This is a genomic window from Pseudomonas sp. R19M (genome assembly GCF_050312585.1).
Taxonomy (GTDB): domain Bacteria; phylum Pseudomonadota; class Gammaproteobacteria; order Pseudomonadales; family Pseudomonadaceae; genus Aquipseudomonas; species Aquipseudomonas palleroniana.
Map to the genome: position 1 here is coordinate 1 of NZ_JBNPJV010000067.1, position 53,989 is coordinate 53,989.

The following is a 53,989-nucleotide window of genomic DNA, read 5'->3' on the forward strand; positions in this document are numbered from 1 at the left end:
GGGTCAGTCAATGATTTGCTGACTGCACCACCGCTATCGGGAGCAAGCCCCCTCCCACATTTTTTGCCCTGTGTTGTGTCAGAACAGTTGGGTGAACAGCCAGTAGAGGCTGCCCGACAGCAGGATTGCCGCCGGCAACGTCAGCACCCACGCCATCACCAGATTACGGATAGTGCGCATCTGCAACCCACCGCCATTGGCCACCATGGTCCCGGCCACACCGGAGGACAGCACATGGGTGGTCGACACCGGCAAACCGTACATATCCGCCGCGCCGATGGTCAGCATCGCGACCATTTCGGCCGAGGCGCCTTGGGCGTACGTCAGGTGGGTCTTGCCGATCTTCTCGCCCACCGTCACCACAATGCGCTTCCAACCGACCATGGTGCCCAGCCCCAGGGCGATGGCCACGGCGATCTTCACCCACAGTGGAATAAAGCGCGTGGAGTTGTCGATCTGCTCTTTGAACAACTTCAGTTTGTTCTGGGTATCGGCGTCGAAATTGCCGACCTTGCCTTTGTCCATCAAGCGAATGGTTTCGCTGGTCAGGTACATGTCGTTACGTACGTTGCCGACGGCTTCGGCAGGCACTTTGGCCAGGGAGCCGTAGCCTTTGACTTCGTCGCCGATCTGGCCGGCGAGGGCGGCGAGCGCGGGTACCAGCTCCGGCGTGGCTTCCTTGGTGCGTACGTAGGTCGAAAGGATCGGGCGTGGATCACCCGGCAAGATCTGCGGCGCACTTTTCACCAGTGCCGCCTGGGTCACCTCGGCCACCGCCGCGAATTGCAGCGATTGTTCGGCGGGCATGGTGCGGTTCAGCGCGTAGGCCATCGGCAGCGTGCCCACCAGGATCAGCATGATCAAGCCCATACCCTTCTGGCCGTCGTTGGAACCGTGGGCGAAGGACACCCCGGTGCAGGTGGCGATCAGCATGCCGCGAATCCACCAAGGCGGTGGGGTGTCGCCCTTCGGTGCCTTGTACAGCGAGCGGTTTTTCACAAAGGCGCGCAGGGCCAGGAGCAGCATCGCGGCAAAAGCGAAGCCGATCAGCGGCGACAACAATAATGCGTAACCTATCTTGATCGCCTGGCTCCAATCCACGCCGCTGGTGCCGTCACGCCCGTGCATCAGGGCATTGGCCACGCCGACGCCGATGATCGAACCGATCAAGGTATGGGAGGACGACGCCGGCAACCCCAGCCACCAGGTGCCGAGGTTCCACAGGATCGCCGCGATCAGCAGGGCGAAGATCATCGCGAAGCCGGCCGACGAACCGACCTGCAAAATCAACTCGACCGGCAATAACGCAATGATGCCGAACGCCACCGCACCGCTGGAGAGCAGCACGCCGAGGAAGTTGAAGAAGCCCGACCAGACCACCGCAAAATGCGGCGGCAGTGAATTGGTGTAGATCACCGTGGCGACGGCGTTGGCGGTGTCGTGAAAGCCGTTGACGAACTCGAAGCCCAGGGCGATCAACAACGCCACACCCAGCAGCAGGAAGGGCGTCCAGGTGGTGACCACCGTGCCCAGTTCATGCATGTCGTGCATCAGGCTGTAGGCGGTGAACAACAGGCCCATGGCCAGTACCGCGAAGAAAATGATCACCGTGACCAGGCCAGGTTTCTTGTCCAGCCTGGGTTTGGGGTCTGTGCGTGACGCGGTGGTGGAGGCAGTCAGGGAAGGGGTGGCCATGCCGGAGCATCCAGTGTGAGGAGGATGCCGTTCATGATCATTGCTGAATGTTACAGAGATGCTGCCGCAAATCAGTGTTTCGGCCATTGAGCGTACCGCTGATCCCAAAACACCGCCTGATCCTGTGGGAGGGAGCAAGCCCTAATGCCAGTCAGTTAAGGCTTGACGCGGTCATTGTGGGAGGGGGCTTGCTCCCGATGGGCCGCGAAGCGGCCCCAAAAATGGGCCTGCTACGCAGTCCAGCGGGAGCAAGCTCCCTCGCCACATGTTATCCGTCTTCCGCTCTATCGCTTAACTGACTGGTATTAGGGCTTGCTTCCTCCCACACTCAATAGTCTTTGCGTTTTCTGAACGCCCAGCGCCCGGCAATCAGGGTAAACGTCGCCACCAGTGCCACCAGGATCCAGAACCCCTCCGGGTCGGTGGAGAGCGGCACGCCGCCCACGTTCATGCCAAAAAAGCCGGCAATGATGTTGATCGGCAGCGCCAGTACCGTCACCACAGTGAGGGTAAACAGCGTGCGGTTGCTTTGTTCGTTGAGGTTGGCCGCGATCTCTTCCTGCAACAGCTTGATGCGTTCACCCAGGGCCGTGAGGTCGTTGATGATCAGCGCGAACTCCTCGGTGGATTTACGCAACTCCTTCACGTCTTCCTTTTGCAGCCATTGCGGCGGGCGATTGAGCAGGCGCAGCAGCGAGCCCGGCTCCAAGGCCAGCAGGCGTTGCAGGCGCACCAGCACGCGGCGCGCGGCCCCCAGTTCGGCGCGGTTGGTGGACAAGCGCGAGGACAGCAACTGGTCTTCGATCTGGTCGACGCTGAGGCTGGTCTTGCGCACGATCTGTGTCAGCACTTCGCCTTGATCGCGCAATAAATGCACGAGCAACTCCAGAGGGGAGCGGAAGTGTTCACCGGCCTTGACCGACGAGCGCAGTTTGTCCACCGAGTGCAAAGGTTGCAGGCGTGCGCTCACCAGCAAACGGCTACGGGCGCAGACCCACAGCGTGGAAATATCCGATGAAACCATGCTGCTGAAGTTGAACACCACGTCGTTGACCACCGCCAGCAACGCCGAGTCGACGTGCTCGATACGCGTGGAGCGCGAGCCTTCGTGCAGCGCCTCGAAAAACTCCTCGGGCAATGCCAGATGCGCCTGCATCCAACGCTGGCAGGCCGCGTGGGCAAGGTTCAAGTGCAACCACAGGAACTCGTCTGGATCGGACGGTTCCTGCAAGGCCTTGAGCGCGGTGGCCGAATCGATCTGCTCGCCTTTTTCGCCGGGTCGAAAACGAAAACCGTAAAGCAGGCCAAACAGATCGGAATCCTGATGGCCGTGGTCGATGCTGTGGTTCATGGAGGCTCGCAGAGAAAGCGCCTGTAGGACGTTTCACAGGTTCGCGTGGGCGAATCATTGCAAGGATATTTGACAATTTTGTGACCGTTTCAAGGTTCGGGCTGTACGTGAAGACAATTTTTTGACCACTGCTCCGCTAGGCTCAATATGCGTCTGGAACAGCCGATCCAGCGTATGAGTACCCTGTGCAGCAGCGGTGCCTTTGATGACAGGGACGTTGCGGCGTGCATGCGCCATTTCCCTTGTATCGAGGCGTTACCCCGATGAATGTTTTGCGAACCTCCTTGAGAGCACAAATCCTGTCGCTGCTCGGTGGCAGCTTGTTGGCGATGTTGTTGATCGCCCTGGCCTGTTTCAATTTCCTCTCCAATGGGGTGCAGAGTTATCGCAGTTTGATCGAGGGGCCCTTGCTCACCTCACAGCTGATCGATGAAGCCAACCTGCAATTCAAGGTGCAGGTGCAAGAATGGAAAAACGTGTTGTTGCGCGGCAAGCAGCCTCAGGACATGAACAAATATTGGGGCCAGTTCCAGGACCGCCAACGTGATGTGCAAGGCATCCTCACGCGGCTGGTGGCTCAGACCCGGGACGACCCGGCCTTGAGCAAACGGATCGAGACCCTGCGTCAGGAACATCAGCAATTGGGTCTGGCTTACGAAAAAGGGCGTGACGCCTATGTGGCCGCGGGCGCCGACCCGACCGCCGGCGACAACGCTGTCAAAGGTGTGGATCGCGCCGCCAGTGAGCAAATGAGCGCGCTGGTCAGCGACCTGCGTGAGCAAGGCCAGAAACAATCCTTGAGCATCAGCGCCCATGCCGAGCGCACGGTGATGCTGGGCCTGGCGATCATGCTGCTGTCGGGCGTGCTCATCGGTGTGTTCAGCCTGTTCTTGATCAACCGCAATTTGATTCTGCCGATTCGTGGCTTGATCGACTACGTCACCCAACTCAGCCATGGGCGCTTTGCCGAACGCGTCGCCAGTCGCCGTCAGGATGAATTGGGCCATTTGGCTGCGGCGGCCAACACCCTGCGCGACTTTCTGGCCGAAACTTTCAGCCGCCTGCAGCGCAGCGCCACCGATCTGGTCAGTGCCAGCGGTGAGTTGAATTCGATTGCCGGGCAAATGGCAACCGGCACTCATGAACAATTCAACCGCACCGACCAGGTGGCCACGGCCATGACTGAGATGTCCGCCACCGCCCAGGAAGTTGCACGCCACGCCGCCAGCGCTTCGCGTGCGGCGGATGAGGCTGACCAGTCGGCCCGTGAAGGCGGTGAAGTGATGCAAGTGACCATTGCCACCATCGGCCAGATGCGCACTGAAATCCTCAATACCGGCACCATCATCCGCCGCCTGGAAACCGACAGTGTGCGTATCGGCAAGGTCCTGGAAGTGATCCGCGGCATTGCCGAACAAACCAACCTGCTGGCGCTCAACGCAGCCATTGAAGCGGCGCGGGCGGGTGAAGCCGGGCGTGGCTTTGCGGTGGTGGCCGATGAAGTCCGCAGCCTGGCACAACGCACGGCGGCGTCGATCATCGAGATCAACCAGATCATCGAGGCGGTGCAAACCGGTGCGGTGGATGCGGCCGAGGCGATTGTCAGCGGCCAGTCCTGCAGTGACGACAGCGTGTTGAAAGTCACCCAGGCCGGGGAGATGCTCACTCATATCACCCAGGCTGTGGAAGCGATCCGTGACATGAATCGTCAGATCGCCACGGCGGCGGAAGAACAGACGTCGGTGGCCGAAGATATCTCATGCAACATCACCCAGATCACCACGGTTGCCACGGCAAACATGGACAACGTGCAGCGCACTGAAGCGGCCAGCCAAAACCTGCGCAGCTTGTCTGCGCAATTGAATGAAGTGACGGCGCGCCTGGGCGCGTGATCAGGGCAGGGGCAAGTGGAAGCTGAATTGGGTGCCGTGCTGTGCATGGGTGGTCACGTTCAGCTCACCGCCATGGGCGTCGGCAATCTGCTGGACGATATACAACCCCAGGCCCAGGCCGGTCTGGGACGTACCGGGAAGCGGGCGTGAGAAAGGCTGGAACAGGCGCGGCAATGCTTGCTCACTGATCTGACCGGCGTTTTTCACCGCCACTATCAAATGATCGTGCTCGATCTTCGCTGTGACGTACACCGGGCTGGTCCGGTTGCCGTGATGGAGGGCGTTGACGAGCAGGTTGCAGAGCAGTTGCGCCAGGCGCTCGCGGTCGCCATACACGCCGCGCAGTTCGCCGATGTCGGCGTGAATCAGCCGCTGCGGGTGCGCGCTTTGCATCTCGGCCACCACCTGGCCTAGAGCCTCCTGCAAGTCCACGCAGTCGGTGAGGCGCAGGGCAATGCCACTGCCCATTCGGCTACGGGTGAAGTCCAATACATCTTCGACCCGCTGTGACGCACGTTGCGCGTTGGCGAGGATATGGCGCACCAGTGAGTCGGTCGTCGGGTTGGGGTGTTTGTCCAGCAGCCGCTCGGCACCGAAGTTGACGGCAAACAGCGGATTGCGCAGGTCGTGCCCCAGTGCGCCGATGAGTTGCTCGCGCAGCTCGGCGGTGCCGCGTTCTTCCTGCGAGTCGGTTTCAGTTCGTGGCCGGTTTTCTTCGGCTTCGATTTGCAACGAGAGCACCCGGGCAAAGCCCTCCATGATCGATTGGAGGGGGCTGTCACGCAGGGACGCGGGCTTGGGGTCGAGTGCGCAGATCGTGCCGAAGAAACTGCCGTCGGTACGGAATACCGGCACGGCAATATAGCTTTCAAACACGTAGATACGTGGGGTGTGGTGGTTGCGGTAGATCGGATCTTCGCTGGCCTTGTCGATCACGACGCAATCATGTGAACGGTGAATGTCGTAGCAGATCGTGGTGGTCAGGTCCAACTCGCCGCCCACGCCGATGCCGTAGTTCAGTTGATCGAGCACGGCGCATGCGGTCCAGTTATCGTCGGTCACCCGGGATACGGCGGCAAAGCGCAGGCCGGCCATATCGCAGATGACCTTGAGCATCGCGGGCACGGCCCTGATTCGGCCAATCATGGCGACGTCGGCGATCCTTTGCTCCATGCGGCAGCCTCGACCTTGTGGGCGTCAGGCGTTATGCCCTGGCCAGACAGTGAGATTCTACGACCTTGCGCGCCGTAGGTGTCATTTCATCCGAGGGTAGCAAACAGGCTGTGCTTCAGGTGTTCAAACGCCCATAAAAAAACCGCGTCACCCGTAGGTGACGCGGTTTTTATTAGCTCGACTCAAGTGTCTTGCTTGTCTTCCAGCACGGTGCCGGTCTTGGCATCGAGCCTGACTTCAAACTTCTTGCCGGTGGTATCGGTGATGTCCACCTCATACACCAGCACACCGTTTTTGTGGTCCAGCTCGGTATCGGTGATGGTCGCGCCAGGGTGTTTGGCCAGGGCAGCGGCGTTGAGCTTCTGGAAGTCCATTACCTGGCCGGATTTGAGCAAACTGGGAATCTGGTCCGGGCGCACATCAGCTTGGGCCAGGCCGGCAGTCAGGGTCAGGGCGGCGGCGGCGAACAGGGCGGTCAGACTTTTCATCGTGTGTTTCCTTTTTCGGGTGAGCTGTTTAAGTGGGCTCAGGTTATCCAGTGCAACTTAATTCACCCTTAATTAGTTCAAGCCGTTACGCCGTTCGTTCAATCCGCCATGCCCCTGATTTTTTAATAACCGTGATCGGCCAGCAACTGCTTCACGTTCGACGACGGGAAGCGATTGTAGAACTTCAACAGTTCAGCGGCGCGGTTGGTGAAAATGCCATCAACCCCGGCGTCCATGACTTTCTTGAAGTCCACCGGTTCGTCCACGGTGTAGACATGCACCAGCAGGCCCTTGTCGTGGGTCAGCTTGTTCATTTCAGGCTTGACCAGGTCGGTGTAGCTCTGGTCGCCATGGTGGGTCAGCTCGGCCGAAGGGCCGGTGCCGATGGCGCCGAGGCTCTTGGCGTCGTCGACCCATTTTTCGAACTCGGCGGCGTCCTTCGGCTCTTGCTTGGCGTAGTAGGCGGCCTTGGTCGGCTCGCCGGACTCGGCGAATGTCTGCGTGGATTTTGGCTCGATGCTGCCGGCACCGACCCACAGCAGCAAGATTTTCGGAGTGTTGGGCATTTCTTTTTGCAGCTCTTTCAAGCTGTCTTTTTCAAACGTCTGCAACACCACGCGGCCTTTACCCTGGCCGACGCCAGTGTTGCTCTTGCCCAGCTTGGAGCCGGCGGAGCTCAACCAGCCTTTATCCAGCAGCTTGTTTTTCAGGTCGGCTTCGATGCCCGGGAACTGCTTGGGCTCCTTGGTCTCGATGTACAGGCCGGGTTTGTGCTGCGGGTTGCCTTCGGCGATCTTGATGATGTCATCCAGGCTCTGGATTTTCAGGCCCACGAACCCTGGACGGGCGCGGTCCGGGTAGGCGGCGTTGAACCAGCTGCCGGCATCCAGGGTGCGCAGTTCGGCCCAGGTGAATTCGTTGGCCGGGGCATCTTTGCGTTCCGGGAATTTGCTGGCTACGTCGGTGGTGCGTTGCAGGTTGTTGTCGTGCAAGGCGAACAGGACACCGTCCTTGCTGCGCTGCAGGTCCATTTCCAGGTAGTCGGCGCCCAAATCGCGTGCCACCTTGTAGGCGGCGGCGGTGGACTCAGGAGCGTCGTAGGAAGCGCCACGGTGGGCGATGACCGCCGGGTACGGAATGCCTTCGCTTGTCGCCAATTCAGCCGGGCTGATCGGTTCGGCTGCCTGTGCGGGGCCAAGGCCGAGCATCAGTGCGAGCATCAAGGCACTGCCGATAGTGGTGGGCACCGGGCCGTTGGAAAACGTGACAGGCATATGCGAAGTCCTTTCGTGGAGGTAACTTTGAGAAGGCGTCCTTTTTAACAATTGATTGCGAATGGCGCTATCACCAAACCGACATTAACGTGCGCACGGGCCGATTTTTGGGTTTTTTTGTGCAGTCTTGCAGTACTCTTGCCCCAAGCTGCCCCGTCAGAGGGCCGAATTTTTGTGCCACGCGTGTAAACCATCTTTCCAGTCCCAGTGGGACTTTTCAGTGAGGTTTACCATGCGCATCACCTCCGAGCTTATCTGCCAGGCCGCCGACCAACTCCACGGTTTTGTCGGCCTTAACCGTAAAAGCGGCCAGTACATCGTGCGTTTCAGCGAAGATGCCTTTGGCATGGACGTGGCCGATGACGGCATCATCCCGACGGCCGAATTTGTCTGGTTGCCCGCGGTCGACCACACCATGACCTTGTCCCGCGAGCGCATTCAGTTGCTGTTGGATCAAAATATCGATGACCGCCTCAACATCACCGAGCCGTTGCGTGTGTATATGCGCCGGGTGGAAATCCCGCCGATCAGTGCCTTGCGCAGTCTGGTCAGTTAATTGCGCGCAAAACCGTAGGCCCGCTCCACCTTGCACACCCGCGTTTGAAACGCCGAGTACCAGGTGGCGCGGCCTTGTTCGCGCACCGCACAATGTTCTGCCTGCTGCTTCCAGGCCAGGATGGCCGCCTCGCTGCTCCAGTAGGACACGGTGATGCCCAGGCCGTCTTCGCGTGCCGATTCCACGCCGAGGAACCCAGGTTGTTCACGTGCCAGTTCCAGCATGCGTGCAGCGGCCTCGCCGTAGCCCTGATCACCCTCGGTGCGCAGGGAGCTGAAAATAACCGCGTAGTAGGGCGGGGACGGGGTAGTGGCGATCATCGCGACGCTCCTTGGCAAGCTTGCAGCAACGCTGTCGCCAGTGGCGGTGGGGTGCCTTTGAGGGCTGCCCGCTCCGGCTGGAACAGGGTGGCGACGAAAAACGGATGGTCCAGCAGCTCCACGGCGCGCAGATCGCCTGCCGAGTCATGGCCGCTGGCAATCAGGTCGCCTTCAAGCAGCGCGTTGGCGAACTCGGGGTTGATGCCATAGCGGCAGCGATAGCCTTCATCGATATCCAGGGCGCCGTAGGCCTCGGCAATGCGGGTGTAAGGCGTCAGGCGCACGCTGTCGGTCGCCTCTACCAGGGCGCAGCTCAGGGGGGCGATCACGGCGCGCTTGGCATCGGGCGCCAGTTCGCCATGTTCGGCATCCGCCCAGCCCAGCACATGGCGCGCATATTCCAGCACGGCGTGTTGAAAACCGCCGCAAGTGCCGAGGAAAGGGCGCTTTTGCTCGCGGGCAAATCGAATCGCCCGCAGTGCGCCGTCGGCGTCGCGATAGGGGCTGGCGGGCACGCACCAGAAGCCATCGAAGCGGTGCAGGGCTGTGTGTGGTGTGAGGGTGTCGGTATCCAGCCACTGCACGTCAATCTTGAGTTTCAAGGCGTCGGCCGCTTGTTGCAAGGCGATCGGAATGGCCTGGTGGGCAGTCACGTCGGGGTTGTAGTCGCCGATCAGGGCGAGGTGCAAAGCGCTGGGTTTCATCGGGTACGGCCTATGGCTTGTGGTGTTCTGGGGCGCACTATAGATTGGCGTTCACGCAATCAATATTGGCGTTTGCCCACATGCTCAATGCAGCGACGCACTATTCAATCGACTATCCCGACCTGTCACTGATTCTCGCGCTGGTACGCGGTGGCACTCTGGCGCGGGCGGCGACATTGCTGCGGGTGGATGTGTCCACGGTGTTCCGCGCCGTGCGCCGGTTGGAAGCCGCCTTGGGCCAGACGTTGTTTGAAAAAAGCCGCAGCGGTTATTTGCCTACCAGCCTGGCAAGCCATCTTGCGCAACAGGCCGAACGTGCCGAGCAGGCCCTGGAGGCGGCGCGTATCGGTGTGGAGCAGGGCGGTGAAGTGATCAGCGGCACGGTGCGCCTGACCTGTACCGATTCGGTGTTGCAAGGCTTGCTGTTGCCGGCCCTGGCGCAGTTCATGCCCGAGTACCCGGCGCTGACCCTGGAGTTGAGCACCTCCAATGATTTCGCCAACCTCAGTCGGCGTGATGCGGATATCGCCCTACGCCTGACCAGGACGCCGCCGGAGCATCTGGTGGGGCGCTGCCTGGGCACCGTCCGCTATCAAGTGTGTGCCAGCGCCGAGTATGCGCGCCGGCACGCGGGGCGTGAGTTGGCCGACCTGGCCTGGATCGCACCGGATGATTTTCTGCCGGATCACCCCACGGTGACCTGGCGCCGCGAGCACTTGCCGGGTGTACGCCCCAGCTACCGCTGCAACAGTATGTTGTCGGTGACCGAACTGGTGCGCACGGGATTGGGCGTTGCAGCGCTGCCGGACTTTCTATTGGGCGATGGCCTGCAACCCCTGAGCCCTGCATTGGAGGGGCGTGACACCGCGCTATGGCTGCTGACGCGCCCGGATTGTCGGGCGCTGCGCTCGGTGGTGGCGTTGTTCGATGAGCTGGGACGGCATGTACGCTGGCCGCGGCGTTAGGTTTTTCGCACAAACTGCTCATGCATTTCGCACGTCAGGGTTTCGATACGCTCGGTCAGTTGCTTGGTCATTTCCGTCAGCCGGGTGTTTTGCTCCAGTAGTTCCAGCAGCTGCCTGGTGGTCTGCGCGGCCTGGGCCTGGCGCTCGGTATTGGCGATGGCCAGGGCTTCGCGGTGTTGCGCATCGGCGTCGGACTGGGCTTTGTCTCGCGCCGCCTGGCGTGTCTGGGCCAGCAGGATCAGCGGTGCGGCGTAGGCTGACTGCAGGCTGAAGGCCAGGTTGAGCAGGATAAACGGGTACACGTCGAAGTGCGTGACGCCGCTCATGTTCAGCGCGACCCACAACACCACGATTGCGGTTTGCGCGCCGAGGAAGGTCGGCGTGCCAAAGAAGCGTGCAAAGGCTTCCGCCTTGAGGGCAAAGGTATCGTTGCCGAAGGTCGGCGCGAGGTGAGCGTGGCCTCGGTGAAAGCGCAGGTGGTCGACCGGCGCGGCTTCTGGTTTGTCTGGGGTCATGGCGGGGGCGAATCCTTGGCGTGAACACAGTCAGCACTATAAACCGAGCCCCCGGCCAGGCACATGAAGAACGAGTCAGCTGTGGCCCCGCTCATTGGCAAACGCACTGACCGCCTGCACCGCCTCGCCGGTGCCTTCGCGAATCTGCAGGATTACCGTGCCGGCCTGGTTGGCTAGCTCCACGCCCTGAGCGGCGCGGTCACGGGTCGTGCCCATGCTGTCGATGGCTTGGCGGGTTTCTTCCTGGATCATCGCAATCATGTTGGAGATCTCCGTCGTCGAGCCGCTGGTGCGTGCTGCCAATTGCCGCACTTCATCGGCCACCACGGCAAAACCACGGCCTTGCTCGCCTGCACGTGCGGCCTCAATGGCGGCGTTGAGGGCCAGCAGGTTGGTCTGGTCGGCAATGCCACGAATAGTATTGACGATAGCGGTGATCTGCTGCGAACGCTCGCCGAGCTTGGCGATCAGTTGCGAAGAGGCATCAATGTCCACGGCAATTTCACGCATGCCCGTGGCGGTTTTCTGAATCACTTCAGCGCCTTTTTCCGCCATGTCCTGTGTGTTCAGGGACAGGTGGTAAGCCTGTGCAGCGCTTTGCGCATCGGCGGCATGTTGCAGTACCCGGGCGGTCACGTCCGAGGCGAACTTGACCACTTTGCACAGGCGTCCGCTGGCGTCGTACACCGGGTTGTAGTTGGCCTCCAGCCACAGGGTCTGGCCGTGTTTATCGATGCGCTCGAACTGGCCGTTGAACAGTTCGCCCTGGTTCAGACGGTTCCAGAACGCACTGTATTCCGGGCTGTTGGCCAACTCCGGTTTACAGAACAGGCGGTGATGCTTGCCCTGGATCTGCGCCAGGGTGTAGCCCATGCGCTGCAGGAAGTTCGCATTGGCGGTAATGATGGTGCCGTCGAGGTTGAACTCGATCATCGCCATGGCACGGTCGATGGCTTGCAGCTTGGCATTGGCTTCGCTTTCGGCCTGCAGGCGCGGGGTGACGTCCATGGCGTACTTCACCACTTTGATCACGCTGCCGGACTCATCGCGTACCGGGTTATAGCTGGCCTCCAGCCACACCGACTGCCCATCGCCGGCGACTCGCTCAAAGGTGCCGGACTGGAATTGGCCATTACGCAGGTGCGTCCACAACTGGTTGTACTCGGCGCTGCGGGCGAACGCCGGGGTGCAAAACATCCGATGGGGCTGGCCCAGGATCTGCTCGGCGCGGTAGTTCATGGTCTTGAGGAAGTTGTCGTTGGCCCGCAGCACGCGACCTTGCAGGTCGAATTCGATCACCGCCATGGACCGCTCGATGGCGTCCAGCAGGCTGGCTTGCTGGGCGTTGGTGTGCTGCAGGGTACTGATGGTTTTTTTATGGGCGTTGAATAGCATGTCGGGGGGCTCGGGCAAGCATGCGTAGGAGAAGGCATCCATGTATATGCGCCTGACCCCGTAGGGCGCGGGGCCTCACGGTTGACGTGCTCATTGTCAGCTTCCTTGTGCTGACAGCGGGAGTGGAACAGCGGATTCAGAGTGTTCAGCTTGCCAAGAAGTTCGCCCCTGGAGCAGGACCATTATCGGGCAGCCGACCAATGGCGGCATTATGCTATTGCTTTGGCGCTGCGACAGAGGATTCAGACGGGAAGTTGTAGGACAACTCAGGCGGAACAGGCGACCGCGTATTCACTGACCTTGACCCGGTTGCGCCCGGTTTTCTTGGCCACATAGAGGGCACGGTCGGCGGCGTTGAGCCACATGACGGCATCGCTGAAAACCGGTTGGAAGTCCGCCAGGCCGATGCTCAGGCTGATGCGCAACTCGGGGATCTGCGGGTTGCGATAGTTACTGAAGGTTTCACGCATGCGCTCCATGACGAGCACCGCTTCCTGCAGGGGCATCTTCGGAAGAATCACACAGAATTCATCGCCGCCGTAACGCCCTGCGAAGTCGTTTTCCCGCAGGTGCTGGCGCAATAGTTGGCTCAGTTGGCGCAGCACGGTATCGCCGACGATATGGCCGTGAGTGTCATTGATCTGCTTGAAGTGGTCGATATCGATCAATGCGATGGTGGCCTGGCCTTGTTGCTGCTGGCACTTATGGAACTTGAGGTTCAGCAGGTCTTTCCACGAGCCGTGGTTGAGCAGGCCGGTCAGGCTGTCGATACGGCTAAGGGCGCTGAGGGTGCGTTTGTGCTCCGACAGTTTGATCGCCAGTTGATAGCAGACCATGCCGATGGCCATCGGGTAGAGCGTCAGCATCGGCAGGCAGGTGTAGACCTGGACGGGGCTGACATTGGGATTGAACGTGATCCCAAAGCACCACCACGCGATGCCGATTCCGCCCGCTTGTGCCACCAGCCCGCGCAGGAACAAACGCTTGCCGCCCGCCGCGACGTTGTTCATGGTCATCATCGACAGAATGGTCACGGTTGCCAGTGGTGTGAATTGGATGGCCGCGGCCCAGAAGCCTCCAAACAGTGAGTCATAGAGCATGTTGCGTTGCTCGGCCTGATAGGGGAAAGGCGAGCGGGTAGAAAGCAGGTAGGCCACATGTGCCCAGGCATACCCGTTGAACAACAGCAAGGCCCACACCCAGCCGGGCATCGACAAGGGGGACAACGCTCCGATCACGCTGATGCTGCCGATACCCAGGCCGATAATCCTTGGCTTGTAGATACGCCTGGCAAATGAAAGCCCTTTGCCTCGTTTGTTTTCCATAGGTCTTGGGTCAGCTCTGTTTTTGCAGATACGGCAGCAAGTGTCAGTGGTTTAAACCGCTGATCGGATTAGGGATGTGAATATTGTCAGTGATTCGTGTGGGAATAATTAGTGTCCTTCCAGGCCATTTGTGCCGAGAAGCGTACGAATACATTAAAAGCGACCTTAAGTGTCGTTCCAGGGCAAGTATCAGCGCAGGTGGGCCGAAGGTATTTCGTAGCCCGCCAGGAACAAGTCGATTGCCGACTCGATAACATGGGCCTGGGCGGCGGTGTCGAGGGTGGGTTGGCCCAGGGTGATCTGCGGCCAGAAGGCAAAGGCCTTGAGCAGGCTCTGGATCTGGTGGGCGGCAAAGGCCGGGTCGGTGCAAGACAGGCGGCCATCGTCCCGCGCTGCTCGCACCCACTGGGTAAAGCCTTCTTCACGCTGGCTCAGACGGTTGACCATGTCTTGGGCACGTTCCGGTGAATGGATGGTGGCGGCGATGGCAACGCGGGCCAGATCTAGAAAATTGGTGTCCGACATCATCTTCATCTTCGCTTCCAGCAGCCCGCGCAATTGCTCGCGCAGCGGGCGGTCGCTGGTGTAGATCACATCCAGTTGCGCGACGGTGCTGGCCCAGAGCTGGTGGAGGATCTCTGCGAACAACTCTTCCTTGCTGGGGAAATGGTTGTACACCGTGCGCTTGGAAACACCGGCGGTGGCGGCGATCTTGTCCATACTGGTGACCTCGAACCCATTTGCCCGGAACTCGGCGATGGCCGCCGCTACGATAGCTTCGCGTTTGCGGTCAGTGAGGCGTTGAGGTGCAGTCGCAGTCATGGATGGCATTCGGCTCTGAAAGGAAAATTACACTGAGTAGTTTACTTGCTCCGAGATTTGTTGCAATGTAGAAACTACACTGTGCAGTGTAAGTTTGCCGCGCAGTGTAATTTATGCGCGGACCCCCAGGAGTCACTCTGCAATGGCCACCCTCTCAACCCGACTCGACCCGGCGCCGGCAGCGCTCAAACCTGCCGAGCAGGACCAGGGACACTTCAGCAACGACGCCCCGGTACAGCACGGTGGTTTTGGCAAGACGTTGCGTATTTTCTGGAACATGCTGTTCAACAAACCGCGCAGCACGCGTCCGGTAGGCGCGATCCCGGTGCAACCGCTGACCCGCGAGCAATTGTTGGCCGCCCCGGACCACAGCGTGTTCCGCCTGGGGCATTCCACCGTGCTGCTGAAAATGCGCGGTAAGTTCTGGCTAACCGACCCAGTGTTTGCCGAGCGCGCCTCACCGTTCAGTTGGGCCGGCCCCAAGCGGTTCCACCAGCCACCTATCAGTCTCGAAGAGCTGCCGCCATTGGAGGCGGTGATTCTTTCCCACAATCACTACGACCACCTTGACCGCAAGGCGGTCGTGCAACTGGCCGACAAGACGCGATACTTTCTCGCGCCATTGGGCGTGGGGGACATCCTGATCAAATGGGGCGTCGACACCAGCAAAGTGCGTCAGTTGGATTGGTGGCAGGGCACCGAGGTGGAGGGCATACGTTTTGTCGCCACCCCTGCGCAACATTTTTCCGGGCGCGGCCTGTTCGATGCCAACCAGACGCTGTGGTGTTCCTGGGTGATGATCGATGGCCCGCGGCGGATCTTTTTCAGCGGCGATACCGGCTATTTCGACGGTTTCAAACGTATCGGCGAGCAGTACGGTCCGTTCGACCTGACGCTGATGGAAACCGGCGCCTACAACGTCGACTGGCCCCACGTGCACATGCAGCCGGAGCAAACCCTGCAAGCGCATATCGACCTCAAGGGCCGTTGGCTGCTGCCCATCCACAATGGCACCTTTGACCTGGCATTCCATGCGTGGCACGAGCCCTTCGATCGCATCATGGCCCTGGCGTGGGAGCGCAGTGTGTCGATCACCACGCCGGCGATGGGACAGATGTTCAATCTGAACCAGCCGGAGCGTGGGCATGCATGGTGGCTGGACGTGGAAACCCAAGGCACGCAAGAGCCGCTCGTGAGCTGAACACCGAGGTAACCGAAAAAGGATTTTTCAGCGTGTTTCAGCGCTGCGACAGCGGCAGGAAGAGGGTGCGATGATCCCCGAAACATCATGCTTCGGGGGTAATTCTGATGGAAGACAAGTGTAGGAAAATCTGGCCGCAGGCTTCGCCTTGCCGGCCTGGGCAATTGTTGCCAGCGTTCGCAGAACCCTGTGCACCGCCCGCTACAGCGTCCAACGCTCCTGCCGACAGTGCGAGCCCCCGCGGTATTGCTTTCGATACCGACTCCCACCCCCATGCGCCAATCGGTGTGCTCATCCCCGGATACAGCGTGCCGGGGTCTTCCATCAAACCCGTGCGTGACCCTTCGTTATCACTGATCGCCTTGAGTGGCGTCGAGCCCGAGACGCCGGTGATGGTGGCGGTGCCGCTGGTGCGGAACAACAGCTCGTTCGCCACCGCGCAATCACTGGCGGGGTGGCGTTTAGGCTTTGCCGACCGCTATGTCCGTAGTAGTGATCACGAACCGATTGAGCACAGTGTCGCCTTCCTGTGTGCACTGGACACCCTGCGTCAGACCGCTGTGCAGTTGGTGCCGGTGGCCGCACAACGCATGGATGACACGGCCAGGTTTTGCGCGCATACCCGTAATGAAATCGACGACCTCACGTTGGCATATCGTCTTGATGCCCTGGTGTCTGATGGCAGCAGCGCGGCCTTTCATGGTGCTTGCGGGAGCGGCTATCCACGCCTGGAGGCACCGCTCGAAGGTGGGGGCACGCTGTACTTCTACGGCTCGCGCCGGGCACGGGATTCGCTGATGGCATTGGTGCAGGGCTACAAAAATAAGGTCGCTTGCCTCGCGGCGGGCAGGGCGCAAACTACCGCTGGTGTTGAGTAATCCCACGCTGTGAACGGGCTGGGTCTCGCTGCTGGGAAGGAGGGATGTTTTTAGACTGACGTACGGATCAACGTTGATTCGTTGTTATTTCTTACCCTTCCCTGGAGGTGATTCATGTTTGGAATTGGCCATGGTCTGAATGTGTTTGTCAGTCACGCTGCGCCGTTTGTAGCCGCGCAAAAGTCCAAGACGGCGTCGAACCCTGTTCCGCCCGGAACGGAGTACGCCACGGTTCAGCAACTGGGCGAGCAAATGGGCAGGCCCGGAGCGTTCACCTCGGCAGATTTGGTCGGTTACCTGCAAGCGCGTATCCGCACGCTGGACCCTGCGTTGAACTCGGTGATTGAGCTAAACCCCAAGGCCCTGGAAGCGGCCCGCGAGCTGGACCGCGAACGCGCCAGCGGCAAGGTGCGGGGGCCGTTGCATGGCATTCCCATCCTGGTCAAGGACACCGTGGAAGTCGAAGGCATGCAAGCCAGTGCAGGGGCATGGGGGCTTGTCGGGGCACCCGTCAGCAAGAATGCCACCATCGTTCAGCGCCTGATCGATCAGGGCGCGGTGATTCTGGGCGCCACCAACCTGACTGAAATGGCGGGGTTTCGTGGCGGCCCCGATGGCTACAGCAGCCGCGGCGGCCAAACTCGCAACCCGCATGGTGCGGATGCGGACGTGGGCGGCTCCAGCTCCGGCTCGGCTGCGGCGGTCGCGGCTGGGCTGGCACCCCTGGCAGTGGGGACCGAGACCAACGGTTCGATCATCGTGCCGGCGGCGCTCAATGGTGTGGTTGGCCTCAAGCCCAGCGTCGGTTTGTTGAATCGCGAGGGGATCATGCCTGCCAGCCGGCGGCAGGACACGCCGGGGCCGATGACCCGTTCGGTTTTGGATGCCGCGCTGATGCTCAACGCCATGACCAACGACCCCCAAGCTCCTGCCGGAGCGCAGGCTGTCGATTACACCCGACAACTGGTGCCAGGCGCCTTGCTCGGCAAGCGTATCGGTTACCCCACGACGTTTTCCGACGGCGCTACAACCCTGCCGGTGGTTAACAGCGAACAGTTCAACCAGACACTGGAAGTACTGCGCAAACAAGGTGCGATTCTGGTTCCGATCAACATGCGCCTGGCCGATGCTTCACGCTACGACGAACTGCTGCTCGGCGATGTGAAGGAAGAATTGAACGGCTATCTGGCCAAGCGAGAGGGGCTGCCGGTCAAGTCGCTCAAAGAGCTGATCAGATTCAACGATGCGCGTGAGGGGACACAGGCCGATCACCAGCCTGTTCTCAAAGAGATCGACGCATCCACCCTCACACCGGAACAACGCCAGGCAGCTTGGGATGAACTTCTCCGGGATTTTCGCGGTACGGTGGATGAGCCCATCAAAGAGCATAATCTGGATGCCATCGTGTCGGATTTCGACAGCAACAGCTACTTTGGCGTTGCAGCTGCTGGCTACCCGGGAATCACGGTCCCCTCGGGCGCGACCGAGGACGGCCTGCCTGGCAGCGCCTACTTTTTCGGCACCGCCGGTTCTGAAGCTCAACTGCTGGCCGTGGCGTATGGCTATGAGCAGGGTTCCGAGGCCGCCATCAAGCCGAAGCTTTCGACCCCGCATGCACTTGCCAACTCGTAGCGTGCTGCCGGGCTGTGGTGTGACAGCCTAGGGCCCAGGGCCAGGCGCGCACGTTCGCAGGCGTGCTGGTTTTTGCCTCAATGATGCGCCGGGCAGTTGCAACTTAAGGTTTGGCGTATCGACGGTCAGACTCAGTGCCGAGGAAAGAACACCATGGCCTACAGAATTCACATCCTCGGCGCTGCGGGTGCCGGCACCACGACCCTGGGCAAGGCCATGGCCGAACGCCTGGGGGTTGCCTACTTCGATTCGGATTTCTTCTACTGGCAGCAAACCCCCGACCCTTTTACCGTTGCCCGGCCCCGGGATGAACGCATCCGCCTGCTACAAGAGCAGACGGCGGGCCTGCAAAGCTGGGTGCTGTCAGGTTCGCTGTGCGGTTGGGGCGATCCGATGCTCCCGCAGTTCACCCACGTGGTGTTTCTGCGTCTGGACACCGAAACCCGCCTGCATCGATTGCGCCTGCGAGAAATGCAACGCTACGGCGATGAAGTGCTGGAGAGCGGCAACCGCCACGCCAACAGCCTCGCCTTCCTCGTCCTGGCCGCCCGTTACGACGACGGCAACCACAGCCTACGCAGCCTGCGTCGGCATGAGACCTGGTTGAAGGCCCTGAGCTGCCCGGTGATCCGGCTGGATGTCAGGCACCATTCGGTTGAGGCGTTGGTGGGGCAATTGCTTGAAAGGTTGCGTGAAATCAGTGTTCAAGCAAATAACACTTCAATTCGACCCTGAACACGCGACGCGGGAGCGGTGCTGATGACAATTTGCACATCACGCCCTAGCAGCGACAAGCATTCCAACATCTTGGCCTCACTGATGCCTCGGAATTTTCCACGAAGCATTTCCGACACTTTGGGTTGTGACAACCCGAGAATCACTGAAGCCTGGGATTGAGTGAGATTACGTGCCTTGAGGATCTCGCCGATTTTGGCTGCGAGCTGCGCCTTGACCTGCATTTCGGCAGCGTTGGGCTGACCAATATCCTCATAGACATTGCCGCTGCTTTCTTCGATCTCAATGGTTTCGTGATGCTTGTGCATGATCCTGCGCCGCCTTGAGTCGCTGTTTGATCAGTTGTATGTCGTGCTGCGGGGTTGCAATGCCTTTTGTGGATTTTTTCTGAAAACAATGGAGGACATAAACAGCGGAGCCAAACCGAACGGTGTACACCCCTCGATAAGTGTTGCCGTCGAAATCCTCGACGATCTCCAGTAATGCGTTACCTCCAAATCCTTTCAATGCTTTTGTTTGTGAATGTCTTCCACCTTCTTGAGCAAGATGCAGTGCAAAACCGAAAATGTCTTGAACTGGACCTGGCATCAACTGAAGGTCTTTTTTGCTGGCGCCCACCCACAGCAGTGGCTTCCATGAGCTCATGAGAGATTATACCTAAATAGGGATAAGTGGCAGTGCAGGTAAAAAATTTACTCTGCTGTCTCATGAACGACCTGGAGCGTTGGCTGAGGCGTACCGCCCCGCACACTCATCCCCCAACCCGGCGCAAACCCCGGGAAGAACACCAACCCTTCGGCCTCCAGGCGAAACGCCAATGCCAGGCGGGTGTCATCACCCACGTCGCCCTGGCTTTCAAACTGTTGAAGCGCCTGCACCGTCACACCTGCCAGGCGGGCCAGTTGTTCCTGGCTCCAGCCCAGCATGGCGCGGGCCTGCACGCTGTGTTTGGCGGTGAATTGGTGCAGGACGATCTGCTGTTCTACGAAAGAGCTCATTGCCAGAGAGGACATGGGGTTTCTCCAGGTTCGACGGGGGAAGGCAAACTATACTGTGTTTTTGTACAGTTGTTTTGACCGCTCATCAACTGGATTCTGGACAACCCACTATTCCACCCCCGGCGCCTCCCGAATGATCAGGTGATCCAGGTTTTCAATATTCGCGCTGAACACCCCGAACGTCTGTTCGGGGTTCTTCTTGCTGGGCACCTGTTTGAGCGTCGGCGTCACCCCGTAGAAGAAGCAATACAACGCCTGCTCACTGTCCACTGCTGCCTTGATCTGCTCCAGGAACGCTTTGCGCTTGCGATAGTTCTCGATGAGTTTTTTGCTCAGGTAGACGTTGACCGAGTAGGGCTTCTTGTCGAGCCACACTTTCTTTTCGAAGTCGATGCGAAAGCTGCTGGTGTAGTCCTTGATCGCCTTGATCCTGCCCCAGTAGATCAGGCCCTTGTTGTCTTGCAGGTATTCGATTTTCTTGAAAAACGTCCAGTAGGTTGCCGTGTGATCGCCGATCTTCAACGGCATGCGCTTGAGCTTGTCCTTGTCGTCGATATTCGACACATAACATTCCACCGGGTGGGCGAAGACGCTGGTTTTTTCCGGTGCGGCATCGGTGGTGCCGACGAGCGCACCGGGCCGGGTTGGCGATGGCTGTGTTGAGTCTTGCGCAAGGTTTCCCTCAGTACCCGCCAGCGGTTTCTTGCGTTCGTACTGACGCCGCGTCAGTACAAACTCCGATGGGAAGTTGTCCTCTCGCTCGTCGTCGTGTTCACCCGTCGCCGGCTTGTGGGTGCTGGCATAGCGGCAGCCGTCGATATGCCGGGTGCTGGTCTTGTTCTTGAAGTGCGGTGTGCGCTGATAATTGACGTTTTTGGCGTTGAAGGTACTCAGCGCATTCCCCGTGTCGAATGCCCCACGGCATTCATCGTTGGGGCACAGGAAGCGGTCCTTGTCGGAGTCGAAGTCAGCGGTTTCGTCGAAATTCAGGTCTCGTACATCGTAGATCGACAGCTTGTCATCGAGACTCAGGCTGTAGGCCGTGTCGAATTTCATGGGGCTCGGGTCCGTGAGATGTTTCGCTATTAATAGCGGGATCCAGCGCAAATATCAGCAAGAACCTGCTACCCGTCGCCCACTCAAGAAGCACAAGGTGCCCCCGACCGCAGTCAGTACGCCGAGGGCATAGAACATGCTGGTAGGGGCGGCGTTGATCAATAAATATCCACATATGACCGGGCTCATTGCCCCGCCGAACGCTGCCAGGTTTTGCGCGCCGTAGTAACTGCCGCGCAGCGCATCCGGGGCGATGGTATCGATAAACAGAAATTCCGACGGGTAGATGATCATCTCGCCCAAGGTGAACACAAACATCGCCAGGCACCAGGTGAGCAGGCTGTCTGCCAGGCTGAAACCGACCAGCCCGAGGATGAACAGCAAGGTGCCCAGCACGATCCAGTAGCGCAGTTGTTCGCGTTTGAGAAAGCGGCCGATCTGGTACTGCATCAGAATCACGGTGATAGCGTTGCAGGCCAGCACCGCAGACAGAATCTTCAACGCGTCGGCAGGCTTGTAGGCCACCAGCAGAAATTGCGACAGATACAATGTATAGCGCCCGTGGACAATGGTGCTCAACAAGCTACCGCCGGTGAACAGGATCAGCGTGCGGTCGCTGCGCAACGTGCGCAGGGTCGTGAGAAAACTCAAGGGCTTGTTGCTGTCATCCTGTTGCGTCGGCGGGATGCCGATCATCAGGAACAGGCTGCCAAACGCAATGGCACTGGCGATCAAAAAGGGCGCCAGTTGCATGTGACCGGCAATCACCACACCAAGCATCGGGCCCGTGGCGTAGCCAACGTTGGTCAAGGTGTAGCGCAGCGAAAATACCTTGGCGCGCTCCGCCACCGGCAGGTTCTCGCTGATGATGGCTTTGGAGCCGATCAGGAACAGCGCCGACGCCGCCTCGGTGATTACAAGGGTCAAGGTGGTGAGGTAGAGATTGCTGGCAAAGGTCAGCAACAGAAAACCGATGGAGCTGGACAGCATGGCCAGGATCAACAGCTTGCGCTTTTCCAGGCGGTCGATGATGTAGCCGCCGTACAGGCCGAGCAACGTGGCGGTAAACACGGCAATGCCCATCAGCAGGCCGATGTCTTGCTGGTTGAGGCCCAGCCGGGTGCTCAACAGCAGCGCCAGCAACGGGCTGGTCATGGCACGGCTGACCACGATGGTCACCGAGCAAATCATCAGGCGACGGATTACCAAAGAGTAGGTGGGCACGGTGGGGCGAGCGTCCTTGTTATTGCTTTGAGACAACACCGGTCGAATGGGAAAACAGACCGCCTGTGGGAGCGAGCAAGCCGCTCCCACAGTCAGGCCGAGTTACTGCCCGGCGTTGATGCTGATTTTTTCTACCGCACCTTGCTCCAGGTCCCACTTCTTCAGGATCTTGCCGTAGGTCCCGTCATCGATCATGCCCTGCAGCGCTGCACTGATCGCGCTGATCAGCTCGGTATTGCTCTTCTCGATGCCCAGCCCGGTGAACTGCTTGGAAATCGCCAGCCCCACCGGCTTGTATTTACCTTTATCCAACGACATCAGATAAGGAATCGTCTCGCTGCCCTGCATGGCCGCATCCAGGCGGTTCTGCTGCAATTGCGCCCGTGCATCCGCCGAGCCTTCGGTGCCGATCACCACGATTGCCGGCTTACCCGCCGCTTCGCAGTTTTGCTTGCTCCACGCGGCAATTTCCGACGGCCAGGTGGTACGGCGGCTGGTGCCGACTTTTTTACCGCACAGGTCAGTCAATTCCTTGAGGTCTTCACGCTTTGCCAGGGTGTACAGCTGCGGGCCGCTGGTGAAGTAGTCGATAAAGGTCACTGACTTCTGGCGTTCGGCGGTATCGCTCATGCCCGACAGCACGATGTCCACGCGTTTGGTGGTCAGGCCGCTGAGCATTTGCTCGAAGGCGGTTTCCTGCCATTTGATCTTCACGCCCAGGCGTTCGCCCAGGGCGTTGCCCAGGTCAAAGTCCAGGCCGGTGATCTTGTTGGTGGCCGGGTCCTTGAAATCCATTGGCGGGTAGTTCGGCACGATGGCCGCGCTGATCTCGCCTTTCTCCTTGATTGCCGCCGGCAATGCCGCGAAAACTGCAGTGGAGGCCATCAGGCCCGCGAGCAAGGTGGGGATAAACAATTTTTTCATGGAGGCGTTCTCGTTAGTTTTCTAGTTAAGTGCGAACGGCAGAAATAAAGCTTTGGGTACGCGGGTTTTGTGGGCTTATTAGAATGTCTTCGGGGCTGCCGGCTTCCACAATCTGGCCGGCGTCCATAAACACCATGCGGTTGGAGACTTCGCGGGCAAAGCCCAACTCATGGGTGACCACGATCATGGTCATGCCGGTGGTCGCCAGGTCGCGCATCACCGACAGCACTTCACCGACCAACTCCGGGTCGAGGGCTGATGTGGGTTCATCAAACAACATCAGCTTGGGGCGCATCGCCAGCGCACGAGCAATCGCCACACGCTGTTGTTGGCCGCCGGATAACTCCACCGGGTAGGCATTGCGTTTGTCCGCCAGGCCCACGCGCGCGAGTAACTCCAGCGCATCTTCGGTGGCTTCCTTGGGCGAACGCTTGAGGACCTGGCACGGGCCTTCGATGATGTTCTGTAACACGGTCATATGCGGGAACAAATTGAAGCGCTGGAACACCATGCCCGTCGCCAGGCGTTGGCGGGCGATCTGCGCTTCATTCATCTCATGCAGCTTGTTGCCGACCACGCGGTAACCGACTAGCTCGCCGTCGACCCACAGGCCGCCCTTGTCGATTTTTTCCAGCTGGTTGACGCAGCGCAGCAGGGTACTTTTACCCGAGCCCGATGGGCCGATGATGCACATGACCTCGCCTTGCTCGACCTCGATGTTGATGTCACGCAGCGCGTGATACTGGTCGTAATACTTGTTCAGGTTGACGGCCTTGACGATGCTTCTCATGGGGCAAATCTCCTCAACCAGGCTTACGAACGCTTGCCGGCGCCGCGGGCAAAACGACGCTCGAGGCGGCTTTGACCAAATGAAAGGACAGTCACCACCGCCAGGTACCAGATGCCGGCCACCATCAGCAGCTCCATGACCCGCGCGTTGGCGTAGTAGATGTTTTGCGCGTTGTGCAGCAGCTCCGAGTATTGGATGACGCTGGCCAGGCTGGTCATTTTCACCATGCTGATGAACTCGTTGCCTACAGGCGGAATGATCACGCGCATGGCCTGCGGCAGAATCACCCTGCGCAGGGCCTGCAAGCTCGGCATGCCGATGGACTTGGCCGCTTCGTACTGGCCCGTGTCGACCGACAGCAAACCGGCACGCACCACCTCGGCGGTATAGGCCCCCTGGTTGATGCTGAGGCCGAGCAGGGCGGCCACAAAGGGCGTCATCAGGTCGACGGTGTCGATGCTGAACAGGCCGGGTATCGCGATCACCGGGAAAATCAACGCCAGGTTGAACCACAGCAGCAGTTGCAGAATCAGCGGCGTACCCCGGAACAGCCAGGTGTAAGTGATGGCCACGTAGCGCAGGATCGGGTTGGCCGACATGCGCATGATCGCCGTGATGACCCCGATCACTACGCCCAGCGCCATCGCCAGGATCGACATGACGATGGTATTCACCAGGCCCCACAGAATCGCCTCGGACGTGAGGAACTGGCCGATGTAGGACCATTCGATCTGGCCATTGGCGAAGGCGCGCAACAACGCGACCAACACGATCACGATCAAGGTGGCAAAAAACATCCGCCCGTAATAGCGACGCGGCACGTGCTCGTACTGCGTGATATCAAACTGGTTTTCGGACAACTTGCGCTCGGCTTCCAAGCGCTCTGCCGGGGTTTGGTTCATGGTGCTACTCCAAAACTAACAACGCACTAACGGCTGTACTCGGTCCAAATGTGGGAGCTGGCTTGCCTGCGAAGGCGCTAGCCCACACACCGAGGATTGATCGTTCCCACGCTCTGCGTGGGAATGCATCCTGCGACGCTCCGCGTCACCCTTGCGCATGAACGGGACGCAGAGCGTCCGGGGCGGCATTCCCACGCAGAGCATGGGAACGATCGTCAACGATCGTCACAGGTGTGGGTTAAATTCGAAATCCGGTGTAGCTGTCAGCCCATTTTTGTTGAGCGGCCAACGATACCTTCAACCGCTCAATCTGCTCTTTAACCCGTTCCGGCGCCGTCCCACCCCACCCATTGCGCGCCGCAATCGCCGCTTCCAGTGTCAGGCAGTCGCGCACCTGCGGCGTCAACCGCGCATCCACCTCAGCCAGCAGCGCCGGCGAGGCTTCCCACAACTCAATCTCATGCTTCTCACAGGCTTGTACCAACGCGCCGGTAATCTCATGCGCCTCCTTGAACGGCACACCCCGCGTGGCCAACCAATCCGCCACCTCCGTCGCCAGGGTGAAACCCATCGGCGCCTGCCGCCGCAGCTCTTGCACCTGCACCTGCATGGTCGCGACCATACCGGCCAGCGCCGGCAGCACCAGCAGCAGGGTGTCGACGCTGTCGAGCACACTGTGTTTGTCTTCACTCAAATCGCGGTTGTAGGACAGCGGCAAGGATTTGAGCGTCGACATCAACCCGGTCAGGTTGCCAATCAATCGCCCGGCCTTGCCCCGCGCCAATTCGGCAATGTCCGGGTTCTTTTTCTGCGGCATGATCGAGCTGCCAGTGGCGTAGGCATCATCCAAGACCACCCAGCGGAACTGGCGCGAAGACCACAGGCAAAACTCCTCCGACAGCCGCGAAATATTCACCCCGAGCATGCCCGCCACAAACAGAAACTCCGCCACATGGTCACGGCTTGCTACGGCGTCGATAGAGTTTTCGCACGGCCCGGTGTAGCCCATTTCCTTGGCCGATTGTTCCGGCTGACGCGCAATCGCCGAACCGGCCATGGCCGCTGCACCGAGGGGCGACAACGCCGTACGCGCATCCCAATCGATCAACCGTTGCACATCGCGCAGCATTGACTGGGCGTGGGCCAACAAGTGATGGGCGAACACAATCGGTTGCGCCTGCTGCAAGTGCGTGAAGCCCGGGCAGATGCTCTCAACATGCTGCTCGGCCTGTTGCACCAGCGCCTGTTGCAAAGCCAGCACTTGAGTGGCGATGGTGCGCACATGGTCGCGCAGGAAAAGGCGCAGATCATTGGCCGTCTGATCGTTACGCGAGCGCCCGGCACGCAGCTTGCCGCCCAGGGCGCCGAGGCGCTCGGTCAGTACGCGTTCGATGAAGGTGTGCACGTCCTCGTCATCCAGGGTCGGATGCAGGTTGCCGGCGGCGAAATCTGCGCCGATGCCGTCCAAGGCTTGCAGGGTACGCAAGGTTTCCGACTCATCCAGCAAACCGGCGCGCTGCAACTCACGGGCATGCGCACGGGAGCCGGCCAGGTCATAGGGCGTGAGGCGAAAATAGCGCTCAGGGCAACGCGACAACGCGGCCAATGCTGCAGACGGACCGGTCTTGAAACGAGCGCCCCAAAGGCGGTCGGTGGGCTGGGACATGGAGGTTCCTCACGCTTGTTTTTAGAAGAGTCGGAGGCAGTAAAAATAAATTTATAACGGCGTAGAACCGGCGTCTGACGCGCCGTATTCAAGGTTGCCAAGGGCGGATGTTTATGTTCATTATCGCCGCCTGGCTATATTCAAGGATTGGGTTCAAGCCTGTTGAATATGGCACTAGAGGTCAACGCGTATTATGGAAACCCCACTTTCCACTTCTGGAAACCTGCCACCCAAACCCGGCACAAGACCGCCGCTGCAATTGAGCGGGCTGGACTTCAAGTTGCTGCGGGTATTCATGGCTGTGGTCGAGGCCGGCGGTTTCAGCGCCGCGCAAAACGAGCTGAATGTGGGCTTGGCAGCTATCAGCAAACAGATTTCCGACCTGGAAATCCGCATTGGCATGCGCCTGTGCACCCGGGGCAGAGAAGGGTTCGGGCTGACCGAAGAAGGCAAGTTGGTGTATCAAGCCTCCATCGAGTTATTTACCTCGGTCGACAGTTTTCGCGACAAGCTTAGTTCAGCGCAAAATGAACTGATCGGCGACCTTAGTGTGGGCGTTATTGATAACACCGTATCGGACGTTAATTCACCGCTTATTGCAGCCCTGGGCAAATTACATAGTGAGTCGCCCAAGATTCGATTACGCCTGCACGCCTCACAACTGGATGAAGTTGAGCGCGGCGTAGTGGAAGGGCGCCTGGTCGCCGGTATCGTCCCGGTCTACCAGCGCCGTGAGGAATTCGACTACTTCCCGCTGTACGAAGAAAAGGCCCACGCCTACTGCGCAACAGGGCATCCACTCTTCAATGCGAGCGATATCACGCCCGAAGTCTTGCGCCAATACGAAGTGGTGAACCATCGGTATGCGATCCATCGCGACAAGGCCAACTTCGTCAACTACGACAGCCAGTCAGCTTCGGCTTCCCAGGTTGAAGCCGTGGCCATCCTGATCCTCACCGGCCGCTTTCTCGGCTTCCTGCCGGAGCACTACGCAACGACGTTAGTGAGAGAAGGACGCCTGCGCGCACTGTGTCCGGAGCAGGTCCACCTGAGCACGGCATTCAACCTCATCCTGCGCCACAACGCACCGCGCAGCCCCATGGTAAAAGCCTTCGCCACAGCCCTGGGCGTAGACCTGAAAGCCGCGACATAAATACCTGCCGACCACAAATCATCGGATTGGCAAAGATCAAATGTGGGAGCTGTCGAGCCCCAGCGAGGCTGCGAAGGGATCGACGCGATTTCCCTGTCGAGCCCATAAACCCGTATCGCCTCGACTCGTAGCAGCCCATGCTAGTGCGATAACGCTGGCATTCTTCGGATGTTTGCCAGATAGCTTTGAAATAGAGCATTCTCGAATCATCATTCTTCCCAGTCTTTCCTTACCCAGAGAGGTGTTCTCTATGTCTTCTGGAACCGTCTTTACTAACAACCGTACGCAAAATATTCGCATCCCTGCCGACATGCGTTTTCCTGCGGGAGTGAAGACCGTGGAGGTCCGTGCTGTGGGAAGAGAGCTGATCATTTCGCCTGTTGAAAACACTTGGGACAGCTTTTTTCTTGCCAGTGAATCGGTATCTGAAGATTTCATGGAGGAACGTGCCGATCAAACCCAGCAAGAACGAGAGTCTTTTGATGATTAGTACGTGCTTGATACCAACATCGTGATCTACATCATCAAGCGTCGTCCGATCGAAATATTGGAAAAATTCAATGCCAATGTTGGGCGTACGGTGATCTCTCTTTCATCACCCTGCTGAGCTGATGCATGGCGCAGAAAAGAGTCAGTTCGTAGAAAAAAATACGCGAGCCGTGGAAGACTTCTCTTCCCGGCTCAATGTCTTTAGCTACGACGACAAGGCCGCTTTTCACTACGGCTCGATACGTTCAGATCTGGAGAAAAAGGGCACGCCTATCGGCGTCAATGACCTACACATTGCCGGGCACGCTAGAAGCTCAGGCTTGGTCTTGGTTACTAACAATGAAGGTGAGTTCACGCGCGTAAATGGCTTGATTGTGGAAAACTGGTTAGGCGTCTAGTGCAGACTTCCTGCCAACCCCACCCACGTCATCACTGCAACCGATCCCGCTTTTTCTTCTTCGCATGAAAATGCCGAAAATGCGCATCCTGCGCCGCTGCCAACAACTCTCGATCCCCGCGCGTATCGCCCCAGGCCCGCAGCCGGTATTCCCCCAGGTCGCCATACACCGCCTCAAGCCGCAGCACTTTGTTCTCACAGCGGCAGTTATTCCCGGTGAGCTTGCCGGTCAATACGCCATCAACCACCTCAAGCTCAGTGCCAATCAACTTGATCCCCAGCCGATTCGCAAACGGCTGCAACACCAGCGCCGGCGACGCAGAACACAGCGTCACCACGGCCCCCGAGTTCACCTCGTCGGCCACCGACTGCAAGCCCTTGGGGCGCATCAACTTGCTCCAATAGCGCTGGCAATACGCCTCGGCCTGCTGCTGAACCCACGCCTTCTCCACCCCGGTCATAAAGGTGCGAATCAGCTGTGCCTTCAACTCATCCCGGCTGATCTGCCGCACCAAAAAGCGCAGCCCCGGCACCGCCAGCTTGACCATCCGGCCATAGAACTCACCGGGGCCAAAGGCAAACTTGAGGAAGGGCACAAAACTGTCGTGGTGGGTCAGCGTGCCGTCGAAGTCAAAGACGGAGAGTACTTTGGCGTCAGCGGGGCCGGCTTCGAGCATGTCTGGGTTCACGGGTGGCCTCGGTCCTATCTAAATGTTTAAGCGTGCATCAGGTGTGACAGCAGGAGTCTACTCCCGTGCCAATCTTCCGATCTTGGCGTAAAGCCCTTCGGTAAAAGCCTCCCGATCACTCGACCGGTGACAACGCTGATGGCAATTGGGGCACAAGGCTACAGCATTGGTGATGCGATCCGAACCCTTCTGGGCGAGGAGCTTGATGTGATGTACTTCAAGAAATGGCGATTCAACGCCAACTTTGCGTTCACTAGAAAACAAAAAGCCCTGAACGAGTCAGGGCTTTTTGATACTGCCTGGCTTTGGGGGAATCAGTCCCAGCTCAGCGCGCCGCCGGTCTGGTACTCGATCACCCGAGTCTCGAAGAAATTCTTCTCTTTCTTCAAGTCCATGATCTCGCTCATCCACGGGAACGGGTTGGTGGTGCCTGGGTACTCTTCCTTAAGACCAATCTGCGACAAACGACGGTTAGCGATGAACTTCAAATAGTCTTCCATCATCGCCGCGTTCATGCCCAGCACGCCGCGAGGCATGGTGTCGCGAGCGTATTCGATCTCCAGTTGCGTCCCTTGCAGGATCATCTGGGTCGCTTCTTCCTTCATCTCGGCATCCCACAGGTGCGGGTTTTCGATTTTGATCTGGTTGATCACGTCGATACCGAAGTTCAGGTGCATCGACTCATCGCGCAGGATGTACTGGAACTGCTCGGCGACGCCGGTCATTTTGTTGCGGCGGCCCATGGACAGGATCTGGGTGAAGCCGCAGTAGAAGAAGATGCCTTCCAGCACGCAATAGTAGGCGACCAGGTTGCGCAGCAGTTCCTTGTCGGTCTCGACGGTGCCGGTTTCGAACTTCGGATCGGAGATCGAACGGGTGTATTTCAGGCCCCAGGCGGCTTTTTTTGCGACCGATGGGATCTCGTGGTACATGTTGAAGATCTCGCCTTCATCCATGGCCAGCGATTCGATGCAGTACTGGTAGGCGTGGGTGTGGATCGCTTCTTCGAAGGCCTGGCGCAGGATGTACTGGCGGCACTCCGGGTTGGTGATCAGGCGGTACACGGCCAGCACCAGGTTGTTGGCGACCAGCGAGTCGGCGGTGGAGAAGAAGCCGAGGTTGCGCATGACGATGCGGCGTTCGTCGTCGGTCAGGCCCTCGGGGTTTTTCCACAGGGCGATGTCGGCGGTCATGTTGACCTCTTGCGGCATCCAGTGGTTGGCGCAGCCGTCGAGGTATTTCTGCCAGGCCCAGTCGTACTTGAAAGGCACGAGCTGGTTGAGGTCGGCGCGGCAGTTGATCATGCGTTTTTCGTCAACGGCGACGCGGGCGGAGGCGCCTTCGAGTTCGGCGAGGCCTTCGGCGATGTCGAGTTTGTCGAGGGCGGCCTTGGCGCGCACGATGGCGGCGGAGTCACTGGCGGTGACGGCGCGGGCTTCAACCGCGGCGGCAGCGCCGGCGCCGTCGAGGCGGTCCATGTTGGCTTCGGTGGCGTGGCCGGCGTTGGCGCCTTTGGCGGCGACTTCGCCGTCTTCTTCTTTATCGAATTCGTCCCAGCTCAGCATGACGTGTCGTCTCCTGCGTGAGGGCTCAAAGTGCCCGTGTGAAACCGGATGGTTGGGTGTTCACACGGCCCAGAGGCCGCGGTGGATCTTAAGGAATCGTTTGTTGCAGCTAGCGCACGCATTAAACGCAATCAGGTGTTCGGGTGCTCTGCGTGAGGCTTGAGGCGTGGAGCGACAGATGCTTGCTCCAGGGGAGGCCTCAGGTCTGGCTCTTCATCCCTGTGTAAAGGGATATTGCAGGCCCGATTTACCCGCGCATTATAGGGAAAAATTCGGCTTTGTGTTGCGGCGGATGGTCACTTGGGGGCACCAAAATGCCGTGGTCTGCGGCCAAAGCGTGTGTTTGCAAGGCTTTGCCGGGATTGGATTTTTTTGACGGGCGGTGAGGGGATTTTGTAAGCGGGGGCAGGTAGGGCAGGGTAGGGCTTTGTAAGGTGGGTGTGGCGGCTCAGGTCATCGGGAGCAAGTCTCCTCCCACAGGTTGATGGTGGTGCGGCAGCGATGGGTTCTTGGCCGCAAGAATGATTTCTTGCGGCGACCAAGATCCGGGATTGAATCTAATTAAAGAAGTTATTACCCGTTAGAGCAGCCGTTACCCATGACTTGATAGTTCAGAATATGCCGTTGACCTTGCGAGTCTTCATATTCCATTTTTACCGGTACAACTTCACAGACTTCCGGGATATTGCTCATGGACAATACTTTTGCCACGTCCAAGTGGGTGCTGTAGGTGTAATCCTCAACAATGGGGGCATTCTGGCTGGCCAGTTCTGTCGGGGCCTCGTCGGCGAGGGCGGCGGTGGCGAACAAGCTGCTGAGAGCCATGACTGCGAACACTTTCATTTCTTCATTTACCTTCTTCAGGGCGAAAGGGGTCACGGGGCCCTTGTGAGGCCACGTGTGTAACTTAAAAGTTGGAAGTTCGGATTAACGTTGCCTTCGTGGGGGCTGTTGCGTTGTTAATCACTGCTGTGTCGAGCACAGCGCCTTGGTTGGCGAAGTTGATTTTAGGCCTGCGGGTTATATTCATATACCCGTGGTTTTGATAAACACTTTTGGCGGTTTTTGTAACAATCCCGTGGTAAAGGTTTTTTCACAAACCGTGAAAGCGCCACAGGGCGCGGGCCAGAGCGGCAAATCGGCATATCAGGGCAATTTGTAGGGGCTTGTTACTACCATCGTCGAATGGTTCTATAGACCGGCCCCGGCTAAAACAGGGGCCATACAAAAACAACGATTGTCACCGAGGTAAGAAAGATGAGTGCGGCTTCCCTGTACCCCGTTCGCCCCGAAGTAGCAGCCAATACGCTGACCGACGAGGCGACCTACAAGGCCATGTACCAGCAGTCGGTGGTCAACCCCGATGGCTTCTGGCGCGAGCAAGCCAAACGTCTTGACTGGGTCAAGCCTTTCACCGCGGTGAAGCAGACCTCTTTCGACGACCACCATGTCGATATCAAATGGTTTGCCGATGGCACCCTGAACGTTTCCTACAACTGCCTGGACCGTCACCTTGCCGAGCGTGGCGACCAGGCGGCGATCATCTGGGAGGGCGATGACCCTTCCGAAAGCCGCACCATCACCTACCGCGAGCTGCATGAACAAGTCTGCAAGTTCGCCAACGCCCTGCGCGGCCAGGATGTACACCGCGGCGACGTGGTGACTATCTATATGCCAATGATCCCCGAGGCCGTGGTCGCCATGCTGGCGTGTACCCGCATCGGTGCGATTCACTCGGTGGTCTTCGGCGGTTTCTCCCCGGAAGCCCTGGCCGGTCGCATTATCGACTGTCGCTCGAAGGTGGTGATCACTGCCGACGAAGGTATTCGTGCCGGTAAGAAGATTCCGCTGAAGGCCAACGTCGACGACGCCCTGACCAACCCGGAAACCAACAGTATCCAGAAGGTCATCGTGTGCAAGCGCACCAATGGCGCGATCAAGTGGAACCAGCATCGCGACATCTGGTACGAAGACCTGATGAAAGTGGCCGGCACCGTGTGTGCGCCCAAGGAGATGGGTGCCGAAGAAGCGCTGTTCATCCTCTACACCTCGGGTTCCACCGGCAAGCCGAAGGGCGTGCAGCACACCACGGGTGGCTACCTGCTCTACGCCGCCCTGACCCACGAGCGCGTGTTCGACTACCGCCCGGGTGAAATCTACTGGTGCACCGCCGACGTCGGCTGGGTCACTGGCCACACGTATATTGTCTATGGCCCGCTGGCCAATGGCGCGACCACCTTGCTGTTCGAAGGCGTGCCGAACTACCCGGACATTACCCGGGTGGGCAAGATCGTCGACAAGCACAAGGTCAACATCCTCTACACCGCGCCGACCGCAATCCGCGCCATGATGGCCTCCGGCACTGCGGCCTGCGAAGGCGTCGATGGTAGCAGCCTGCGCCTGCTCGGTTCGGTGGGTGAGCCGATCAACCCTGAAGCGTGGGACTGGTACTACAAGAACGTCGGCCAATCCCGTTGCCCGATTGTCGATACCTGGTGGCAAACCGAGACCGGCGCCACCCTGATGAGCCCGCTGCCGGGTGCCCACGCGCTCAAGCCGGGTTCGGCGGCGCGTCCGTTCTTTGGTGTGGTGCCGGCGTTGGTGGATAACTTGGGCAACATCATCGAGGGGGCTGCCGAAGGCAACCTGGTGATCCTCGATTCGTGGCCAGGCCAGGCGCGTACGCTGTACGGCGACCATGACCGTTTTGTCGACACCTATTTCAAGACCTTCCGTGGCATGTACTTCACCGGCGACGGCGCCCGTCGCGATGAAGACGGTTACTGGTGGATCACCGGGCGCGTGGATGACGTGTTGAACGTGTCCGGCCACCGCATGGGCACCGCCGAGATCGAAAGCGCCATGGTTGCCCACCCTAAAGTCGCGGAAGCGGCGGTAGTGGGTGTGCCCCATGACATCAAGGGGCAGGGCATCTACGTGTATGTCACCCTCAAGAATGGCGAAGAGCCGACCGAAGCGCTGCGCCTGGAGTTGAAAAACTGGGTGCGCAAGGAGATCGGGCCGATTGCATCGCCGGATGTGATCCAGTGGGCGCCAGGCTTGCCGAAGACGCGTTCAGGCAAAATCATGCGGCGTATCCTGCGCAAGATTGCCACGGCTGAGTATGACGGGCTGGGCGATATCTCCACGCTGGCGGATCCAGGCGTGGTGGCGCATTTGATTGAAACCCACAAGACCATGAACGCCGCGTAAGGCGAGGCAGGTTGGACAAAGCCCCATTCGGTGTGAGCCGAGTGGGGCTTTTTACATGGGTGATCGTTCCCACGCTCTGCGTGGGAATGCAGCCCTGGGCGCTCCGCGTCCGCTCTTGAGGTCGTGACGCGGAGCGTCACAGGAGGCGTTCCCACGCGGAGCGTGGGGACGATCGGGTGGAGTTCAATAAATATCGGTTTCTCTCGTAGGACGTTTCTGAATGTTACCGTCGCACCTGGATGTGTAACCTGCCGCCCAAACCTGGGGCAATGTGCTACGCCAATGCCCCGAAAAACCGCGTTTTAGACACCCCAGGAAATAAGATTAAACGCCAGACTTGCCGTGCTAGAAGGGTTTGCGAATAATAGGCCCGCAACTTGCAGCATCAACAGGTTTAATATCTTTTGTCTCTGCATAAAAAACAGAGGCTGTCAATGTGCTGGAACCGCTTTCTCGGTGCTTCTGTAAATTGTTGTCGCATTGAGGAAATATCGGCTTCCGGCCTGTCGTTAGAATGCCGATCACTCGCTCGTCGTCGCAGGTTTACACCGCGTAGGGCGCAGCACCGCTATTCGGTTTCACTTAAGTCGCATCGTGGGCCCTGGCTCATACTGCTTTTTGCCCTATACCGATGGAGTCCCAAGATGAAGAAACTTGTGCTGTTGGGCGCCCTGGCGCTGTCCGTGCTGTCCATGCAGGCCTTCGCTGATGAAAAGCCCCTGAAGATTGGTATCGAAGCGGCTTACCCTCCGTTTGCCTCGAAGGCGCCGGATGGCAACATCGTGGGTTTTGACTACGACATCGGCAACGCCCTGTGCGAAGAGATGAAGGTCAAGTGCGTGTGGGTCGAGCAAGAGTTCGACGGCCTGATCCCGGCATTGAAAGTGCGCAAGATCGACGCGATCCTGTCGTCCATGTCCATCACTGACGACCGCAAGAAGTCCGTGGACTTCACCAACCGCTACTACCTGAGCCCAGCGCAGCTGGTGATGAAGGAAGGCACCACGGTCAGCGACAGCCTGGATGAATTGAAAGGCAAGAAAATCGGCGTGCAACGCGGTTCGATCCACGATCGCTTCGCCAAGGAAGTCCTGGCCCCTAAAGGCGCCACGGTTGTGCCTTACAGCTCGCAGAACGAAATCTACCTGGACGTGGAAGCAGGTCGCCTCGACGGCACCGTGGCTGACGCCACCCTGCTGCAGGACGGCTTCCTGAAAACCCCGGCCGGTAAAGGCTACGCGTTCGTAGGCCCACAGTTCACCGACGCCAAGTACTTCGGCGACGGCATCGGCATCGCTGTACGCAAAGGCGACAAGGCCGAGCTGGACAAGATCAACGCGGCCATCGCAGCGATCCGTGCCAACGGCGAATACAAGAAAATCCAGGACAAATACTTCGACTTCGATATTTACGGCGCTGACCCTAAATAACTCGTCGCAGCTGTCTGTCCAGAATGGCGCAAGCAACAGAATTCCTGCGGTTTGCGCCATTTTTTCATCCCCCTTTTCGAGGACCTGAATCATGTTGAAAGGCTACGGGGCCGTCATCCTCGATGGCGCATGGTTGACGCTTCAGCTCGCCTTGTCGTCCATGGCCTTGGCCATTGTTCTGGGTCTGATCGGGGTCGCGTTGCGCCTGTCGCCGGTGCGCTGGTTGGCCTGGCTGGGTGATTTGTACTCTACGGTCATCCGTGGGATTCCCGACCTGGTGCTGATCCTGCTGATTTTCTACGGCGGTCAGGACCTGCTTAACCGCGTCGCGCCGATGCTCGGCTACGACGACTATATTGACTTGAACCCCTTGGCGGCCGGTATCGGCACCCTGGGCTTCATCTTTGGCGCCTACCTGTCGGAAACCTTCCGCGGTGCCTTCATGGCCATTCCCAAGGGGCAGGCCGAGGCCGGTCTGGCGTATGGCATGAGCAGCTTCCAGGTGTTTTTCCGGGTGATGGTGCCGCAGATGATCCGGCTGGCGATCCCCGGCTTCACCAACAACTGGCTGGTACTCACCAAGGCCACTGCGCTGATTTCGGTGGTGGGCCTGCAAGACATGATGTTCAAGGCCAAGCAGGCGGCAGACGCCACCCGCGAACCTTTTACCTTCTTCCTCGCAGTGGCGGCGATGTACCTGGTGATCACCAGCGTGTCGTTGCTGGCCTTGCGTCATCTTGAGAAGCGCTACTCGGTAGGCGTAAGGGCGGCTGATCTATGATCTTCGACTACAACGTCATCTGGGAGGCCATGCCGCTGTACCTCGGCGGTTTGGTCACCACCCTGAAATTGCTCGCCATCTCGCTGTTTTTCGGCCTGCTCGCCGCCTTGCCGCTGGGCTTGATGCGGGTGTCCAAGCAGCCGATCGTCAACGGCGCGGCGTGGCTCTACACCTATGTCATTCGCGGCACGCCCATGCTGGTGCAGCTGTTCCTGATCTACTACGGTCTGGCGCAGTTCGACGCCGTACGCGAAAGCTTCCTCTGGCCGCTGCTGTCCAGCGCCACGTTCTGCGCGTGCCTGGCGTTTGCGATCAACACCAGCGCCTACACTGCCGAAATCATCGCTGGCAGCCTCAAGGCCACGCCCAATGGCGAGATCGAAGCGGCCAAGGCCATGGGCATGTCGCGCTCTAAACTGTACCGCCGCATCCTGCTGCCGTCGGCCCTGCGTCGTGCACTGCCGCAGTACAGCAACGAAGTGATCATGATGCTGCAGACCACCAGCCTTGCGTCCATCGTCACGCTGATCGACATCACCGGTGCCGCGCGCACGGTGAACGCCCAATTCTACCTGCCGTTCGAAGCCTATATCACGGCCGGCGCGTTCTACCTGTGCCTGACCTTCATCCTGGTGCGCCTGTTCAAGTTGGCCGAGCGCCGCTGGCTGAGCTACCTGGCTCCAAGGAAGCATTGAGATGGAACGTATCGATCACCTGTTGCCCTGGGGCCACCTGGGTTGCGAGCGCCAACTGAGCGTCTTTCGTTTCGGCAGCGGCGAGCGCAAGGCGTATATCCAGGCCAGCCTGCACGCCGACGAGTTGCCGGGGATGCGCGCCGCCTGGGAGCTGAAAAAGCGTCTCATCGAACTGGAGCGCCAGGGCGCCCTCAACGGTGTGATCGAGCTGGTGCCGGTGGCCAACCCGATGGGCCTGGGGCAACTGTTGCAAGGTGCTCACCAGGGCCGTTTTGAGGTGGGCAGCGGCAAGAATTTCAACCGCGATTTCGTCGAGTTGAGCGAGCCGGTCGCCGCGTTGCTCGCCGGCAAGCTGGGCGATGACCCTCACGCCAATGTGCGCATGATTCGCCAGGCGATGACCGATGCACTCGACGCCCTGCCGGCACCGAGCAGCCAGCTGCAAGGCATGCAGCGCGTCTTGCTCAGCCATGCCTGCACCGCCGATGTGGTGCTGGACCTGCACTGCGATGCGCAGGCGGCGTTGCACATGTATGCGCTGCCCCAGCACTGGCCGCAGTGGCGTTCGTTGTCGGCGCACTTGAATGTGAAAGTCGGCCTGCTGGCCGAGGATTCCGGCGGCAGCTCGTTTGATGAAGCCTGTTCGCTGCCGTGGCTGCGCCTGTCCCGCTTGTTCCCTGAGGCGCAGATCCCGCTGGCGTGCCTGGCGACGACGCTGGAGCTGGGCGGCCAGGCCGATACCGGCCGTGACGAAGCGATCTTCCATGCCGAAGGCATCCTTGCGTTTCTCGCTGAACAGGGCCTGATCAAGGGGCAGTGGCCCGCGCCACAGTACGAACCGTGCGAAGGCGTGCCTTTCGAAGGCACCGAGTTGTTGTTTGCACCCCACGCCGGGGTGATCAGTTACCTGCGTCAAGCCGGCGACTGGGTGGAAACCGGCGAACCGATTTTTGAAGTGATTGATCCCCTGACCGACCGCGTGAGTATTGTTTGCGCGGGCACGTCCGGGGTGTTGTTTGCCGTTGAACGGCTACGTTATGCCCAAGCGGGTTTCTGGCTGGCCAAGGTGGCGGGGCGCGAAGCGCTGCGTCACGGGCGCTTGCTCAACGACTGACCACCTGTTTTTGTGAGAACCGACCGCATGTACAAACTTGAAGTCCAAGACCTGCATAAACGCTATGGCAGTCATGAAGTGCTCAAAGGCGTGTCCCTGGCCGCCGCGGCCGGTGATGTGATCAGCATCATCGGTTCCAGTGGCTCGGGCAAAAGTACCTTTTTGCGCTGCATCAACCTGCTCGAGCAACCCCACGCCGGCAAGATCCTGCTCAACAACGAAGAGCTGAAGCTGGTCGCCGGCAAGGACGGCGCCATGAAGGCCGCCGACCCCAAGCAACTGCAACGCATGCGTTCGCGCCTGTCCATGGTTTTCCAGCATTTCAACCTGTGGTCGCACATGACCGCCATTGAAAACGTGATGGAAGCGCCAGTGCACGTGCTGGGTGTGTCGAAGAAAGAAGCGCGTGAAAAGGCCGAGCACTACCTGGCCAAGGTGGGTGTGGGCCATCGTAAGGATGCATTCCCCGGCCACATGTCCGGCGGCGAGCAGCAGCGCGTGGCGATTGCCCGTGCCCTGGCGATGGAGCCGGAGGTGATGTTGTTTGACGAGCCGACGTCGGCGCTTGACCCGGAACTGGTCGGCGAAGTGCTCAAGGTGATGCAGGACCTGGCCCTGGAAGGCCGCACCATGGTGGTGGTCACTCACGAAATGGGCTTTGCCCGTGAAGTGTCGAACCAGTTGGTGTTCCTGCACAAAGGCATCGTCGAAGAATGCGGCAACCCGCGCGAAGTGTTGGTGAACCCGCAGTCGGAGCGTTTGCAGCAGTTCCTGTCCGGCAGCCTGAAATAGCTACCCCTGTGGGAGGGGGCTTGCTCCCGATAGCGGTAAATCAGATACCAATCTGTTGGCTGACACACCGCCGTCGGGAGCAAGCCCCCTCCCACATTGATCTTCATCAGTTTTTGAGATTTGTGTTCGTTTCCGGGCTAGCATTGGCCCTTGTCTCCATTATTGTTACTCGCTTCGGATAGCCTTCCATGACTGCCCATCGAATTGGTTTCCTGATCTGGCCCAGCACAAAAGCACTGACGCTGGCGCTGGCTGAGGAGGCCTTGCGTATTGCCCAACGGGTGCATCCGGACGTGGTCTACGAACTGTCGTTCCTGCACGCGGAACCGGCTGCCGACGGCGCCTGGCAATTGCCGGGCGAGGCTTGGGCGGGCAAGCTCGAAGGTTTCCAGAAGCTGTTCCTGCTGGCGGACGAGCCGCCGACGGTGATCGCCTCTCAACTGAGCACGGCGCTCAAGCAGCTTGTGCGGGCAGGCTGCGTGATCGGCGGTTTGTCGGCAGGTGTCTACCCGTTGGCCCAGCTCGGCCTGCTCGACGGTTACCGCGCTGCCGTGCATTGGCGCTGGCAGGATGATTTCGCCGAGCGCTTCCCCAAGGTCATCGCCACCAGCCATCTGTTCGACTGGGACCGCGACCGCCTGACCGCCTGTGGCGGCATGTCGGTGCTCGACCTGTTGCTGGCAGTGCTGGCCCGTGACCACGGCGCCGAACTGGCCGGCGCGGTGTCCGAGGAACTGGTGGTGGAGCGCATCCGCGAAGGCGGCGAGCGCCAGCGTATTCCACTGCAAAACCGCCTGGGCTCCAGCCATCCCAAGCTGACCCAGGCGGTTCTGTTGATGGAAGCCAATATCGAAGAGCCGCTGACCACTGACGAAATTGCCCAGCACGTCTGCGTGTCGCGACGACAACTCGAACGCATCTTCAAGCAGTACCTCAATCGTGTCCCCAGCCAGTACTACCTGGAACTGCGCCTGAACAAGGCCCGCCAGATGCTCATGCAAACCAGCAAGTCGATCATCCAGATCGGCCTGTCGTGCGGTTTCTCCTCAGGGCCGCATTTCTCCAGCGCCTACCGCAACTTCTTCGGCGCGACCCCGCGTGAAGACCGCAACCAGCGTCGCAGCAGCAGCCCGTTCGAATTGTCCTCGGTACCGTCCGAACGCGGTTGAGCACGGCTCACCCTGGCTAGCCCGAAGGGGCGGTTATTCCTCCTGTGGCCGGGGCTGCGCGGGCGATAGTGGTGCTCCGGTTTCATCCAGCGTGGCCTGGGGCACATTGAAGTCAATGCCGGTACGTTGGTAATACTCGCGCAGGTACGCCAGGCTCTGTGCCGACAGCGGGTTGTTACTCAGGTCGCTGTCTTCATGAAACACCGTATCGGTCTCCAGCAAACCCGCGCCGATGTCTTCGATCTGGTTGCCGCTCAAGTCCAGCGTGTGCAACGCCTTGAGCTGGAAAACTCCCTCCGGCATCGCTTTGAGCCCGGCATTGCGCAGGTGCAGCGAGCTCAGGTTGTGCAAGCTGCTGACGTCTGGGGTTTCCCCCAGCGGGTTATCGCTCATGTCGACGAACTCCAGCGCCGCCAGGTCGTTGAAGGAGCGGGCTGACAACGGCGTCAGGCGGATGCCGCATTGGGTCAATTCCAGGCTGGCCAGCTTGGGCATGCTGAAGATCGGTTCGGGCAGGCTGCCCACCGGGCATTGGCTCAGTGCCAGGGTTTGCAGCGCCGGAAAACAGCGCAGCGTACCGTCAACCTGGGTGGTAGTGCCGTTGCCCGTCAATTCAAACCACGACACATGCTCGAACCGCGCACTCAGTGACGGCAGCTCACCCATCACCGGGGTGTCGAGCAGTAATGAATGGGTGAACTCATCCACCAGGCTCTCTTCATCCTCCGCACTCTCGCGACGCCAGGCTTGCTCTACCAGCATTTTGAAATTGTCGCGCAGCAATTGTTGGTGGGCGCGGGCGGCGTCATCGAGCGGGCTGTTGTCGACAGGATGGCGCTGTGGCACATCCAGCACCCATTGATCGAGGTCGGTATTGAGCTGGGCATACTCGGCTTCAAGGCGCGCCAGGGTCGGGGTGATCGCGTCCATATCGCCGGGCAGGCGGAAGATAAAACGATCCGCTTCGCTTTCGACCAGCGTCGGGTATAGCTGTTGCAGGCGCACACGCTCGGCTTCGGGAGCCGTGGCATTGAAGGATTCCTGGGTGCGCTGGCAGTAGCTCTTGATCTGCTCCAGGGTCACTTTGGATAACGGGTTGCCGGACAGGTCGAACGCGCTGGCGGCTTCGGCGCGCAGGGTGAAAGCGGCCGCCGGCATCTCGGTGATCTGGTTGTCGCTGAGGTTGACCGCGCTGCGCGGCACGTCGATGAGCAGGTCGGAGGGCACTTGCGTGAGGCCGACGTTTTTCAGCAGGACGCTGGACAGTGCCGGCATCGCCTTGAACTCCGGCAGTTGCCCTAGGTTGGGGTTTTGGCTGAGGTCCAGGTATTCCAGGCGGTTCATGTTTTGCAGGGCCGCACGGCTGGTGTCGCTGAGCTTGAGCGAGCAGTCCGGCAGGCCCAGGAAAGTCAGTGTTTCCAGCTCGAAGATACGCGGCGGGATGTCCTCCAGCGTCGCGTGTTCGATGTCGAGGATATCCAGGGCCGGAAAGCTTTGGAGAAACTCGCCGACGTCCATCGGGCCACCGTTGCCGTGCATGATCAACGAGCCTATGTGCTTGAACCGTGCACTCAGGCGCGGCAATTCACCGGCCAAGGTCTGGCTGATGTTGAGGGTGCGAACGTGGCGGGTTTCCTGGGCGGGTTCGCGGCGCCAGGCTTTTTCCAGCTGCACATGCAGCGCCATTCTGCGCGCCAGTTCCAGGGAGGTCAGGTCGGGGGCCTGTGACCAGGCGCCCAGCTCCTGCTGCAAGGTTTCCAGTTCTCCAGCCAGGCGCGCCAGCTCGCGTTTACCCGCCTCAATATCACCGGGGAGTGAATAGATGAAGCGTGTGGCTTCGTCCTTGTCCATCGACGGGTAAAGCCGTTGTGTATCTTGCAGGTCGACGGGCATAGCATCGACCTCCCAGAACGTGCCGTGGCGTTGGTAGTACTCCTTGACCTGCTCCAGGTTCGCCCGTGACAGCGGGTTGTCGGAAAGATCGTAGTGCACGCTGGCCTCAGGGGGGAGTTCGAACAGCGCGGCGGGTACGTCGCGGATCTGGTTGCCGTTCAACAGCGCGGCCTGCAGCTCCGGGCGGGTCAGCAGGCCGGGCGGCAGGCGATCGATACCGGTGTCGGCAAGGTCCAGGGCCACCAATTCCGGCATCGCCTCAACGCTGGGCGTCAGGCCCAGGGGATTGCCATTGAGTGACAGCGTCTGCAAGTGGCTCATGCTCGCCAGGCGGGCATGGCTGGCAGGCGTGAGGGTGATGTTGCAGTTGGACAGCCCCAGGGTGTTGAGGTGAGGCAGGCTGCTGAGTTGAGGCGGCAGATCGTCCATGGGGACGTCTTTGACTTCCAGGTGCCGCAGCCGTGGAAACTGGTTGATAAAGGCGGTCACGCCTTGGGTGCCTTCGTTGCCGCTGATGGACAGCAACGACACATGTTCGAAATTGGCATTCAGTGTGGGCAGCTCGCCGATGATCGGAAAATCCAGGCGCAACATATAGCCGTCCCGGCTCGGGTCTTCGAAGTAATCGTCGAGCTCGGTGCCTCGGCGCCAGCAACGCTTGAGTAATTGCGCGATGCGCTGGCGATTCTGGCGTTCGTAGGCTTGCTGGCGCGGCGTGAGCGCGGCACCGGTTTGCGGATGTTCGGTGGGCACCGTTTGCTGCCAGTTGTGCAGCTCGGTTTCCAATTGCTGATATTCCTCGGTGAGCGCCTCGAGCCGCACTGATGCACCGCCGGGCTGCCTTTGCAGGTGTTCGAGCAGGGCGCCGATCTGCTCGTCGCTCAACGCTGGATACAATGCCCGGGCGCGCGGGTACAGCAGCGGGGCGTTCGGGCTTGGGGTGTGTGCGCGGTAACCATCGTCGCTGCCAAGGTGCTTGAGGGTGTCGGTCGATGGCTCCTTGGGAGCGCCGCTGGCCAAGACACGGCGTACTTCATTGCGTGCCAGTGGGTGTCGACGCAAACGCTGCTGCAATTCGGCGCCCTGGTCAATCTGAATGCCCAGCGCCTCGCGCTGGCGATCGGGCAAGGCGTGCAGGATGGCGCTGTACAGGTCGGTTTCAGCGCACAGCGCTGTGTCGTCGTCATAGGCGACATAACGGCCGTTATCCCGGCGTACCAATGTGCGGCGCAACGGCGCGTCCTCGACGCCTACCTCGTTCCAGATCGAACCGCGGGGTGAATCATGGCGCGCCACCAGGCGCACCTGGTCCGACCAACCGGGCAGCAGCCGCAGAGCGTTCAGGGCCAGGCGGTCGCTGTCGATGGTCTGCACGCTGTCCAGTTGCTGGCCTTCGTAGGCGCGGGTCACGCGTACCTCGTCCAGCGCCGCACGAGCCAGGTCGGCCAGGCGTGGCGGGACACGGCGGGCGTCCAGTTGGGCAAGTTCCGCGCCGCTGGCCTGGCGCAGCAGGTGGTGGGCGACGCTGGCGGGCAGGTCGGGCGAGGTGTCCAGGATGCGCTGGGCCGCTGGGTGGTTGGCGGTCTGCGAGGGGCCGTAACGTGATTCGAACAGCGATGCACGCTTGCGCTCGGCGATATCGGCGAGGGCTTTGCGCAGGTGTCGGGTGCGGGCCTCCAGGCTCAATTGTGGGTCGCCGGTGCGTTCGCCGAACTGGCGGCTGAGTTCCTCGGGGCTCAGGGCCTGCAATACGGTTTTGAGCCAGTCACCCTTTTGCAGTTGCGCTTCGTGAATCTGCACCAGCGGCTGATCGCTTTCACCCATCTGCCAGACCACTTCGTTGCGGGCGTTCAGCAGTTGCAGAGTCTTGTCCTTGGGCCAGTAACCGAAGCTGGTCATCAAGTGCAGTTGCTGTTGGGGGTCGATGGCATTGTATTGCGCCGGGTCATCGCTGCGCAGGCGCTGGATCAACTGTTGGATCTCACGGTCGATGCGCAGCCGCACCAGGGTGTCCTCAAGCATGGGCGGGATGGGCTCGCTGTTGTGATGCATCTTGCGCAGGGTGTCTTCGCTGACACCACTGATGCGCAAGGCTTGCTCGCAGTCGGTTTCGCTCAAGCCTTGCGCGATGGGGCCGAGGCGCCGCAACAGAGTCTTGCGATCCCATGTCAGGGGCTGTTCGAGTTCGGTGTGCCATGCCCCGGACCCGTTGTGCCGCAGCCTGGGACGATAGGCGTCGGCGCGGGTCGGGTGTTTGATTGCGTAATGGCCGTCGTCGGCGGGCTCGACCTTGTAGTGCCGGCCCTCCAGGGGCAGCACTGACTCACCGCGCACAGGGTACAGGCCTTTTTCATCGGTGCTCAGCGTCGGGGCGATGTCGAGGTGTTGCTGGTACGGGCCGAGGTCTGGTTGCCAGTAGCGCTGGCTACGATCAGCCAGGCTCACGGGTTTGAAGCGCTCGATGAAGGCCCGTTGTTCGGCCGATAACAGTTTGTCCATCGCGATGCCGGCGAGGCTGCTACCCGCTGCAAACACGCCCAATTGCGCAATGGATTGCACCACGTTGACCAGGTGGGTGAGCGCTTCGTCCGTCAGCCCTTCGGCCCAGTCGATCACGCCTTCGAAGACGTCCGTGAGCAGTTGATAGGCCATGTACCCCATCATCAATTCGCCCAGTCCGGGAATGAACGGCGTGACCACCAGCAGTGCGACGTTGAGAATTGTTGAGGCGATATCCACGAAGGAGTCCCACAAGGCCCAGCGTGCCTGGCTGTCGGCGTTGGCTGTGGAGACGGCCTGGGAGCGTGCGTCATTGAGGATCTTGTTGAGTTTCTGCCGATACAGATAACGCCAAGGCTCGTCGGGAATGGGCGTTGCGACAAATTGCAGTTTGGGGTCGAGGGTGGGTTCTTTGCGCCACATGCCATGCTTGGCGCCGGGTTCCGGTGGGTGCCAGTTGATGCTCGACAGGCGCTGGCTCAGGCCGGAGAAAAAAACACCGAGACGCTCATGGGGCACAAAGCGGCTGAAGAACAGTTGGTAGTCCTCGTTACGCAGTTGGCGGGTCAGCTCGCGTTTGAACTCCAGGGGCGAGATGTATTCCTTAAGTGGGTGCTGCGGATCGTCCGGCACGTAGGCGACGATCCGTTGTGAGCTGCGCGCCTGCTCCAGGTCCGGAGCGAACAACAGGATGCCGCACAGTGGCGTCTGCAACAGGGTGAACGTATGGCAGAGCACCGGCAGTTGCCCAAGGCTCAGGCGCGGGGCGCCTTCGAGCATGGCGCTGATCACCTGGGCGAAGTCCGGCTTGATGTCGCCGCGGATGTCCGCCAGTTGCAGTGCGGCGCGCAAGGCCGCGCGCTGGCTGGTATCGACTTTCAGCGCCAGGCTGTTGCCGGCGCTCGGAGTGTTCAACCCCAGTGCGTTGCGCAGGTGGTGCGCGTACGTGGCGCCGAGGTTCAACTCGCGGCACAGGCGCACAAACGCGTTGATCGACATGACGTCGCGGATATGGGGCAGGGTGGTGAACTGGCCGGTGGCCGAGGGGCGGCTGATAAACGTCGAGTCGGGCTCGTAGAAGCCTGCATCTGCTTCCTTGTAATCGAAGTTATGCAGCGCTGCATCGAGCAGTGACACCGTCCAGGTGCGCGCCGCTCCAGAGCGGATCGCAAACCAGGGAATGGTCAGCGGGATATAGAGGCGGATGAACACCTCGTCGACGTCCAGGTTCAGCGCGAAGCGTTGACGCAGCAGGTTTTGCAGCAGGGGCCTGGCGTAGGTCTTGGGATCTTGCAGGTTTTTCAGCGCGTCATCGACTGTGTTCTGTGCGCGCCAATGCTGGGCAGTGGCTTGTTTGAACAAGGCTTGTTGCCGGGCTGTGGCCGCCTGCAAGGGCTTGCCCAGGTGCGGCCTGGCTTGGCGCAGGGCCTGATGTTTGGCCGCGCTCGCCTGGCCCAGCCACTGGGGCATAGCATTTTTCAGGCGTTCGTAATGGCTCTCGGGAGGAGTACTCATGGGGCGAATCTCTTGGTGCCATGGAAAGGGCACCAGTAAATCAGCCGGTGTGGAGCACCTGGCCTTAGATAATTAGAGCGGCCATTGACCCTGACGCAAACACGCCGGGCGGTTTAAACTGCGCCATTGCGACGCTATTTGTCGCATTGACGTAAACCCTCGAAAATCGGGGGTTGGCGCTATAAGAAGTTGTCGCTTGGCGACAAGGCCCTACTGAAAACTGTCCTTACAATCCCTGCATCGCCCGCCAGTTTCAGGCAGGCGTTCCTCTTCAGGAGACTCCGATGTCCGTTGAGCAAGCCCCGGTGCAACGTGCCGATTTCGACCAGGTCATGGTGCCTAACTACGCACCGGCCGCATTCATTCCTGTGCGTGGCGAAGGTTCGCGCGTGTGGGACCAGGCGGGTCGCGAGCTGATCGACTTTGCCGGTGGCATCGCGGTCAACGTATTGGGCCACGCCCACCCGGCGCTGGTCGGTGCGCTGACCGAACAGGCCAACAAGCTGTGGCACGTCTCCAACGTTTTCACCAATGAGCCGGCCCTGCGCCTGGCGCATAAGTTGATCGATGCCACCTTTGCCGAGCGCGTGTTCTTCTGCAACTCCGGCGCCGAGGCCAACGAGGCCGCGTTCAAGCTGGCACGTCGCGTCGCGTTCGACCGGTTCGGCAGCGAGAAGTACGAGATCATCGCTGCGCTGAACAGCTTTCACGGCCGTACCCTGTTCACGGTCAACGTCGGTGGCCAGTCCAAGTACTCCGATGGTTTCGGCCCCAAGATCACCGGCATCACCCACGTGCCTTATAACGACCTGGCTGCGCTGAAGGCCGCTGTTTCGGACAAGACCTGCGCCGTGGTGCTGGAACCGGTCCAGGGCGAAGGCGGCGTACTGCCGGCCGAGCTGGCTTACCTGCAAGGCGCACGCGAGTTGTGCGATGCGCACAATGCACTGCTGGTCTTCGACGAAGTGCAAACCGGCATGGGCCGCAGCGGCCATCTGTTCGCTTACCAGCATTACGGCGTGACGCCGGACATCCTCTCCAGCGCCAAGAGCCTGGGCGGTGGGTTCCCGATCGCGGCGATGCTCACCACCGAAGCGCTGGCCAAGCATCTGGTCGTCGGTACCCACGGCACCACCTACGGCGGCAACCCGCTGGCGTGCGCAGTGGCGGAAGCGGTGATCGATGTGATCAACACCCCGCAAGTGCTGGCCGGTGTGAACGCCAAGCATGCGCTGTTCAAGGCGCGCCTGGAGCAGATCGGCAAGCAGTACGGCATCTTCACCGAGGTGCGGGGTATGGGCCTGCTGCTCGGTTGCGTACTGAGTGAGGCTTTCAAGGGCAAGGCCAAGGACGTGTTCAACGCGGCCGAGAAAGAAAACCTGATGATCCTGCAAGCAGGCCCTGACGTGGTGCGTTTCGCCCCGAGCCTGGTGGTGGAAGACGCCGACATCCAGGAAGGCCTGGATCGTTTCGAGCGTGCGGTAAAAACACTGACCCAAGGCTGATTGGCAGAACCGGAGCCAATGTGGGAGGGGGCAAACCCCTCCCAGCTGCTGACCTGTGTTGAAGCCGGACCTGTCCGGTATTTTTTTCCTATGAGTTTTTCGAGTTAAGGAGTGACACCATGCTGGTGATGCGCCCCGCGCAAATGGCTGATCTGGGCGAGGTACAGCGTCTGGCTGCGGACAGCCCGATTGGTGTCACCTCCTTGCCGGATGATGTGGAACGCTTGAGCGACAAGATCGCCGCCAGCGAAGCGTCCTTCGCGGCCGAGGTGAGTTTCAACGGTGAAGAGAGCTATTTCTTCGTGCTGGAAGACACCGAGACCGGCAAGCTCGCCGGCTGCTCGGCCATCGTCGCTTCGGCGGGTTATTCCGAGCCGTTCTACAGCTTTCGTAATGAGACCTTCGTTCACGCCTCGCGCGAGCTGAAGATCCACAACAAGATCCACGTGCTTTCCCAGTGCCACGACCTCACCGGCAACAGCCTACTCACCAGTTTCTACGTGGTGCCGGAGCTGGTCGGTTCGCCGTGGTCGGAACTCAATTCCCGTGGCCGCCTGCTGTTCGTCGCCAGCCATCCCGAGCGCTTTGCCGACTCGGTGGTGACCGAGATTGTCGGCTACAGCGACGAACACGGTGACTCGCCGTTCTGGGACGCCATCGGGCGCAACTTCTTCGATCTCAATTACGCCGCCGCCGAGCGCCTGTGCGGGCTTAAAAGCCGCACCTTCCTGGCCGAGCTGATGCCGCACTACCCGATCTACGTGCCATTGCTGCCGGACGAAGCCCAGGAGGCCATGGGCCAGGTGCACCCGCGTGCGCAGATCACGTTCGACATCCTGATGCGCGAAGGCTTCGAGACCGATCATTACATCGACATCTTCGACGGCGGCCCGACGTTGCACGCACGGGTTTCGGGCATTCGTTCCATCGCCCAGAGCCGTGTGGTGCCGGTCAAGATCGGCGAGATGGCCAAGGGTGTTGGCCGCCAGTACCTGGTGAGTAATGCGCAGTTGCAGGATTACCGCGCGGTGATGCTGGAGTTGGACTACGCGCCCGGCAAACCGGTGACCCTGGACCTGGCGGCAGCCGAAGCCCTGGGTGTTGGCGAGGGCGCGAGCGTGCGCCTCGTTGCGGTTTGAGAGCCGGTTTAAACAGAGTTTCGCGGGTGGCTGACAACGGCGGCCCGTTCGAGGAGATAGCATGATCGTTCGTCCCGTACGCAGCAGCGATTTACCGGCCCTGATTGATCTGGCACGCAGCACCGGTACCGGTCTGACCACCTTGCCGGCCAACGAAGAGCGCCTGACCCATCGGGTTGGCTGGGCGGAAAAAACCTTTCGCGGCGACGCCGGGCGCGGCGATGCCGATTACCTGTTCGTGCTGGAAAACGACGAAGGCCGCGTGGTGGGCATTTCCGCCATTGCCGGCGCCGTCGGCCTGCGCGAGCCCTGGTACAACTTCCGGGTGGGCCTGACCGTCAGCGCCTCCCAGGAGTTGAATATCTACCGCGAGATTCCAACGCTGTTCCTGGCCAACGACCTTACCGGTAATTCCGAACTGTGCTCGCTGTTTTTGCACGCCGATTACCGCACCGGCCTCAACGGCCGCATGCTGGCCAAGGCGCGCCTGCTGTTTATCGCCGAATTCCCGCAACTGTTTGGCAACAAGATCATCGCCGAGATGCGTGGCGTGTCCAACGATGCCGGGCGCTCGCCGTTCTGGGAGAGTCTGGGCCGGCATTTCTTCAAGATGGAATTCAGCCAGGCCGATTACCTGACCGGCGTGGGCAACAAGGCGTTCATTGCTGAGTTGATGCCGAAGTTTCCGCTGTACAGCTGCTTCCTGTCCGAAGACGCACGCAATGTGATCGGCAAGGTCCATCCGGATACCGAGCCTGCATTGAGCATGCTCAAGAGCGAAGGTTTCAGCTACCAGGGTTACGTCGACATCTTCGACGCCGGCCCGGCGGTGGAGTGTGAAACCAGCAAGATCCGTGCGGTGCGTGACAGCCAGTCGCTGGTGTTGGCCATCGGCACGCCAGGGGACGACGCCACGCCGTTCCTGATTCATAACCGCAAACGCGAGGATTGCCGCATCACCGCCGCACCGGCCCGCTTGGCCGCAGGCACCCTGGTGGTCGATCCACAAACCGCCAAGCGCCTGCAACTGGTCGTGGGTGATCAAGTGCGCGCCGTACCGTTGTCTGCTGCTCGGGAGTCGAAATAATGAATTCGCTGTATATCGCAGGTAGCTGGCTGGCCGGCCAGGGTGAGCTGTTTGAGTCGCGCAACCCGGTGACGCAGCAAGTGCTGTGGGCCGGCAATGGCGCCACCGCTGAGCAAGTCGAGTCCGCCGTGCAGGCTGCGCGCCAGGCATTCCCGGAGTGGGCCAGGCGCCCGCTGGAAGAGCGCATCGGCGTGCTGGAAACCTTCGCGGCCACCCTGGAGCGTCGTGCCGATGAAATCGCCCGCTGCATCGGTGAAGAAACCGGCAAGCCGCTGTGGGAATCGGCGACTGAAGTCACCAGCATGGCCAACAAGATTGCGATTTCGGTGCAGAGCTACCGCGAGCGTACCGGCGAGAAGAGCGGCCCGCTGGGCGACGCCACTGCCGTGTTGCGCCACAAGCCACACGGCGTGGTGGCGGTGTTCGGCCCTTACAACTTCCCCGGTCACTTGCCGAACGGGCATATCGTGCCGGCTTTGCTGGCGGGTAACACCGTATTGTTCAAACCGAGCGAGTTGACCCCGAAAGTCGCCGAGCTGACCGTACAATGCTGGATTGAAGCCGGTTTGCCGGCGGGCGTGCTGAACCTGCTGCAGGGCGCTCGGGAAACCGGTATCGCCTTGGCGGCCAACCCCGGTATCGACGGGTTGTTCTTCACCGGTTCCAGTCGTACCGGCAACCACTTGCACCAGCAGTTCGCAGGGCGCCCGGACAAGATCCTGGCCCTGGAAATGGGCGGTAATAACCCACTGGTGGTGGACGAAGTGGCCGATGTGGATGCGGCGGTCTACACCATTATCCAGTCGGCGTTTATCTCTGCCGGCCAGCGCTGCACCTGTGCTCGCCGCTTGCTGGTGCCGCAAGGTGCCTGGGGTGACGCGTTGCTGGCGCGCCTGGTGGCGGTCGCTTCGAGCATCGAGGTCGGCGCGTTCGACCAGCAACCGGCGCCGTTCATGGGCTCGGTGATTTCCCTCGGCGCGGCCAAGGCCTTGATGGACGCCCAGGCGCTGATGTTGGCCAATGGCGCCGTGGCGCTGTTGGAAATGACCCAGCCGCAGGATCAGGCCGCTTTGCTGACGCCGGGCATCATCGACGTGACGGGCGTGACCGAGCGCGAGGATGAGGAACTGTTCGGCCCGCTGTTGCAGGTGATCCGCTACGCTGATTTCGCCGCGGCGATTGCCGAGGCCAACAACACCCAGTACGGCCTGGCCGCGGGCTTGTTGTCCGATTCCGAGGCGCGCTACCAGCAGTTCTGGCTGGAGAGCCGCGCCGGTATCGTCAACTGGAACAAGCAACTGACCGGTGCCGCCAGCACGGCGCCGTTCGGCGGGGTAGGGGCTTCGGGCAATCATCGCGCCAGTGCGTATTACGCGGCGGATTATTGTGCGTACCCGGTGGCATCGCTTGAGACCCCGAGCCTGGTGGTCCCGGCAACCCTGACGCCAGGGATTACGCTTATCTAAATGTGGAAGCGGGCTTGCTCGCGAAAGCGGTGTGTCATTCGACATCTCAGGTGACTGAACCACCCCATTCGCGAGCAAGCCCGCTCCCACACTTGATTTGTGGTGTGTTCAAGTAATTTGATGCCTATAAAAACAGATGTTCGTGGAGCCTCGCCGATGAAATCCTATGAAGTCAATTTTGACGGTCTAGTGGGGCCGACCCATAACTACGGCGGTTTGTCCTACGGCAACGTCGCGTCCCAGAGCAACAGCCAGCAGTCTTCGAACCCGAAGGAAGCGGCGTTGCAGGGCCTGCAGAAAATGAAGGCGCTGATGGACATGGGCTTTGTGCAGGGCGTGCTGGCGCCACAGGAGCGCCCTGACGTGGCGGCCTTGCGCAACCTGGGCTTCAGCGGTACCGATGCGCAAGTGATCCAGCAGGCGGCCAAGCAGGCGATGCCGTTGTTGGTCGCAAGCTGCTCCGCGTCGAGCATGTGGGTGGCCAACGCCGCCACGGTCAGCCCGAGCGCCGATACGGCCGATGGCCGCGTGCATTTCACCGCCGCCAACCTCAACTGCAAATACCATCGCAGTATCGAACACCCGACCACCAGCCGCGTGCTGGGGGCGATGTTTGCCGATGCCAAACACTTCGCCCACCACTCGGCGTTGCCGGCGGTGGCGCAATTCGGCGATGAAGGCGCGGCCAACCACACGCGCTTCTGCCGCGAGTACGGCGAGGCGGGCGTTGAATTCTTTGTGTTCGGCCGCAGTGCGTTCGACACCCGTTACCCGGCGCCGCAGAAGTACCCGGCGCGCCAGACGCTTGAAGCGTCCCAAGCCGTTGCGCGCCTGCACGGCCTGAGCGATGACGGCGTGGTCTACGCTCAGCAGAACCCGGCGGTGATCGATGCCGGCGTGTTCCACAACGACGTGATCGCGGTGGGCAACGGTGAGGTGCTGTTCTATCACGAGGACGCGTTCCTCCATACCGAACAGATGCTGGCCGAGTTGCAGGGCAAGTTGGGCAAGCTGGGCGGCAATTTCCAATCGGTGTGCGTACCCCGGGCCCAGGTCAGCGTTGAGGATGCTGTGCGTTCCTACCTGTTCAACAGCCAATTGCTGAGCCGCGCCGACGGCTCGATGCTGCTGATCGTGCCGGAAGAGTGCCGCGCCAACGAACGCGTCTGGCAGTACCTGCAAGGCTTGACCGCGTCCGGTGGGTTGATCCGCGAAGTGAAAGTCTTCGACCTCAAGCAAAGCATGCAGAACGGCGGTGGCCCGGCGTGCCTGCGCTTGCGAGTGGCCTTGAATGAAACGGAACTGGCGGCGGTGAATCCAGGCGTTATCATGACGGCACCGTTGTACGGCACGCTGACCCAATGGGTCGACAAGCACTACCGCGACAGCCTGCGTGAATCCGACCTGGCTGACCCGCAATTGCTGCTTGAGTGCCGGACGGCACTGGATGAACTGACGCAAATCCTTAAACTGGGCTCGGTTTATCCTTTCCAGCTCAATTAACGCCGCACCACCGAGAGTTATTTATGACCACCGACACCCTGAAACTGATCCTTGAAGATACCGACGGCACCCAGCTGGAAACCTCCTGCACCCGCGTTGCCGTGGTGTGGCAGGGCAAGGAGATCTGGATCCAGCACGACGGCCGTGGCCAGCTGCTGATCGGCGTGGATGTGGAAGAAGGCGACGCCGAGTACGCCAACCTGCTGATGCGCCCGTTGGCCACCAACCTGATGAGCCTGCAACTGGAAATGGAGCCGGCCGACGTCGACGGCGATGACGACGATCACGTCCACGGTCCTGGCTGCAACCACTAAGGAAGCTGCTTATGCTCGCCCTCGGCAAACTGCTTGAACTGACCCTCGCCGGTCGCGAACCGGCGCAAAAAATTCAACTGACTGTCGACGGCGTGCAGATGCGCTGGCTCAGCGAGGGCGCACTTGAAGTCCGCCCGCCTGAAGCGAAGGACAACGGCAGCGACCTGCTGCTGTCGTCCGGCATCCATGGCAACGAAACCGCGCCGATCGAACTGCTCGACCGCCTGTTGCATGGCATCGCCCGTGGGGAGATCAAACCCCGCAACCGTATTCTGTTCCTGTTCGGCAACCCCGAGGCGATGCGTCGCGGTGAGCGTTACCTCGAACTGGACATCAACCGGCTGTTCAACGGCCGTCATGAAAAAAATATCGGCCCCGAAGCCATGCGTGCCGCTGAACTTGAGCAACTGGCCCGCAGCTTCTTCAGCCAGCCAGGCCGTTCGCGCCTGCATTACGACTTGCATACGGCGATTCGGGGTTCGAAGATCGAGCAATTCGCCCTGTACCCCTGGAAGGAGGGGCGCCAGCATTCGCGTCGTGAGCTTGCGCGCCTGCGTGCGGCCGGCATGGAAGCGGTGCTGATGCAGAACAAGACCTCGATTACCTTCTCTGCTTTTACCTATGAGCAACTGGGCGCCGAGGCGTTCACCCTGGAGCTGGGCAAGGCGCGGCCGTTCGGGCAGAACGACGGCGTGGATGTGTCGCGCCTGGAAGCTCGCCTCAAGCACATCATCGAAGGCACCGAGCCCGAGACCGACAGCCTCGACGGCCTGAAACTGTTCGCCGTTGCGCGTGAAGTGATCAAGCACAGCGACGCTTTCCTGCTGCACCTGCCGGCAGACGTGGAAAATTTTTCGGAACTGGAAAAGGGCTACCTGCTGGCCGAAGACGTGGCCAAGACCCGCTGGGTGATCGAGGAGGAGGGTGCACGCATCATCTTCCCCAACCCTAAGGTGAAGAATGGTTTGCGCGCGGGGATATTGATTGTGCCGACGACGGATGCGGGCCTGATATAGGTCTCAAGGCATACCAGGATCCAAATGTGGGAGGGGGCTTGCTCCCGATGGCAGTGTGACAGTCAACTCATCTGTAGTTGAGAC

At 60.2% G+C, this 53,989-nt stretch carries 47 protein-coding genes and 3 pseudogenes; 24 read left to right on the forward strand and 26 right to left on the reverse strand.

What is annotated here, in order from left to right; genetic code table 11:
- Positions 1 to 78: 78 nt before the first annotated feature.
- Entirely contained in the window at positions 79 to 1,695 is a 1,617-nt protein-coding gene (locus tag ACQRBT_RS14140) for an inorganic phosphate transporter (RefSeq protein WP_412047385.1), read from the reverse strand.
- Positions 1,696 to 2,023: 328 nt separating this feature from the next.
- On the reverse strand, positions 2,024 to 3,046 hold the full coding sequence (locus ACQRBT_RS14145) for a transporter (RefSeq protein ID WP_060757222.1): 1,023 nt from the start codon (positions 3,044 to 3,046) through the stop codon (positions 2,024 to 2,026).
- A gap of 1,283 nt (positions 3,047 to 4,329) precedes the next feature.
- On the opposite strand from ACQRBT_RS14145, the gene ACQRBT_RS14150 reads away from it, so the two are divergent.
- Positions 4,330 to 4,938, forward strand: coding sequence for a methyl-accepting chemotaxis protein (locus ACQRBT_RS14150; protein ID WP_413037845.1), 609 nt, complete (start codon positions 4,330 to 4,332; stop codon positions 4,936 to 4,938).
- Here ACQRBT_RS14150 and ACQRBT_RS14155 read toward each other — a convergent pair whose 3' ends face one another.
- From ACQRBT_RS14155 to ACQRBT_RS14165, 3 genes are all read right to left on the reverse strand, one after another.
- Complete coding sequence (locus ACQRBT_RS14155; protein WP_412047383.1) at positions 4,939 to 6,111, reverse strand: sensor histidine kinase; 1,173 nt, start codon at positions 6,109 to 6,111, stop codon at positions 4,939 to 4,941.
- 182 nt (positions 6,112 to 6,293) lie between these two features.
- The gene (locus ACQRBT_RS14160) at positions 6,294 to 6,599 is read right to left on the reverse strand and encodes a PepSY domain-containing protein (protein WP_412047382.1); all 306 of its coding nucleotides are present in this window, start codon (positions 6,597 to 6,599) and stop codon (positions 6,294 to 6,296) included.
- A 122-nt stretch (positions 6,600 to 6,721) separates the two neighbouring features.
- Positions 6,722 to 7,873, reverse strand: a complete 1,152-nt coding sequence (locus ACQRBT_RS14165) for a glycerophosphodiester phosphodiesterase (RefSeq protein ID WP_090369019.1) — start codon at positions 7,871 to 7,873, stop codon at positions 6,722 to 6,724.
- Positions 7,874 to 8,105: 232 nt separating this feature from the next.
- Between ACQRBT_RS14165 and ACQRBT_RS14170 the strand changes: the two genes are divergently transcribed.
- Positions 8,106 to 8,429 (forward strand): DUF2025 family protein, encoded by a 324-nt coding sequence (locus ACQRBT_RS14170; protein WP_060757226.1) that lies wholly within the window; start codon positions 8,106 to 8,108, stop codon positions 8,427 to 8,429.
- On the opposite strand, the gene ACQRBT_RS14175 is transcribed toward ACQRBT_RS14170, so the two are convergent.
- Both ACQRBT_RS14175 and ACQRBT_RS14180 read right to left on the reverse strand, forming a co-directional pair.
- The gene (locus ACQRBT_RS14175; RefSeq protein ID WP_244700278.1) at positions 8,426 to 8,749 is read right to left on the reverse strand and encodes an antibiotic biosynthesis monooxygenase family protein; all 324 of its coding nucleotides are present in this window, start codon (positions 8,747 to 8,749) and stop codon (positions 8,426 to 8,428) included. The genes ACQRBT_RS14170 and ACQRBT_RS14175 overlap by 4 nt on opposite strands.
- Positions 8,746 to 9,453, reverse strand: coding sequence for a CTP synthase C-terminal region-related (seleno)protein (locus ACQRBT_RS14180; RefSeq protein ID WP_412047381.1), 708 nt, complete (start codon positions 9,451 to 9,453; stop codon positions 8,746 to 8,748). Before ACQRBT_RS14180 ends, ACQRBT_RS14175 begins: the two co-directional genes overlap by 4 nt.
- A gap of 80 nt (positions 9,454 to 9,533) precedes the next feature.
- On the opposite strand from ACQRBT_RS14180, the gene ACQRBT_RS14185 reads away from it, so the two are divergent.
- The gene (locus ACQRBT_RS14185; RefSeq protein ID WP_104994620.1) at positions 9,534 to 10,418 is read left to right on the forward strand and encodes a LysR family transcriptional regulator; all 885 of its coding nucleotides are present in this window, start codon (positions 9,534 to 9,536) and stop codon (positions 10,416 to 10,418) included.
- Here ACQRBT_RS14185 and ACQRBT_RS14190 read toward each other — a convergent pair.
- The 5 genes and pseudogenes from ACQRBT_RS14190 to ACQRBT_RS14210 form a co-directional block, all read right to left on the reverse strand.
- On the reverse strand, positions 10,415 to 10,933 hold the full coding sequence (locus ACQRBT_RS14190) for a DUF1003 domain-containing protein (RefSeq protein WP_060757230.1): 519 nt from the start codon (positions 10,931 to 10,933) through the stop codon (positions 10,415 to 10,417). The two genes, ACQRBT_RS14185 and ACQRBT_RS14190, sit on opposite strands and share 4 nt — an antisense overlap.
- A gap of 75 nt (positions 10,934 to 11,008) precedes the next feature.
- Positions 11,009 to 11,488, reverse strand: a complete 480-nt coding sequence (locus ACQRBT_RS14195; protein ID WP_425226340.1) for a methyl-accepting chemotaxis protein — start codon at positions 11,486 to 11,488, stop codon at positions 11,009 to 11,011.
- Between the two features lie 78 nt (positions 11,489 to 11,566).
- Positions 11,567 to 12,370: pseudogene (locus tag ACQRBT_RS14200) on the reverse strand (PAS domain-containing protein); the annotation flags it as partial.
- A 224-nt stretch (positions 12,371 to 12,594) separates the two neighbouring features.
- Positions 12,595 to 13,653: a diguanylate cyclase gene (locus ACQRBT_RS14205; RefSeq protein WP_060757231.1), complete on the reverse strand. Its 1,059-nt coding sequence runs from the start codon at positions 13,651 to 13,653 to the stop codon at positions 12,595 to 12,597.
- A 189-nt stretch (positions 13,654 to 13,842) separates the two neighbouring features.
- Positions 13,843 to 14,475 (reverse strand): TetR/AcrR family transcriptional regulator, encoded by a 633-nt coding sequence (locus ACQRBT_RS14210; protein WP_060757232.1) that lies wholly within the window; start codon positions 14,473 to 14,475, stop codon positions 13,843 to 13,845.
- A gap of 142 nt (positions 14,476 to 14,617) precedes the next feature.
- Here ACQRBT_RS14210 and ACQRBT_RS14215 point away from each other — a divergent pair, with 142 nt between their 5' ends.
- From ACQRBT_RS14215 to ACQRBT_RS14230, 4 genes are all read left to right on the forward strand, one after another.
- Positions 14,618 to 15,676 carry an MBL fold metallo-hydrolase gene (locus tag ACQRBT_RS14215; RefSeq protein ID WP_060757233.1) on the forward strand — a complete coding sequence of 353 codons (1,059 nt, stop codon included), beginning with the start codon at positions 14,618 to 14,620 and terminating at the stop codon, positions 15,674 to 15,676.
- Between the two features lie 308 nt (positions 15,677 to 15,984).
- The gene (locus ACQRBT_RS14220; RefSeq protein ID WP_412047380.1) at positions 15,985 to 16,554 is read left to right on the forward strand and encodes a hypothetical protein; all 570 of its coding nucleotides are present in this window, start codon (positions 15,985 to 15,987) and stop codon (positions 16,552 to 16,554) included.
- A gap of 114 nt (positions 16,555 to 16,668) precedes the next feature.
- Complete coding sequence (locus ACQRBT_RS14225; protein WP_412047379.1) at positions 16,669 to 18,186, forward strand: amidase family protein; 1,518 nt, start codon at positions 16,669 to 16,671, stop codon at positions 18,184 to 18,186.
- A gap of 153 nt (positions 18,187 to 18,339) precedes the next feature.
- Positions 18,340 to 18,921, forward strand: a complete 582-nt coding sequence (locus ACQRBT_RS14230; RefSeq protein WP_412047378.1) for an AAA family ATPase — start codon at positions 18,340 to 18,342, stop codon at positions 18,919 to 18,921.
- On the opposite strand, the gene ACQRBT_RS14235 is transcribed toward ACQRBT_RS14230, so the two are convergent.
- The 9 genes from ACQRBT_RS14235 to argH all read right to left on the reverse strand — a co-directional run bounded on the left by ACQRBT_RS14235 (position 18,891) and on the right by argH (position 26,481).
- Positions 18,891 to 19,229, reverse strand: a complete 339-nt coding sequence (locus ACQRBT_RS14235; RefSeq protein WP_412047377.1) for a helix-turn-helix domain-containing protein — start codon at positions 19,227 to 19,229, stop codon at positions 18,891 to 18,893. The two genes, ACQRBT_RS14230 and ACQRBT_RS14235, sit on opposite strands and share 31 nt — an antisense overlap.
- A complete protein-coding gene (locus ACQRBT_RS14240) occupies positions 19,204 to 19,566 on the reverse strand; it encodes a type II toxin-antitoxin system RelE/ParE family toxin (RefSeq protein WP_412047376.1) in 363 nt (120 codons plus the stop codon). The genes ACQRBT_RS14235 and ACQRBT_RS14240 overlap by 26 nt, the downstream gene beginning before the upstream one ends.
- Before the next feature lie 47 nt (positions 19,567 to 19,613).
- Positions 19,614 to 19,934: a helix-turn-helix transcriptional regulator gene (locus ACQRBT_RS14245; RefSeq protein WP_161549314.1), complete on the reverse strand. Its 321-nt coding sequence runs from the start codon at positions 19,932 to 19,934 to the stop codon at positions 19,614 to 19,616.
- Positions 19,935 to 20,027: 93 nt separating this feature from the next.
- Complete coding sequence (locus ACQRBT_RS14250; RefSeq protein ID WP_412047375.1) at positions 20,028 to 20,975, reverse strand: hypothetical protein; 948 nt, start codon at positions 20,973 to 20,975, stop codon at positions 20,028 to 20,030.
- A gap of 54 nt (positions 20,976 to 21,029) precedes the next feature.
- Positions 21,030 to 22,199 carry an MFS transporter gene (locus tag ACQRBT_RS14255; protein WP_412047374.1) on the reverse strand — a complete coding sequence of 390 codons (1,170 nt, stop codon included), beginning with the start codon at positions 22,197 to 22,199 and terminating at the stop codon, positions 21,030 to 21,032.
- A gap of 102 nt (positions 22,200 to 22,301) precedes the next feature.
- On the reverse strand, positions 22,302 to 23,123 hold the full coding sequence (locus ACQRBT_RS14260; RefSeq protein WP_412047373.1) for an ABC transporter substrate-binding protein: 822 nt from the start codon (positions 23,121 to 23,123) through the stop codon (positions 22,302 to 22,304).
- Positions 23,124 to 23,148: 25 nt separating this feature from the next.
- Positions 23,149 to 23,913: an amino acid ABC transporter ATP-binding protein gene (locus tag ACQRBT_RS14265; RefSeq protein ID WP_060757243.1), complete on the reverse strand. Its 765-nt coding sequence runs from the start codon at positions 23,911 to 23,913 to the stop codon at positions 23,149 to 23,151.
- 23 nt (positions 23,914 to 23,936) lie between these two features.
- The gene (locus tag ACQRBT_RS14270; protein ID WP_060757244.1) at positions 23,937 to 24,815 is read right to left on the reverse strand and encodes an amino acid ABC transporter permease; all 879 of its coding nucleotides are present in this window, start codon (positions 24,813 to 24,815) and stop codon (positions 23,937 to 23,939) included.
- A gap of 238 nt (positions 24,816 to 25,053) precedes the next feature.
- A complete protein-coding gene (gene argH, locus ACQRBT_RS14275) occupies positions 25,054 to 26,481 on the reverse strand; it encodes an argininosuccinate lyase (protein WP_090369040.1) in 1,428 nt (475 codons plus the stop codon).
- 193 nt (positions 26,482 to 26,674) lie between these two features.
- Here argH and ACQRBT_RS14280 point away from each other — a divergent pair, with 193 nt between their 5' ends.
- The 3 genes and pseudogenes from ACQRBT_RS14280 (at position 26,675) to vapC (ending at position 28,521) form a co-directional block, all read left to right on the forward strand.
- Positions 26,675 to 27,634, forward strand: a complete 960-nt coding sequence (locus tag ACQRBT_RS14280) for a LysR family transcriptional regulator (protein ID WP_412047372.1) — start codon at positions 26,675 to 26,677, stop codon at positions 27,632 to 27,634.
- A 250-nt stretch (positions 27,635 to 27,884) separates the two neighbouring features.
- Positions 27,885 to 28,124: a type II toxin-antitoxin system VapB family antitoxin gene (gene vapB / locus ACQRBT_RS14285; protein ID WP_104994612.1), complete on the forward strand. Its 240-nt coding sequence runs from the start codon at positions 27,885 to 27,887 to the stop codon at positions 28,122 to 28,124.
- Positions 28,125 to 28,127: 3 nt separating this feature from the next.
- Positions 28,128 to 28,521, forward strand: a pseudogene (vapC, locus tag ACQRBT_RS14290) (type II toxin-antitoxin system tRNA(fMet)-specific endonuclease VapC).
- Positions 28,522 to 28,552: 31 nt separating this feature from the next.
- On the opposite strand, the gene ACQRBT_RS14295 reads toward vapC, so the two are convergent.
- The 4 genes and pseudogenes from ACQRBT_RS14295 to ACQRBT_RS14310 form a co-directional block, all read right to left on the reverse strand.
- Positions 28,553 to 29,197, reverse strand: coding sequence for an HAD-IB family hydrolase (locus ACQRBT_RS14295; RefSeq protein ID WP_060757249.1), 645 nt, complete (start codon positions 29,195 to 29,197; stop codon positions 28,553 to 28,555).
- Between the two features lie 69 nt (positions 29,198 to 29,266).
- Positions 29,267 to 29,437 (reverse strand): annotated as a pseudogene (locus ACQRBT_RS14300) (HNH endonuclease); the annotation flags it as partial.
- Between the two features lie 86 nt (positions 29,438 to 29,523).
- Positions 29,524 to 30,774, reverse strand: a complete 1,251-nt coding sequence (locus ACQRBT_RS14305) for a ribonucleotide-diphosphate reductase subunit beta (RefSeq protein WP_090369047.1) — start codon at positions 30,772 to 30,774, stop codon at positions 29,524 to 29,526.
- A gap of 573 nt (positions 30,775 to 31,347) precedes the next feature.
- Entirely contained in the window at positions 31,348 to 31,617 is a 270-nt protein-coding gene (locus tag ACQRBT_RS14310) for a DUF2790 domain-containing protein (RefSeq protein ID WP_060757313.1), read from the reverse strand.
- Positions 31,618 to 32,031: 414 nt separating this feature from the next.
- Between ACQRBT_RS14310 and acs the strand changes: the two genes are divergently transcribed.
- The 7 genes from acs to argR all read left to right on the forward strand — a co-directional run bounded on the left by acs (position 32,032) and on the right by argR (position 39,968).
- Positions 32,032 to 33,987, forward strand: a complete 1,956-nt coding sequence (gene acs, locus ACQRBT_RS14315; protein WP_060757314.1) for an acetate--CoA ligase — start codon at positions 32,032 to 32,034, stop codon at positions 33,985 to 33,987.
- A gap of 644 nt (positions 33,988 to 34,631) precedes the next feature.
- Positions 34,632 to 35,417 (forward strand): ABC transporter substrate-binding protein, encoded by a 786-nt coding sequence (locus ACQRBT_RS14320; RefSeq protein WP_060757315.1) that lies wholly within the window; start codon positions 34,632 to 34,634, stop codon positions 35,415 to 35,417.
- Between the two features lie 91 nt (positions 35,418 to 35,508).
- On the forward strand, positions 35,509 to 36,198 hold the full coding sequence (locus ACQRBT_RS14325; protein ID WP_010208305.1) for an ABC transporter permease: 690 nt from the start codon (positions 35,509 to 35,511) through the stop codon (positions 36,196 to 36,198).
- The gene (locus tag ACQRBT_RS14330; RefSeq protein WP_161550355.1) at positions 36,195 to 36,893 is read left to right on the forward strand and encodes an ABC transporter permease; all 699 of its coding nucleotides are present in this window, start codon (positions 36,195 to 36,197) and stop codon (positions 36,891 to 36,893) included. The genes ACQRBT_RS14325 and ACQRBT_RS14330 overlap by 4 nt, the downstream gene beginning before the upstream one ends.
- Position 36,894: 1 nt before the next feature.
- Positions 36,895 to 38,007, forward strand: a complete 1,113-nt coding sequence (locus ACQRBT_RS14335) for a succinylglutamate desuccinylase/aspartoacylase family protein (protein ID WP_412047371.1) — start codon at positions 36,895 to 36,897, stop codon at positions 38,005 to 38,007.
- Between the two features lie 27 nt (positions 38,008 to 38,034).
- Positions 38,035 to 38,799 (forward strand): ABC transporter ATP-binding protein, encoded by a 765-nt coding sequence (locus tag ACQRBT_RS14340; RefSeq protein WP_090369054.1) that lies wholly within the window; start codon positions 38,035 to 38,037, stop codon positions 38,797 to 38,799.
- A 188-nt stretch (positions 38,800 to 38,987) separates the two neighbouring features.
- Entirely contained in the window at positions 38,988 to 39,968 is a 981-nt protein-coding gene (gene argR / locus ACQRBT_RS14345) for a transcriptional regulator ArgR (RefSeq protein ID WP_060757319.1), read from the forward strand.
- A 33-nt stretch (positions 39,969 to 40,001) separates the two neighbouring features.
- Here argR and ACQRBT_RS14350 read toward each other — a convergent pair whose 3' ends face one another.
- A complete protein-coding gene (locus ACQRBT_RS14350; RefSeq protein WP_412047370.1) occupies positions 40,002 to 45,875 on the reverse strand; it encodes a dermonecrotic toxin domain-containing protein in 5,874 nt (1,957 codons plus the stop codon).
- Between the two features lie 284 nt (positions 45,876 to 46,159).
- On the opposite strand from ACQRBT_RS14350, the gene ACQRBT_RS14355 reads away from it, so the two are divergent.
- From ACQRBT_RS14355 to astE, 7 genes are all read left to right on the forward strand, one after another.
- On the forward strand, positions 46,160 to 47,380 hold the full coding sequence (locus ACQRBT_RS14355; protein WP_060757321.1) for an aspartate aminotransferase family protein: 1,221 nt from the start codon (positions 46,160 to 46,162) through the stop codon (positions 47,378 to 47,380).
- A gap of 119 nt (positions 47,381 to 47,499) precedes the next feature.
- Positions 47,500 to 48,519, forward strand: a complete 1,020-nt coding sequence (aruF, locus tag ACQRBT_RS14360; protein ID WP_060757322.1) for an arginine/ornithine succinyltransferase subunit alpha — start codon at positions 47,500 to 47,502, stop codon at positions 48,517 to 48,519.
- A gap of 61 nt (positions 48,520 to 48,580) precedes the next feature.
- Entirely contained in the window at positions 48,581 to 49,606 is a 1,026-nt protein-coding gene (astA, locus tag ACQRBT_RS14365) for an arginine N-succinyltransferase (protein WP_060757323.1), read from the forward strand.
- Positions 49,603 to 51,072, forward strand: a complete 1,470-nt coding sequence (gene astD, locus ACQRBT_RS14370) for a succinylglutamate-semialdehyde dehydrogenase (protein WP_412047413.1) — start codon at positions 49,603 to 49,605, stop codon at positions 51,070 to 51,072. The genes astA and astD overlap by 4 nt, the downstream gene beginning before the upstream one ends.
- Positions 51,073 to 51,228: 156 nt before the next feature.
- Complete coding sequence (astB, locus tag ACQRBT_RS14375; protein ID WP_060757325.1) at positions 51,229 to 52,575, forward strand: N-succinylarginine dihydrolase; 1,347 nt, start codon at positions 51,229 to 51,231, stop codon at positions 52,573 to 52,575.
- A 23-nt stretch (positions 52,576 to 52,598) separates the two neighbouring features.
- Positions 52,599 to 52,889 carry a hypothetical protein gene (locus ACQRBT_RS14380; RefSeq protein WP_060757326.1) on the forward strand — a complete coding sequence of 97 codons (291 nt, stop codon included), beginning with the start codon at positions 52,599 to 52,601 and terminating at the stop codon, positions 52,887 to 52,889.
- An 11-nt stretch (positions 52,890 to 52,900) separates the two neighbouring features.
- Positions 52,901 to 53,905, forward strand: a complete 1,005-nt coding sequence (gene astE / locus ACQRBT_RS14385; RefSeq protein ID WP_060757327.1) for a succinylglutamate desuccinylase — start codon at positions 52,901 to 52,903, stop codon at positions 53,903 to 53,905.
- Positions 53,906 to 53,989 lie beyond the last annotated feature (84 nt).

Excerpts from the sequence above, each read along its gene's own strand:
- ACQRBT_RS14140 (WP_412047385.1), bottom strand. The coding sequence starts at position 1,695 with ATGGCCACCCCTTCCCTGACTGCCTCCACCACCGCGTCACGCACAGAC.
- ACQRBT_RS14145 (WP_060757222.1), bottom strand. The coding sequence starts at position 3,046 with ATGAACCACAGCATCGACCACGGCCATCAGGATTCCGATCTGTTTGGC.
- ACQRBT_RS14150 (WP_413037845.1), top strand. The coding sequence starts at position 4,330 with ATGCAAGTGACCATTGCCACCATCGGCCAGATGCGCACTGAAATCCTC.
- ACQRBT_RS14155 (WP_412047383.1), bottom strand. The coding sequence starts at position 6,111 with ATGGAGCAAAGGATCGCCGACGTCGCCATGATTGGCCGAATCAGGGCC.
- ACQRBT_RS14160 (WP_412047382.1), bottom strand. The coding sequence starts at position 6,599 with ATGAAAAGTCTGACCGCCCTGTTCGCCGCCGCCGCCCTGACCCTGACT.
- ACQRBT_RS14165 (WP_090369019.1), bottom strand. The coding sequence starts at position 7,873 with ATGCCTGTCACGTTTTCCAACGGCCCGGTGCCCACCACTATCGGCAGT.
- ACQRBT_RS14170 (WP_060757226.1), top strand. The coding sequence starts at position 8,106 with ATGCGCATCACCTCCGAGCTTATCTGCCAGGCCGCCGACCAACTCCAC.
- ACQRBT_RS14175 (WP_244700278.1), bottom strand. The coding sequence starts at position 8,749 with ATGATCGCCACTACCCCGTCCCCGCCCTACTACGCGGTTATTTTCAGC.
- ACQRBT_RS14180 (WP_412047381.1), bottom strand. The coding sequence starts at position 9,453 with ATGAAACCCAGCGCTTTGCACCTCGCCCTGATCGGCGACTACAACCCC.
- ACQRBT_RS14185 (WP_104994620.1), top strand. The coding sequence starts at position 9,534 with ATGCTCAATGCAGCGACGCACTATTCAATCGACTATCCCGACCTGTCA.
- ACQRBT_RS14190 (WP_060757230.1), bottom strand. The coding sequence starts at position 10,933 with ATGACCCCAGACAAACCAGAAGCCGCGCCGGTCGACCACCTGCGCTTT.
- ACQRBT_RS14195 (WP_425226340.1), bottom strand. The coding sequence starts at position 11,488 with ATGGCGGAAAAAGGCGCTGAAGTGATTCAGAAAACCGCCACGGGCATG.
- ACQRBT_RS14205 (WP_060757231.1), bottom strand. The coding sequence starts at position 13,653 with ATGGAAAACAAACGAGGCAAAGGGCTTTCATTTGCCAGGCGTATCTAC.
- ACQRBT_RS14210 (WP_060757232.1), bottom strand. The coding sequence starts at position 14,475 with ATGACTGCGACTGCACCTCAACGCCTCACTGACCGCAAACGCGAAGCT.
- ACQRBT_RS14215 (WP_060757233.1), top strand. The coding sequence starts at position 14,618 with ATGGCCACCCTCTCAACCCGACTCGACCCGGCGCCGGCAGCGCTCAAA.
- ACQRBT_RS14225 (WP_412047379.1), top strand. The coding sequence starts at position 16,669 with ATGTTTGGAATTGGCCATGGTCTGAATGTGTTTGTCAGTCACGCTGCG.
- ACQRBT_RS14230 (WP_412047378.1), top strand. The coding sequence starts at position 18,340 with ATGGCCTACAGAATTCACATCCTCGGCGCTGCGGGTGCCGGCACCACG.
- ACQRBT_RS14235 (WP_412047377.1), bottom strand. The coding sequence starts at position 19,229 with ATGCACAAGCATCACGAAACCATTGAGATCGAAGAAAGCAGCGGCAAT.
- ACQRBT_RS14240 (WP_412047376.1), bottom strand. The coding sequence starts at position 19,566 with ATGAGCTCATGGAAGCCACTGCTGTGGGTGGGCGCCAGCAAAAAAGAC.
- ACQRBT_RS14245 (WP_161549314.1), bottom strand. The coding sequence starts at position 19,934 with ATGTCCTCTCTGGCAATGAGCTCTTTCGTAGAACAGCAGATCGTCCTG.
- ACQRBT_RS14250 (WP_412047375.1), bottom strand. The coding sequence starts at position 20,975 with ATGAAATTCGACACGGCCTACAGCCTGAGTCTCGATGACAAGCTGTCG.
- ACQRBT_RS14260 (WP_412047373.1), bottom strand. The coding sequence starts at position 23,123 with ATGAAAAAATTGTTTATCCCCACCTTGCTCGCGGGCCTGATGGCCTCC.
- ACQRBT_RS14265 (WP_060757243.1), bottom strand. The coding sequence starts at position 23,913 with ATGAGAAGCATCGTCAAGGCCGTCAACCTGAACAAGTATTACGACCAG.
- ACQRBT_RS14270 (WP_060757244.1), bottom strand. The coding sequence starts at position 24,815 with ATGAACCAAACCCCGGCAGAGCGCTTGGAAGCCGAGCGCAAGTTGTCC.
- argH (WP_090369040.1), bottom strand. The coding sequence starts at position 26,481 with ATGTCCCAGCCCACCGACCGCCTTTGGGGCGCTCGTTTCAAGACCGGT.
- ACQRBT_RS14280 (WP_412047372.1), top strand. The coding sequence starts at position 26,675 with ATGGAAACCCCACTTTCCACTTCTGGAAACCTGCCACCCAAACCCGGC.
- vapB (WP_104994612.1), top strand. The coding sequence starts at position 27,885 with ATGTCTTCTGGAACCGTCTTTACTAACAACCGTACGCAAAATATTCGC.
- ACQRBT_RS14295 (WP_060757249.1), bottom strand. The coding sequence starts at position 29,197 with ATGCTCGAAGCCGGCCCCGCTGACGCCAAAGTACTCTCCGTCTTTGAC.
- ACQRBT_RS14305 (WP_090369047.1), bottom strand. The coding sequence starts at position 30,774 with ATGCTGAGCTGGGACGAATTCGATAAAGAAGAAGACGGCGAAGTCGCC.
- ACQRBT_RS14310 (WP_060757313.1), bottom strand. The coding sequence starts at position 31,617 with ATGAAAGTGTTCGCAGTCATGGCTCTCAGCAGCTTGTTCGCCACCGCC.
- acs (WP_060757314.1), top strand. The coding sequence starts at position 32,032 with ATGAGTGCGGCTTCCCTGTACCCCGTTCGCCCCGAAGTAGCAGCCAAT.
- ACQRBT_RS14320 (WP_060757315.1), top strand. The coding sequence starts at position 34,632 with ATGAAGAAACTTGTGCTGTTGGGCGCCCTGGCGCTGTCCGTGCTGTCC.
- ACQRBT_RS14325 (WP_010208305.1), top strand. The coding sequence starts at position 35,509 with ATGTTGAAAGGCTACGGGGCCGTCATCCTCGATGGCGCATGGTTGACG.
- ACQRBT_RS14330 (WP_161550355.1), top strand. The coding sequence starts at position 36,195 with ATGATCTTCGACTACAACGTCATCTGGGAGGCCATGCCGCTGTACCTC.
- ACQRBT_RS14335 (WP_412047371.1), top strand. The coding sequence starts at position 36,895 with ATGGAACGTATCGATCACCTGTTGCCCTGGGGCCACCTGGGTTGCGAG.
- ACQRBT_RS14340 (WP_090369054.1), top strand. The coding sequence starts at position 38,035 with ATGTACAAACTTGAAGTCCAAGACCTGCATAAACGCTATGGCAGTCAT.
- argR (WP_060757319.1), top strand. The coding sequence starts at position 38,988 with ATGACTGCCCATCGAATTGGTTTCCTGATCTGGCCCAGCACAAAAGCA.
- ACQRBT_RS14350 (WP_412047370.1), bottom strand. The coding sequence starts at position 45,875 with ATGAGTACTCCTCCCGAGAGCCATTACGAACGCCTGAAAAATGCTATG.
- ACQRBT_RS14355 (WP_060757321.1), top strand. The coding sequence starts at position 46,160 with ATGTCCGTTGAGCAAGCCCCGGTGCAACGTGCCGATTTCGACCAGGTC.
- aruF (WP_060757322.1), top strand. The coding sequence starts at position 47,500 with ATGCTGGTGATGCGCCCCGCGCAAATGGCTGATCTGGGCGAGGTACAG.
- astA (WP_060757323.1), top strand. The coding sequence starts at position 48,581 with ATGATCGTTCGTCCCGTACGCAGCAGCGATTTACCGGCCCTGATTGAT.
- astB (WP_060757325.1), top strand. The coding sequence starts at position 51,229 with ATGAAATCCTATGAAGTCAATTTTGACGGTCTAGTGGGGCCGACCCAT.
- ACQRBT_RS14380 (WP_060757326.1), top strand. The coding sequence starts at position 52,599 with ATGACCACCGACACCCTGAAACTGATCCTTGAAGATACCGACGGCACC.
- astE (WP_060757327.1), top strand. The coding sequence starts at position 52,901 with ATGCTCGCCCTCGGCAAACTGCTTGAACTGACCCTCGCCGGTCGCGAA.